This is a genomic window from Acidimicrobiales bacterium, from assembly GCA_035316325.1.
In the GTDB taxonomy this organism is placed as follows: domain Bacteria; phylum Actinomycetota; class Acidimicrobiia; order Acidimicrobiales; family VFJN01; genus DASXTK01.
Window position 1 is genome coordinate 1 of sequence record DATHJB010000109.1, and the last position, 43,536, is coordinate 43,536.

At 73.5% G+C, this 43,536-nt stretch carries 34 protein-coding genes; 17 read left to right on the forward strand and 17 right to left on the reverse strand.

Annotated elements, in window-relative coordinates; genetic code table 11:
* The coding region (locus tag VK611_14680; protein ID HMG42578.1) for an amino acid adenylation domain-containing protein at positions 1-7,578 on the reverse strand (7,578 nt) is incomplete at its 3' end.
* Positions 7,575-8,657: an iron-siderophore ABC transporter substrate-binding protein gene (locus tag VK611_14685; protein HMG42579.1), complete on the reverse strand. Its 1,083-nt coding sequence runs from the start codon at positions 8,655-8,657 to the stop codon at positions 7,575-7,577. The genes VK611_14680 and VK611_14685, both read right to left, overlap by 4 nt.
* 85 nt (positions 8,658-8,742) lie before the next feature.
* Between VK611_14685 and VK611_14690 the strand changes: the two genes are divergently transcribed.
* Complete coding sequence (locus VK611_14690; protein HMG42580.1) at positions 8,743-9,351, forward strand: YdeI/OmpD-associated family protein; 609 nt, start codon at positions 8,743-8,745, stop codon at positions 9,349-9,351.
* On the opposite strand, the gene VK611_14695 is transcribed toward VK611_14690, so the two are convergent.
* The 6 genes from VK611_14695 to VK611_14720 form a co-directional block, all read right to left on the reverse strand.
* A complete protein-coding gene (locus tag VK611_14695; protein ID HMG42581.1) occupies positions 9,326-10,324 on the reverse strand; it encodes an ABC transporter substrate-binding protein in 999 nt (332 codons plus the stop codon). The two genes, VK611_14690 and VK611_14695, sit on opposite strands and share 26 nt — an antisense overlap.
* Before the next feature lie 65 nt (positions 10,325-10,389).
* Positions 10,390-11,223 carry an SAM-dependent methyltransferase gene (locus VK611_14700; GenBank protein ID HMG42582.1) on the reverse strand — a complete coding sequence of 278 codons (834 nt, stop codon included), beginning with the start codon at positions 11,221-11,223 and terminating at the stop codon, positions 10,390-10,392.
* A gap of 131 nt (positions 11,224-11,354) precedes the next feature.
* A complete protein-coding gene (locus VK611_14705; protein ID HMG42583.1) occupies positions 11,355-12,146 on the reverse strand; it encodes an ABC transporter ATP-binding protein in 792 nt (263 codons plus the stop codon).
* Positions 12,143-12,988: an ABC transporter permease gene (locus VK611_14710; protein ID HMG42584.1), complete on the reverse strand. Its 846-nt coding sequence runs from the start codon at positions 12,986-12,988 to the stop codon at positions 12,143-12,145. The genes VK611_14705 and VK611_14710 overlap by 4 nt, the downstream gene beginning before the upstream one ends.
* On the reverse strand, positions 12,946-13,704 hold the full coding sequence (locus VK611_14715; GenBank protein ID HMG42585.1) for an ABC transporter permease: 759 nt from the start codon (positions 13,702-13,704) through the stop codon (positions 12,946-12,948). Before VK611_14715 ends, VK611_14710 begins: the two co-directional genes overlap by 43 nt.
* Before the next feature lie 91 nt (positions 13,705-13,795).
* Positions 13,796-14,335 (reverse strand): hypothetical protein, encoded by a 540-nt coding sequence (locus tag VK611_14720; protein ID HMG42586.1) that lies wholly within the window; start codon positions 14,333-14,335, stop codon positions 13,796-13,798.
* 137 nt (positions 14,336-14,472) lie between these two features.
* Here VK611_14720 and VK611_14725 point away from each other — a divergent pair, with 137 nt between their 5' ends.
* The 4 genes from VK611_14725 to VK611_14740 all read left to right on the forward strand — a co-directional run bounded on the left by VK611_14725 (position 14,473) and on the right by VK611_14740 (position 17,954).
* Positions 14,473-15,048, forward strand: a complete 576-nt coding sequence (locus VK611_14725) for an anthrone oxygenase family protein (protein HMG42587.1) — start codon at positions 14,473-14,475, stop codon at positions 15,046-15,048.
* A gap of 103 nt (positions 15,049-15,151) precedes the next feature.
* Complete coding sequence (locus tag VK611_14730; GenBank protein HMG42588.1) at positions 15,152-16,174, forward strand: hypothetical protein; 1,023 nt, start codon at positions 15,152-15,154, stop codon at positions 16,172-16,174.
* Positions 16,171-17,352 carry a histidine kinase gene (locus tag VK611_14735; protein ID HMG42589.1) on the forward strand — a complete coding sequence of 394 codons (1,182 nt, stop codon included), beginning with the start codon at positions 16,171-16,173 and terminating at the stop codon, positions 17,350-17,352. Before VK611_14730 ends, VK611_14735 begins: the two co-directional genes overlap by 4 nt.
* A complete protein-coding gene (locus VK611_14740) occupies positions 17,349-17,954 on the forward strand; it encodes a response regulator transcription factor (GenBank protein ID HMG42590.1) in 606 nt (201 codons plus the stop codon). Before VK611_14735 ends, VK611_14740 begins: the two co-directional genes overlap by 4 nt.
* A gap of 35 nt (positions 17,955-17,989) precedes the next feature.
* On the opposite strand, the gene VK611_14745 is transcribed toward VK611_14740, so the two are convergent.
* The gene (locus VK611_14745) at positions 17,990-19,621 is read right to left on the reverse strand and encodes an alkaline phosphatase D family protein (protein ID HMG42591.1); all 1,632 of its coding nucleotides are present in this window, start codon (positions 19,619-19,621) and stop codon (positions 17,990-17,992) included.
* A 67-nt stretch (positions 19,622-19,688) separates the two neighbouring features.
* Positions 19,689-19,913 carry a hypothetical protein gene (locus VK611_14750; protein HMG42592.1) on the reverse strand — a complete coding sequence of 75 codons (225 nt, stop codon included), beginning with the start codon at positions 19,911-19,913 and terminating at the stop codon, positions 19,689-19,691.
* A gap of 259 nt (positions 19,914-20,172) precedes the next feature.
* Between VK611_14750 and VK611_14755 the strand changes: the two genes are divergently transcribed.
* From VK611_14755 to VK611_14765, 3 genes are all read left to right on the forward strand, one after another.
* Positions 20,173-21,042, forward strand: coding sequence for a helix-turn-helix transcriptional regulator (locus VK611_14755; protein HMG42593.1), 870 nt, complete (start codon positions 20,173-20,175; stop codon positions 21,040-21,042).
* Positions 21,043-21,052: 10 nt separating this feature from the next.
* Positions 21,053-21,247, forward strand: coding sequence for a DUF397 domain-containing protein (locus VK611_14760; protein ID HMG42594.1), 195 nt, complete (start codon positions 21,053-21,055; stop codon positions 21,245-21,247).
* 138 nt (positions 21,248-21,385) lie between these two features.
* Positions 21,386-21,598, forward strand: coding sequence for a DUF397 domain-containing protein (locus VK611_14765; GenBank protein HMG42595.1), 213 nt, complete (start codon positions 21,386-21,388; stop codon positions 21,596-21,598).
* Between the two features lie 19 nt (positions 21,599-21,617).
* Here VK611_14765 and VK611_14770 read toward each other — a convergent pair whose 3' ends face one another.
* Positions 21,618-22,247: a hypothetical protein gene (locus VK611_14770; GenBank protein ID HMG42596.1), complete on the reverse strand. Its 630-nt coding sequence runs from the start codon at positions 22,245-22,247 to the stop codon at positions 21,618-21,620.
* A gap of 32 nt (positions 22,248-22,279) precedes the next feature.
* On the opposite strand from VK611_14770, the gene VK611_14775 reads away from it, so the two are divergent.
* Positions 22,280-25,822, forward strand: coding sequence for an AAA family ATPase (locus VK611_14775; GenBank protein HMG42597.1), 3,543 nt, complete (start codon positions 22,280-22,282; stop codon positions 25,820-25,822).
* A gap of 28 nt (positions 25,823-25,850) precedes the next feature.
* Here the strand turns inward: VK611_14775 and VK611_14780 are convergent, their stop codons facing one another.
* Positions 25,851-26,588 carry a DUF899 domain-containing protein gene (locus tag VK611_14780; GenBank protein HMG42598.1) on the reverse strand — a complete coding sequence of 246 codons (738 nt, stop codon included), beginning with the start codon at positions 26,586-26,588 and terminating at the stop codon, positions 25,851-25,853.
* Positions 26,589-26,657: 69 nt separating this feature from the next.
* Complete coding sequence (locus tag VK611_14785; GenBank protein ID HMG42599.1) at positions 26,658-27,032, reverse strand: VOC family protein; 375 nt, start codon at positions 27,030-27,032, stop codon at positions 26,658-26,660.
* Between the two features lie 107 nt (positions 27,033-27,139).
* Between VK611_14785 and VK611_14790 the strand changes: the two genes are divergently transcribed.
* On the forward strand, positions 27,140-28,573 hold the full coding sequence (locus tag VK611_14790; GenBank protein ID HMG42600.1) for an amidohydrolase family protein: 1,434 nt from the start codon (positions 27,140-27,142) through the stop codon (positions 28,571-28,573).
* Between the two features lie 59 nt (positions 28,574-28,632).
* Here the strand turns inward: VK611_14790 and VK611_14795 are convergent, their stop codons facing one another.
* Complete coding sequence (locus VK611_14795; protein HMG42601.1) at positions 28,633-29,643, reverse strand: NADP-dependent oxidoreductase; 1,011 nt, start codon at positions 29,641-29,643, stop codon at positions 28,633-28,635.
* Between the two features lie 63 nt (positions 29,644-29,706).
* Here VK611_14795 and VK611_14800 point away from each other — a divergent pair, with 63 nt between their 5' ends.
* On the forward strand, positions 29,707-31,221 hold the full coding sequence (locus VK611_14800) for an AMP-binding protein (GenBank protein HMG42602.1): 1,515 nt from the start codon (positions 29,707-29,709) through the stop codon (positions 31,219-31,221).
* Here the strand turns inward: VK611_14800 and VK611_14805 are convergent.
* Positions 31,205-32,518: an MFS transporter gene (locus VK611_14805; protein ID HMG42603.1), complete on the reverse strand. Its 1,314-nt coding sequence runs from the start codon at positions 32,516-32,518 to the stop codon at positions 31,205-31,207. The two genes, VK611_14800 and VK611_14805, sit on opposite strands and share 17 nt — an antisense overlap.
* Before the next feature lie 55 nt (positions 32,519-32,573).
* On the opposite strand from VK611_14805, the gene VK611_14810 reads away from it, so the two are divergent.
* Both VK611_14810 and VK611_14815 read left to right on the forward strand, forming a co-directional pair.
* Positions 32,574-33,215, forward strand: a complete 642-nt coding sequence (locus VK611_14810) for an RNA polymerase sigma factor (protein HMG42604.1) — start codon at positions 32,574-32,576, stop codon at positions 33,213-33,215.
* The gene (locus VK611_14815) at positions 33,212-33,475 is read left to right on the forward strand and encodes a zf-HC2 domain-containing protein (protein HMG42605.1); all 264 of its coding nucleotides are present in this window, start codon (positions 33,212-33,214) and stop codon (positions 33,473-33,475) included. The genes VK611_14810 and VK611_14815 overlap by 4 nt, the downstream gene beginning before the upstream one ends.
* 7 nt (positions 33,476-33,482) lie before the next feature.
* On the opposite strand, the gene VK611_14820 is transcribed toward VK611_14815, so the two are convergent.
* Positions 33,483-34,406: a sulfite exporter TauE/SafE family protein gene (locus tag VK611_14820; protein HMG42606.1), complete on the reverse strand. Its 924-nt coding sequence runs from the start codon at positions 34,404-34,406 to the stop codon at positions 33,483-33,485.
* A gap of 64 nt (positions 34,407-34,470) precedes the next feature.
* Between VK611_14820 and VK611_14825 the strand changes: the two genes are divergently transcribed.
* On the forward strand, positions 34,471-35,745 hold the full coding sequence (locus VK611_14825) for a DUF4032 domain-containing protein (GenBank protein HMG42607.1): 1,275 nt from the start codon (positions 34,471-34,473) through the stop codon (positions 35,743-35,745).
* Positions 35,746-35,753: 8 nt separating this feature from the next.
* Here the strand turns inward: VK611_14825 and VK611_14830 are convergent, their stop codons facing one another.
* Complete coding sequence (locus VK611_14830) at positions 35,754-36,887, reverse strand: TIGR03364 family FAD-dependent oxidoreductase (protein ID HMG42608.1); 1,134 nt, start codon at positions 36,885-36,887, stop codon at positions 35,754-35,756.
* Between the two features lie 24 nt (positions 36,888-36,911).
* Between VK611_14830 and VK611_14835 the strand changes: the two genes are divergently transcribed.
* The 3 genes from VK611_14835 to VK611_14845 all read left to right on the forward strand — a co-directional run.
* The gene (locus VK611_14835) at positions 36,912-37,538 is read left to right on the forward strand and encodes a phosphonatase-like hydrolase (GenBank protein ID HMG42609.1); all 627 of its coding nucleotides are present in this window, start codon (positions 36,912-36,914) and stop codon (positions 37,536-37,538) included.
* Between the two features lie 28 nt (positions 37,539-37,566).
* Positions 37,567-38,784 carry a cytochrome P450 gene (locus VK611_14840; protein ID HMG42610.1) on the forward strand — a complete coding sequence of 406 codons (1,218 nt, stop codon included), beginning with the start codon at positions 37,567-37,569 and terminating at the stop codon, positions 38,782-38,784.
* A gap of 106 nt (positions 38,785-38,890) precedes the next feature.
* The coding region (locus tag VK611_14845) for a DUF6531 domain-containing protein (GenBank protein HMG42611.1) at positions 38,891-43,536 on the forward strand (4,646 nt) is incomplete at its 3' end.

Here is a 43,536-nt window from a genome sequence, read left to right on the forward strand (position 1 = left end):
GTCGCCCATGAACGCGGCCCGCAGCGTGGGGGTGCGCCGGAGCAGCGTGGCGAACGCGGCGCGGAGGCGGTCGAGGTCGACCGCCCGGCCGAGGTCGAAGTGGTCGGTGACCGTGTAGACGTCGAGCGCCGCGGCGTCGAACGTGGCGTGGAAGAACAGGCCCTCCTGCAGCGGCGACAGCGGCCAGATGTCGTCGACCGGCGGCTCGAAGCTGCCCTCCACGAGGTCGACCGCGGCCTGGTCGAGGTCGACCAGCGGCAGGTCGGACGGGGTCAGCCCACCGGCGCCGGCCGCGGCCTCGGCCGCCAGCTCCGCCAGGGCGGCGACGCATCCACCGGCGAGCGCCTGCAGATCGCCGGAGCCGGTCACGCGGCACCGCAGTGTCTCGCACTGGGCGACGAGCTGGAGCGCCAGGTCAGCCGGGGCCGCGTCGGCCAGGAGCACAGCCGTCTGGGGGTTGGCGTGGCGCAGCAGGCCGTGGCCCACGCCGTCGGTGGCGGCCCGCTGCTCCTTGCAGTGCTTCAGGGCGGCGATGCCCGCGACGCCCGGACCAGGATCGAGCCGCACCGGGTACGTCGTGGTGAGCCGACCGACAGTGCCGGCGGGGCGGACGCCACCCACCGACGACCGGCCGGGGCACTCGACGTCGACGACCAGCGTCCCTTCGGTTCCGACGGCAGCGTGCAGCGCGGCGAGGACCACGTCCTCCGCGGTTGCCCGCACCGCCTGGGCGACCAAGGCGACGTCCGCCGCCGGCAGCTCGACATCGACGGAGTGCCGCTCCCCAGAGGCGCGCTCGCCCGCGGTGACGGCCGTCCAGTGGGGCAGCTCGGCCAGCCGGGCCGGCGACTGGGCCTCATCGGCGAGGTGGAGGGCCCAGCGGCGCAGCGGCGTTGCGACGGGCTCGAGGTGGCCACCGGACCAGGCGACGGCCAGGTCACGCCGGATGATCTCCCACGAAGCGGCATCGACCGCCAGGGCATGGGCGACCAGCAGCAGGGAGCCCGGACGGAACCAGACGGCCTGCAGGGCGGCCCCGGTGCCGAGGTCGACCCGACCCTCGGCCGCCTCCGTCTCGGCTTCCACCACCGCCTGCCGCGCCACGTCGCCGAGGGCGGCCACGTCGACCCGCCGCAGCACGTCGACCTGACCGGGAGCGACGACCTCCAACGACCACGGCAACAGGGTGGGGGTGGTGCGCCGGAGGCGGAGGGCATCGTGGCGCTCGACGAGTACCTGCAGGGCACCGGTCATCTGCTCGGAAGTGACGTCGATGGGGACGTCGACGAGCAGGGTGCTGCAGCCGTCGCCGAGACCTGGGACGAACGACGGGGGCAGCGGGATGGGCCCCGTCGGAGCGACGGCCTCGACCGGGGCGGTGGTCGAAGGTGCGAGCTGGGCGGCCAGGCCCGCGGGCGTGGGGTGGGCGAAGACGTCGCGGGGCGTGAGGGCCAGGCCGCGACGCCGAGCCCGGCCCGTCAACGTGATCGAGCTGATGCTGTCGCCGCCGAGGGCGAAGAAGTCGTCGTCGGGGCCGACCCCGGCGAGCCCCAGCACCTCGCCGTAGAGGCCGCACAGCTGGGCCACGACATCGCTCGCCACCTCGACGACGCCGGCCGACCGACCCACCTCGGGTGCCGGCAGCGCCCGGCGGTCGACCTTGCCGTTGGGGGTCAACGGCAGCGCGTCGAGCACGACCACCGCCGACGGCACCATCGCCGCCGGGAGCTCCGCCGCCAGCCGGGACCGCACGTCGTAGGGCTCGACCGCGGCCCCCGCCTCCGGCACCACGTAGGCGACCAGGCGGGCCGCAATGCCGTCGTCGTGGCGGGCCACGGCCACCGACCGGGCCACGCCGGGGGCCGCCACCAGCGCCGCCTCCACCTCGCCCAGCTCGATGCGGTTGCCCCGCAGCTTCACCTGGTGGTCGGTGCGACCCAGGTAGTCCAGCGCACCGTCGGGCCGCCACCGCACCAGATCGCCGGTGCGGTAGATCCGCTCACCGGCCGTTCCGAACGGGTCGGCGACGAAGCGCTCGGCGGTGAGGTCGAACCGGCCCAGGTACCCACGGGCCAACTGCACGCCGGTGAGGTACAGCTCGCCGGGCACGCCCACCGGCACCGGGCGCAGCTGGTGGTCGAGCACCCGGACGCCCGTGTTCCACACCGGCCGGCCGATCGGCACCACGGCTGCGCCCGCCTCGCAGGGCCACCACGTGACGTCGACCGCGGCTTCCGTGGGGCCGTAGAGGTTGTGCAGCGGCACGTCGGTGACGTCGAGCCAACGCCGGGCAGTCGCGGGCGGCAACGCCTCGCCACTGCACACCAACCCCCGCAAGGACGCCACCCACGCCAGGTCTTCGAGCACGGACTCGTCGCGCAGGAACGCGTCGAGCATCGACGGCACGAAGTGCAGGAACGACACGCTCCGCTCGAACACCAGGCGAGCGAGGTAGGCCGGGTCTCGATGGCCGTCGGGAGCGGCGAGCACCACGGTGGCGCCCACGCACAAGGGCCAGAACAGCTCCCACACGGAGACGTCGAAGCCGACCGGGGTCTTCTGCAGCACCCGGTCGCCGGGTCTCAACCGGAAGGTGGCCTGCATCCAGTCCAACCGGTTGACGATCGACCGGTGCGACACGGCCACGCCCTTGGGCCCGCCCGTGGAGCCCGACGTGAAGATCAGGTACGCCGTGTTGTCAGCCATGGGACCAGCTAACTCACGGGGTGTGACAGTGAAGGCACCCCCAGCGCGAGAAGCCTCAAGAAGATCGGGCGTCATCGCGACGACCGCGCCGGCATCGGCGCACATCCGTTCCCGGCGACCAGGCGGCAGGTCGGGGTCGAGCGGGAGGTAGGCGGCACCCGTCTCCAGCACGCCGACCAGCGCCACCAGCAGGTCGAGGCTGCGGGGCAGATCGACCGCCACCACCGTCTCGGGCCCGACACCCTGCGCCGCCAACCACGACGCCAACGCACCCGCACGGCTCGCCAGCTCGTCGTAGGTCAGCGACTCGCCCTCGCAGATCACCGCCACTGCGTCCGGCGTCGCCGCCATCGAGGCCCGCAGCCGGCTCACCAGGGTGCCCGGCTCGACCGGGTGCCCGGTGGCGCTCCACGTCTCCAGCACCAACCGGCGCTCCTCGGCGTCGAGCACCGACAGACCCCGCACCAGGCCCGTCGGATCGGCGACGATCGCCTCCACCAGCCGCACGAGCCAGCCACCCAACCGCTCGGCGCTCAGACCGCCGGGCAGGTCGACCGTGCGGTCGAGGCGCAGCCGGAGCCGCCCGTCCCCCGGCACCGCCACCAGCGACAACGGGTAGTGGGTGCCGTCCTGCACCGCCACGTCGTCGATCACGAGGCCCGGCGCCGCCGACCGCACCGCGGCCGGATCCAGCGGTGCGTTCTCGAACACCACCAGCGTGTCGAACAGGTCGCCAAGCCCGGCGACCCGCTGCAGCGCGGCGAGGCTCACGTGGTGGTGGTCGAGCAGCTCGACCTGCCAGTCCTGCAGCCGCACCAGCACATCGCCGACCGCCTCGTCGGCCCGCCACCGCACCCGGGTGGGGACGGTGTTGACGAACAGCCCGACCATCGACTCGACACCGTCGACCTCGGGCGACCGGCCCGACACCGTGGCGCCGAAGACGACGTCGTCGCGCCCCGTGAGCAGGCCCAACAGCAGGCCCCAGGCACCCTGCAGCAAGGTGCTCGGGGTGATGCCGAGCCGGCGGGCGGTCGCCGTCAACGCCGCGGTCACGTCGGCCGACAGCTCCACGTCGGCCCGGTCGACCCGATCGAGCCGCCGGCCCGCGCCCCCTCCGCCGGCGACGTGGGTGGGCTCCTCCAGCCCGGTGAGCGCCACCTGCCAAGCCGCCGACGCCGCGGCATCGTCGCGGCCCGCCAGCCAGCGCAGGTGGTCGCTCCAGGGCGCCACTGGCTCCAGCTCGGCGCCCGACGCCAGGCCCAGCAGGTCCCGCAGCAGCAGAGGGCCCGACCAGCCGTCGGCGAGGATGTGGTGGCAGGTCAGCGCCAGGCGATGCCGGTCACGACCCAGGCGCAGCAGCGCGACCCGCAGCAACGGCGGTGCGTCGAGAGCGAACGGCCGGTCGCGCTCGTCGGCCAGCAGCAACTCGGCCCGGCGCGCCTGCTCCGCGGGGTCGAGGCCCTCGAGGTCGACCTCGCGCCAGCTCGGCGCCACCGGAGGACCGACGACCTGCACCAGACGGCCGCTCGCCGTCTGCCGGAAGCCGGCCCGCAGGTTCGGATGGCGCTCCAGCAGGGCGGCCGCGGCCGACCGCAGGGCCACGGCGTCGAGGTTCCCCACCAGGTCGACCGTGTGCTGCACCACGTAGGCGTCGTCGGCATCCTCGGCCTCGGCGACCGCCGCCAGGAAGGCCAGACCCTCCTGCAGCGGTGTCAGCGGCAGGACCTCCTCCAGCCCCGGGACGGCCAGTGCCAGCTCCGCCGCCTCGGCCGGTTCGAGCACCAGCAAGGGGCCGTCGGGGACGGCCGCGGCACCGGAGCGATCCACCGCCACCCGGGCCAGGCCCGCGACCGTGCGCTCGGTGAACACCTGCCGGGCCGTGAGCGCCAGCCCGCTCCCCCGCGCCCGGCTGACCAGCTGGATCGCGGTGATGCTGTCGGCGCCCAACCCGAACAGGTCGTCGTCGATGCCCACCCACGGAAGGCCGAGCAGCTCCGCGGCCAGGCCCGCCAGCCGCGCCTCCCGCCCGGAGCGCGGCGCCCGGCCCCCGGTGCGGGCCACCAGGTCGGGAGCGGGCAGGGCGCGGCGGTCGAGCTTGCCGCTGGGGCCGCGGGGCAGGTCGTCGAGCACCACCACCGCGGCCGGCACCATGTGCTCCGGCAGCAGCAGGGCGACGTGGGCCCGCAGGTCGTCAGGGCCGGGCGGCGTCGCCGGGTCGCGGGCCACCACGTAGCCGACCAGCAGGCGCTCGCGCTGCACCACCGCCGCCCGGGCCACCCCCTCGTGCTGTCCCAGCACCGCCTCGACCTCGCCCGGCTCGACCCGGTAGCCACGCACCTTCAGCTGCTCGTCGGCCCGACCCACGAAGTCGAGGTCGCCGTCGCCCCGCCAGGCGACCAGGTCACCCGTGCGGTAGAGGCGGCCACCGGGCCCGAACGGGTCGGCGACGAAGCGCTCGGCGGTCAGGTCGGGACGTCCCAGGTAGCCGCGGGCCAGGCCGTCGCCGCCCACGTAGAGCTCGCCGACCACCCCCACCGGGCAGGGGGCCAGCGCGGCGTCGAGCACGTACGCCCGGGTGCCGGGATCGGGGCGACCCAAGGGCACGGCGCCACCCGCCCAGGCCGGGCCCGGCGACCACAGGGTGGAGTTCACGGTCGCCTCGGTCAGGCCGTAGCAGGCGACGACGTCGACCTCCTTCGCCCACCGCGCCACGACGGCCGCCGGCACCTGCTCCGACCCGGTGAGCAGGGTGACGCCCGGGGCCAGCTGGGCGTCGTCGCCGAGCGCCGCGAGCAGCGACGGCGGCAGTGCCAGGTGGGTGACAGCCTGCCGGCGGACGTGGTCGAGCAGCTCCGGCCCAGCGATCCGCAGCTCGGCGGGCGTCGTGACGAGCGCGGCGCCGGTGTGCAGGGCCATGACCAGCTCGAACACGGCCACGTCGAAGCCCGCGGAGGCGAACTGCAGGACCCGGCTGCCCGGGCCGACGCCGAAGCCCTCGACGGCCGTGGCGACCAGGCTGCCGAGCCCCTCGTGGGTCACGACCACGCCCTTGGGGCGCCCCGTCGAGCCCGACGTGAAGATCACGTAGGCGGTGTCGAGCAGCGTGGTGCCGGCGTCGTCGGGCCGGGTCGAGGGGGCGGCGTCGAGCTGCTCCGCCAGGGCCGCCAGCTCGTCGGCGGTGAGGACCAGGTCAGGCTGGGCGTCGACGAGGATCGTGGCCGTGCGCTCGGGCGGGTGGTCGACGTCGAGCGGCAGGTGGGCGGCGCCGGTCTTGTGGACGGCGAGGGTGGCGGCGATCGCGTCGACGGAGCGGGGTAGCGCCAGGCCGACCAGATCGCCCCGGCCGATCCCCCGCTCCCGCAGCACGTGGGCGAGCCGGTTCGCCTGCTCGTCCAGCTGGGCGTAGGTCACCTCGACGTCGCCGTCGACGACCGCCACGGCGTCCGGCGACCGGTCGACCTGGGCCTCGAACCCTCCGGCCAGCGTCCGAGCCGGCAGGGAAGGGGACGCACCCGCTCCCAGCTCGACGACCGCCGAGCGCTCACCCGGGCCGAGCAGGTCGAGCGCCGCCAGCGGACGGGCCGCCGCGACCGGATCGACCAGCGTCTCCAGCACCCGTAGCACCCGGTCGAGGTGGCCCTCCACCTCGTCGGACGTGTACCGGGCGGCGTTGGCCTCCACGTCGAACAGCAGCGGTGCCCCGTCGCCCCGGTCGTAGACGGCGAACGCCAGGTCGTCGACCGGGCCCGACCGCAGCGTGTGCGCCGTCACCCGGGCGCCCGCGAACCGCCAACCGTGGTCGAACGCCATGAAGTTCACCGACGGGCCGATCAGGCCCATGATCCCGCCGGGGATGCGCAGCTCGCGGCACAGGTCCTCGCTGCGGTGCCGCTGGCGCAGGGCCACCTTCTGCAGCTCCCGCCCGACGGTGGTCACCAGCTCGTCGCCGGTCACATCCGGCCGCACCGCCAGGCGCAGCGGCACGACGTTCGACAGCATCCCGGACAGCGCCCGCAGCTCCGGCCCGGCCCGACCCGTGACCGGCAGGCCCAGCACCAGGTCACGGGCACCGCTGACCCGATGCAGGTAGGCGGCGACCGCGGCGGTCACCAGGGCGGACGGGCGCCGGGCCGCCGACGACCCGGCCGCCCGCAGCCGAGCATCGAGGCCCGGGTCGACCTCCCGCAGGCAGCGGAACGTGGCCGGCGTGGGCGGGACGTCGCTGCGGGACAGCCGCACCGGGTCGGGGGCGTCGGCCAGGCGCGCCTGCCACCAGGTGGCGTCGCGGGACGACGCGGCTGAGCCGTGGTACTCGTGGTCGAGGCCCACCAGCCGCGCCAATGCTCCCGGCAGCACACGCTCGACCGGCGAACCCGCCATCAGCGCCGAGTACACCTCGGCCACCCGCCCCGCCACCAGGGCGCCCGACACCGCGTCGGCCACGATGTGGTGCCCGGCCCAGAACCACCAGGCCCGCCGGTCGCCGTCGCGGAACAGCGTGTGGGCGAACAGCGGCTCGCCCATCGCCAGGTCGAACCCCTGCGCCATCCGCTCGGCCGCCGCCGCAGCCACCAGCTCATCCGGCCGAGCCGACCCACCGACCGGCAGGTCGACCACGTCCAGCGACCACGGCATGTCGACGTCGAGCTCCTGCCGCACGACGCCGGCGTCGTCCTCCACGAAGCGGACCAGGCCCACCTCGGTGTCGCGCAGCACCCGTCGCAGCGCCGCCTCGAACACCACCGGGTCGACCGGGCCGTGGATCTCCAGCAGCTCGCCGATCGTGAACCGTCCGGGCTCGTCGGCCAGCTGCTCGGCCAACCACACGTTCTCCTGGGCCCGGGTGAGCGGGTAGCGCGGGTGGTTCATGCCCCGTTGCCGGCGACCGCGGTGGCGAGCTGGGGCACGAGCTCGTCGATCAGGAACGGCAGGCTCAGCACCGTCACGAACGACGTGGCACCTCCCAGCGGCGACAGGTTCTCGACGAACGCCTCGTGGCGTCCCGTGTGCACGTCGAGCTTCGAGTAGATCGGATCCTGGTCGAACTCGGGCACGTCGGTCTCGACCGCGTTGACGATCCAGACGATGGCGTCGACGTCGATCAGGTCGAGCCGCTCGTCGCTGAGGTCGGCGCTGAACTGGGAGCCGGCCAGGTCCGCGATCTCCGATGGCTGGGTGAAGCCGAGGTCGGCCAGGAAGCGGCCCCGGGGGTCGTCGGGGGTGAACACGGAGACGAGGTTGTTGTAGGGCGAGGCCACCACCCCCTCCTTGCCGGCGAACTCCGGGTGGGCGGCCCGGGCGTCGGCGAGCTTCTGCTCGACCCCCGCCACCAGGTCCTCCGCCTTCCCGGACTGGCCGAGCACCCGTCCGATGGTGAGGGTCTGCTCGTCCCACGGGATGCCGTAGTCGGGGAGGTCGTCGGGCTGGGCAACCGTGGGGGCGATCTCGCTGAGGAGGTCGTAGTTCTCCTGGGTGAGGCCGGCGTAGAGGGCGAGGATCACGTCGGGCTGCAGCTCGGCGATCTTCTCGAAGGCGATGGTGGCCGGGTCGCCGACGATCTCGGGCTCGGCGTCGCCCAGCGCGTCCTGGGCCCAGGGCCAGGTGGCATAGGGATGGTCGCCGAACCAGTCGGTGACGCCAACGGGCGCGACGCCGAGGGCCAGCACGGCGTCGTGGTCGGTGAGGCCGACCGTCACCACCCGTTCGGGCCGGGCCTCGACGGTGGTCTCGCCGAACTTGTGCTCGACGGTGACGGGGAAGGTCTCGCCGGTCGCCACCTCTCCCCCGCCGTCGGACGCACCCGACGCGTCCGACCCGTCCGCACCGGACGCAGTGGCGTCGTCGCCGGAGTCGCCCCCGCACGCCCCTGCCACCAGCACGAGCACTGCGAGCAGGCACCAACCGAACCGAGTTCTCGACACCGTCGCCCGCTCCTTCGCCCGTCGCATGCCGACACGATGTTAAGCAGACCTAATCTCTGTCGACAAGCTCTCTTGGCGGAAGCCCAGCCGGGAGGTCAGGCACACTGAGCCCATGGACGCGCTCGACGGGGTGGAGGTCACCGCCTTCCCGGACCCCGCGGCCTGGGAGTCCTGGCTCGCGGCGAACCACCAGCTGCAGGCCGGGGTCTGGCTGAAGCTGGCGAAGAAGAGCTCGGGCATCCCGTCGGTGACCGACGACGAGGTCGTCGACATCGGGCTCTGCTACGGCTGGGTGTCCGGGCAGCGCAAGGCTCTCGACGAGGGCTACTACCTGCAGAAGTACGTGCCGCGCCGACCGCGGAGCCTGTGGTCGCAGGTGAACGTCGACAAGGTCGAGAAGCTGCTCGCCGCGGGTCGCATGCGCGAGCCCGGGATGGCCGAGGTGCGCGCCGCGCAGGCCGACGGCCGGTGGGATGCGGCCTACGCCTCCCAGAAGGAAGCCACCGTCCCACCCGACGTGGTCACGGCGCTGGAGGAGAACGCCAAGGCCAGGGCCGTCTTCGACGCGCTCGACCGGACCGCGCAGTACCGCCTCTACCTACCGGTGCTGCAGGCGTTGAGCCCCAAGGCTCGGGTCGCCCGCCTCCAGAAGCTGATCGCCCAGCTGGAGGCGGGCGCGGCTCCGGCTACGTCCGCTACTCGGACTCCGGGGTCCAGATGAGGGCGTCGAGGTCGGGTTCCTCGGTGAGCACGTCATAGGTAAGGGCCATTTCGGCGAGGGCGGTGAGCTTGGCGCGGTCGACCTCGGCCGACCAGTCGTCGAGCGCCATCTCATCGAGCAGCTCGGGCGTGGTGTCCGTCTCGGCCAGGATGACCTCGCCCATCGCCTCCGTGTCGGAGGACGCCTCGATGGAGCGCACCAGCGCCCGGTGGAAGGCGTTGGCCAGCTCGGGGTTGTCCGCCAGCCACTCCTCGGAACCGAAGACCAGGCCCAGCGGCAGCCCCGGGAGCGCCTCGTAGTAGGGGTCGAGCAGGGTCACCAGGCCCGCCTGCTCGCCCAGGGTGACGAAGGGCTCGGGCTCGGAGGCAGCGTCGACCTGGCCGCTCTCCACGGCGGCGATCATGTCGGGGAACGGCACCTCCACGAACTCGACGTCGAGGGGGTCGATGCCGTTGGCGTCGAGGATCGCCTTGATCGTCACGTCGTCGATGCCGCTGAGGCCGTTGACCGCGACCGTCTTGCCGGCCAGGTCCTCGACGCTGTCGATGCCGCTATCGGCCTTCACGAGCAGGCCGTTGATGTGCGCGTCGGGCGTCGAGGCCCCGTTGGTGAGGTTGGAGACGACCTGGATCCCGACGTTGTTCTCGCGGGCCTGCAGGGTCGACACGTACTCGCCGATGGCGAACTGGTAGTCGTCGTTGAGCACGGCCGGCGTGAGCTCGGCACCGCCCCCGCCGATCTCCGTGGTGACCTCGAGGCCCTCCTCCTCGAAGTAGCCCTGCTCGATGCCGTACCAGAGGGGTGCGAGGCCGGAGAGCGGCAGGATGCCCACCTTGATCGGGGTGAGCTCCTCGGTACCGTCGTCGGTACCGCTGGCGTCGTCGCCGGTGTCCTCGTCGTCACCACAGGCGGCAGCGAAAAGGGCCGTTGCCAGGAGCAGGCCCAGAAGCGCCGTGGTCGGTTTCCTTGTCACGTGACTTCCTTGCAGGGTCGTGCGTCGAACGCGCTGTGGCTGTGCTGTCGTGCTGTCGGGTGCCGTCAGGGCTTACGTCCGACACCGCAGGGATGCCGGGTCTCGTACTCGGGGAGCGGTCCGTCGGGGTGCCAGTGGTCGACGAACACCAGCCCGGGGTCGACCAGCTCCGTGCCCTCGAAGAACTCGGCCAGCTCGGCACGGGTGCGGGGGAACAGGGTGAAGTCGGTTCCCGGGAACCCGTTCGTCACCTCGCCGAGGTTGGTCAGCTCGTCGTTCTCGCGGCCGATGTGCTCGAGCACCAGGTAGCTGCCCGAGGAGACCGCGTCGAGGTAGCGGCGGACCATCACCTTCGGGTTCTGCTCGTCGCGGAAGTGGTGGAGGACGCCGACGATCACGAGGGCGACCGGCTGGCTGAAGTCGAGCGTCTCGGCTGCCTGGCTCAGGATGCTCTGGTGGTCCTGGATGTCGCCGAAGATGAACGACGTCCGGCCCTCCGAGGTGCTCGCCCGCAGCGTGTGGGCGTGGGCGAGGACCACCGGGTCGTGGTCGACGTAGACGATGCGGCTGTCCGGCGCCGTCTCCTGGGCCACGGCGTGGACGTTGTCGGCGTTCGGGATGCCGGTGCCGAGGTCGAGGAACTGGCGGACGCCGGCCTCGCCGGCCAGGTAGCGCACGGCGCGGCCGAGGAAGTTGCGGTTGGCGCGCACGCGCTTGCGGGCCAGGTCGACGCCCCCCGCCGAGGCGTACATCTGGTGGATGGCCTCCCGGTCGACCTCGAAGTTGTCGACGCCTCCCAACAGGTAGTCGTAGGCACGCGCCGCCTGGGCGACGGACGTGTCGACGATCTGGTTGCCGTGTGGGGGCGACAGGGACTCAGGCTGTGGGTCGCTCGGCATCATGCACCTCCCTGTTCGTCTGACCGGCTCAGGTATACCCCGCGGGGGCGATCGACCGCTCGGTCAGGTGCCCACTCGTCTTCCCAGGGTCCGCACAATAGACCATGGCACGACTCCGGAAAGTACGCCGTTCAGCGGGGTTTTCGCGCCCGTTGCGCCTCCTCCCGGACCGATGCGAAGACCTGGCTCCGAAGCGCCGCGAACTCGGGTTTCACCCGGGTCTCGATCTGATCGCGCGGCCGGGGCAGGTCGACGTCGACGGTCTCCTTCACCCGGGCGGGCGACGCGGTGAGCACCACGATCCGGTCGGCCACGTAGGCCGCCTCGTCGATGTCGTGGGTGACGAACACCACGGTGAACCCGGTGCGCTCCCACACGTCGAGCAGCAGGTCCTGGAGCTCGGCCCGGGTCTGGGCGTCGACCGAGGCGAAGGGCTCGTCGAGGAGCAGGACCTCGGGCCGGTAGGCCAGTGCCCGGGCGATGGCGACCCGCTGCTGCATGCCGGCCGACAGCTGCCAGGGGTACCTGGGCCCCTGCCCGGCGAGGCCGACGTCGGCGAGGGCGTCGGCGGCCAGCCGGTCGCGCTCGGCGCGCGGCGTCCGGCGGGCCTTCAACGGCAGCACGACGTTGGCGTGCACCGTCATCCAGGGCAGCAGCGACCGGCTGTAGTCCTGGAACACCAGCGCCATCGAGGGAGGCGGGGCGACGACGACCCGGTCGTCGAGGCGGGTGGCCCCCGAGGTCGGGGCCATCAGGCCCGAGATGCAGCGCAGCAGCGTCGTCTTGCCACAGCCCGACGGGCCGACGATGCACAGCAGCTCGCCGGGCTGCACGGTCAGGGTCACGTCCTCGACCGCGATGGTGGCGTCCGGTCCGGTGCCGTACTCCTTGTGGAGGCGGTCGATCTCCAGGCTGCTGCTCATCGGAGGAGCCCCGGGGTCTCGGAGAGGCCTCCCGCCCGGGCGCCGCGGTGCCAGCGCATGACCCGGCTCTCCACGGCGACGAACAGCAGGTTCACCACCAGGCCGATCAGGCCGATCACGATCACCCCTGCGTAGGAGCTGGCGGTGTCGAAGCTGCGCTGGTCCGACCGGATCTGGAACCCGAGCCCGTTCGTGCCGCCCCGCATCTCGCTGACCACCATCAGCAGCAGCGCCACCGACAGCCCGATGCGCAGCCCGGCGGCGATCTTGGGCCCGGCCGCCGGGAGGATCACCCGGGTGATCCGCAGCCAGGGGCCGAGGCGGAAGCTGCGGGCGACGTCGAGCACCTGCTGGTCGACGCCCCGGACGCCGTCGACGGTGTTCAGCAGCACCGGCCACACCGACCCGAGGACGATCAGCGCCACCTTCGACCCGTCGCCGATGCCGAACAGCACCAGCGCGACGGGGAACAGGAGCGGCGACGGGATCGACCGGACAAACTCGGTGACGGGCTGGGTGGTGCGCCGCAGCCGGGGGGCGAGGCCGATCGCGGTCCCGGCCACGACCCCGGCCATCGCCGCGATCAGGTAGCCGAGCCCGAACCGGCGCAGGCTGGGCCACAGGTCGCTGCTCACCCGGCCGTGCAGCCAGTCGTCACGCAGGCTCTCGACGATGTCGGCCAGCGGTGGGAAGAGGTACGACGTGCTGTCACGGGACGTCCACCACCACAGCGTGACCAGGCCGACCGGCAGGACCAACTGCAGGGGCAGCCGACCGAGTGGGCCGAGCCGGGCGAGCGTCACAGCCCGCCCGCCGCCGTGCGCCGCTGGCTCGGGTGCCACCACAACCAGCGTCGCTCCACGGCCCCGAAGGCCAGGTTCACGACCAGGCCCAGCAGCCCGGTCACGACGATCCAGGCGTACGCCTCGTCGTAGGCGCCGCCGCTCTGGGCGACGAGCACCTCCCGTCCGACTCCGGGGACGCCGACGACGTACTCGCCGGTGACGACCAGGATCAGCGCCACCGACGCCGAGATCCGCAGGCCGGTGGCCAGGAAGGGGGCGCAGCTCGGCAGGGTGATGCGCCGCACCCGCTCGAGCCGTCCCAGGCCGTAGGCGCGGCCCATGTCCTGGGCGACCGGGTCGACGTCGGCGACGCCGTACATCACCTGGAACAGCAGCGGGAACGCCGCCGCGAGCGCGCCCAGCGCGATGGTCAGCGACGACTGCGTGCCGAAGGCCAGCACGAGCACCGGCACCAGCGCCACCGACGGGACCGGGCGCAGGAACTCCACCGTGAACCGGCACAGCCGCGCGGCGAGGCGGCTGGCGCCCATCAGCACCCCGAGGGGCACGGCGACCAGCGTCGCCACCACCATCGCCCACACCCAGGCTCCGAGCGTGTGGCCGACCGCGTCCCACAGCTCCTCCGTGCCCAGCAGGTCCCCGAGCGCAGCGGCCACCTCGGTGGTGGTCGGGAACGACGAGCGGGGCAGCAACCCGATCCGGGGCGCCACCTCGAAGAACCCCAGCACCACCCCGATCCCGAGCAACGGCAAGGCGACAGCCTCTACGGCATCCCTTCCCCGCAACCCGTGGTCTCGCACCCGACAGGAACATACAGGGTCATCCGACCCCATCCGTGATCCTCTACTGGCGGGGCAGGGAGAACGCGGACATCGCGGTGGCGTAGATGCTGAGGAAGCCCGTGGCGAACGACGCGAGGATCGACCAGGTGAGGTCCTCGCGGCTGGGGTGGAAGCCTCCGAGCAGCCAGGGAAGGGTCACGGTGACGAGCACGCCGAGCGAGCCCTGGACCTCGGTGAGGACCAGCGACGTGGCGCCGGTGAGCTTCGCCACGGGCCGGACGCGCCGCACGGTCTCGACGTTGGCGGCGACCAACACCACGCTCAGCGCCACGAGGAGCAGCCGGGGCCAGGCCGGCTCCAGCACGACCAGGGCCAGCGCGAGACCGATGGGGATGGCGTACAGCACCAGCACGATCCGGGTGCTGGCCCGGAAGTAGAGGTCGACCGCGTCGGTGTCCGCCGGGCGCTCCGGGTGACGGTCGCCCGCCTCCAGGTAGAAGAAGATGCCGACCAGGAACAGGCCGATGAGGCCGGCGGAGATCTCCGCCATCTGGAGCAGGAAGCCGTCGGACACGTCGCGCACGGTCCCAGGATCCGGCATCGAGAGGTCGGTCGGTAGAGACCGATGTCGTCAGTGCGCCGTGATGTTCGTCATCGTCAGCCGGTGACGTCGGCATCTACCGGCCGCGGCGATCCCGGCGCAGAGTCGACCTCGTCCCCACCCAGGAGGAGAGCCGAATGATCGTCGCCCCCAACCTCACCGCCCCCGCCCCCGACACCCGCTCGGTCGCCCCCACCGGCCCCCTCCCCCGAAGGACGGCGGGCCGGGTGCTCGGAGCGTCCCTGGTCGCCACCGGGCTGATGGCCGGGTTCTTCTACGCCTGGGCCGTCTCGGTGATGCTCGGCCTGGCCAAGACCGACGACCGCACGTTCGTGCTGTCGATGCAGCGGATCAACGAGGCGGTCCAGAACGCCGCGTTCCTGCCCGTCTTCTTCGGCGCCTTCGTGCTCCCGGCCGTCGCCGCGATGCTGCACCGGCGCCTGGGCCTGCGGGACGCCACACGGTGGATCGTGGCCGCAGTGGCCCTCTACGGCGTGGCGCTCGCCGTCACGTTCGGGATCAACATCCCGCTCAACGACCAGCTCGACCGGGCCGGCGACCCCGACCTGATCACGAACCTGGCGGCGGTCCGCAACGACTTCGAGGGCCCGTGGGTGGCCTGGAACGTGGTGCGCGCCCTGCTGTCGACGGCGGCGCTGGGATGCCTGGGTCGGGCCCTCGTGCTCCACGGCGGCTCGACGAGGCGCAGCTGAGCCGGTCGTCATGACGGTGGCGGTAGCGCTCACGCTCCCGGTGATCGAACCTGCACGGGGACGGCTCGTAGTCTCGGGCCGTCCCCGTCGGTCGTCTCGGGTGGTGATCAGGCTGAAGGATGTCGAGCGGTTCGGGGGCCTGCTGCGCTTCGCCACCCCCGGCGCCATGGCGTACGCCGCGGTCTTCCCCCTGGTCCAGGTGGGTCTCATCGCCGAGTCGTCGGCGTTCTGGCCGGGCGGTTACGCCGACGGGGCATGGGCGTTGCTGGCCACCGCCGCCTACCTCCCCCTGCACCTGCGTCACGTGGAGCACGCGGCCCGGGGGTCCCGCGCCCGCGGCGGTGCCTGGACCCTGGCGGCGCTCACGGTCGTGATCGTCGCCGCGCTCCCGCTGGGCGACCTCTGGCTGCCGACGTTCCACGTGGTCGCCGTCTCGGCCCTGCTGGTGCTGCGACCCCGCTGGTCGCTGGCGGTCGTGGCGGCGGTGGTGGCCGCGCAGGTGCCGTTGTCGCTGCTGCTCGACTCCTGGGTGGCGGCCGCTCCCTCGTACTACGCGGTGACCGTCGCCTGGCGTGCGGCCGCGGTGTTCGTGCCGATCTGGCTGGTGGGGGCAGTGCGACGCCTGGAGGCGACACGGCGGGCGCTGGCCGACGAGGCCGTGGTGCACGAGCGGCTGCGCCTCGACGGCGAGCTGCGGGAGACGCTCGGCGCCGCCCTGCGCTCGATCACGGCCCAGGGCGAGCGGGCCACGGTCCTCGTCGACGACGACACGACGCCGTGGGCCGGACCCGGGACCGGGCCGCTGGAGGCGGAGCTGGAGGCGCTCGTGGGCGGCGCCCGCCGGACCCTGGCCCAGGCCCGCCAGCTGGTCAACGGCTACCAGCGGGTGTCGCTGTCGGCCGAGCTCGACACCGCCGCCACCCTCCTGACCGCCGCCGGCATCGCCACACAGGTGGTGCTGCCACGCGACGGCGTCCCCGACACCGCGGACGAGGCGCTCCGGTCGCAGCTGCGGGCCGACATCTCCCGGCTGCTGCGGGCCGACACCACCGGGACGTGCGTCCTCGCCGTCACCCACCAGGCGGGACAGGTGCAGGTGGCGGTGCGGGCAGGAAGCGCGACATGAGCACCGCCGCCAGCAACCCGGCGGGGTTCCCGCGATGGACGGCGCGGCACGCGCCCGGGCTCCTGGTGGCCCTCCACCTGCCGTTCGTCGTCGCCCCGCCCGTCTACACGATCGCCCGCCACGAGAGCCTGGGGCTCGGCGGGAGCACGCTGATCGCCCTGGCCGCCGTGGCCCTGGGCGGGCTCCAGCTCCGGCACAGCCTGGCGGCAGCCCGCGGCGAGCGACCTCCCGTCTGGGCGGCGACGCTCCTGGCCGTGGCCCTGCTCGCCTACGTCCCGTCGTGGTGGTTCAGCTGGGACTGGGCCGACACCCAGTGGTTCGTGCTTGCGTCGGCCGCCATGCTGCTGCGCGGCCGGCTCGCCGTCGCCGTGGTAGCGGGCGTCGTGCTGGGCAACCTCGTCCTGTTCGCCCGGAGCTTCTGGGTGGCCGGCGCCTCGGAGGGCGAGACCGTCTTCTGGACGCTGTACTGGCTGGCCATCGTGGTGATGGGCGCGGTGGCGCTCTACGGGTCGGCGCGGCTGGTCCGGGTGGTGGAGGAGCTGTACGCCGCCCGTCTGGAGCTGGCGGAGATGGCGGTGGGTCGGGAGCGGCTGCGGGTGTCCCGCGACCTCCACGACCTGCTGGGCCAGAGCCTGTCGGCCGTGTCGCTCAAGGGCGACCTGGCCCTGCGGCTGCTGCCGTCGGACACCGAGGCTGCCCGGGCCGAGATCGTCGGCCTGACCGAGGTGGCCCGCGACGCGCTGCGGGGCGTGCGGGCCGTGACCCACGACCGGCACGAGGTGTCGCTGCGCCGCGAGATCGACGCGGCCACCGCGCTGCTGGCCGCGGCGGGCGTCGACACCCGGATCCGTCTCGATCTCCCCGAACCCGAACCCGGGCCTGACGCCGCGGTGGGCGACGTCCTCGGCTGGGCCGTGCGGGAGGGAACCACCAACCTGCTGCGGCACAGCGAGGCGCAGGCCTGCTGGCTGTCGGCGGAGCGCCGCGACGGGGTGGTGCGGCTGGAGATCGTCAACGACGGGGTCCGGGGACCGGCGGGCGGCGGGCCGGGCAGCGGTCTCGCCGGGCTGGCCGAACGCGCCCGGGCACTGTCGGGAACGGTGACCGGGGCACGCCTGCCGGACGGCCGGTTCCGGCTCGTCGTCGAGATCCCCGAGGCAGCAGAGGAGCACGCATGATCCGGGTCCTGATCGCCGAGGACATGCACCTCATCCGGGGTGCGCTGGTGGCGTTGCTCTCGCTCGAGGACGACATGGAGGTGGTCGCCGAGCTGGACCGGGGCGACGAGATCGTGGCCACGGCACTGCGCACCCGGCCCGACGTGGCCGTCCTCGACATCGACCTGCCGGGGCTCGACGGGCTGAGCGCCGCCGAGCAGCTCCACGAGCAGCTGCCCGAGTGCCGGGCCCTGGTGCTCACCGGGCTCGGCCAGCCGGGCAACCTGCTGCGGGCGCTGAAGGTGCACGTCCGGGGGTTCATCGTGAAGGACGCCCCGGCCGACACCCTGGCCGACGGGATCCGCCGGGTCGCTGCCGGCGAGCGGGTCATCGACCCGGACCTGGTGGCCGCGGCGCTGGAGACCGGGAGCACCCCGCTCACGGCCCGGGAGACCGACGTGCTGCGGGCGGCCGGCGACGGCATCACCACCGAGCAGATCGCCGCCCGGCTGGCCCTGTCGCCGGCCACCGTCCGCAACTACCTGTCCAACGCCATCACCAAGGTGGGCGCCCGCAACCGCATCGACGCCATCCGGATCGCCCACGACGCCGGCTGGCTCTGACCTCGCCCCGGCCGTCCGGCCCCCCGGTCGCCGGGTCAGTCCGCCGGGACGACGTGGTTGGTGCCGCGGGCGACGGTGAACCGGGCCCCGAGCGTCTCGTCGGCGGACGACTCCAGGTGCGGGACGAACCACTGCTCCAGCGTCGCCTCGGTGGTGGTGAGCCGCACCATGCCGTAGCCGTGGTCACGCCACTGCGCGTAGGCGAGCGAGGGGTTGGCGTCGAGGAGCGACTGCTCGAGGCCCTCGGTGGTCGCCTGGGCGTCGGGCAGCAGCGCTTCGAAGCGCTCACGGTCGTCGTCGGGCTCGCCCCCGTAGCGCTCGCCGTAGAGCCCGGCGGCGACGGTCTCGTCGCCTCCGCCCCGGCTGACGCTGTTGGCGAGGATCTCGACCGCCGCGCTGCCGGCCCCGGTGGCGGGGTCGTAGCCGGCGTTCTGGTCGGGCGGGAGGTCGGCGACGAAGGCGCCGTGGGCGTCGCCGGAGAGGAACACGCAGTCGTCGATCCCGTTGTCGACGAGGTACTGCAGCATCGACTCCTGGTCACCGGCCCGGTCGGTCCAGCCGCCGTAGCCGGCGCCGCCCAGGCCGACCCGGGCGATCGGGATGGGGTTGACCACGATGCGCCATGGTGCGTCCCGGTCGGCGGAGTCGAGCAGCCCGGACTCGAACCACGCCCGCTGCTCGGCGCCCAGGATCGTGGTGTCGTCGCTGCGGGTGCGCAGGTCGAGCACGAACAGGTCGACGTCGCCGTAGCGCAGCTGGCGGTGGTCGCGCATCACGTCGGCCGGCACGAGGTTGCCGTCGTCGGCGACCTCGGCGTCGGGTGGCCGGCACGGCGTCCACTCCCAGAACGCCTGGCGGGCCAGCTCCGGCTGGTCCTCCGTGTCACCGCCGACGTCGTGGTTGTCCCAGGCGATGGTGAGGGGGTGCGCCAGGTGGAGGGCGAGGAAGCTCGGGTCGGCGTAGTGGAGCGCGTAGCGGCGGCGCACCTCGTCGAGGTCGCGCCACGACCGGAAGTCGGGGTGCTCCGGCTCGAAGCGGTCGTCGCGGGCGCGGACCCACTCGGCGCTGTCGACGGTGTCGTAGACGTGGTCACCGCAGTGGACCACCAGGTCGACGTCGTCGCGCTCGGCGATGCGGTCGTAGGCGTTCCACCAGCCGGACCAGTACGACGAGCAGGACACCACGGCGATGCCGATCCCGTCGTCGAGGGGGCGAGCCGTCCGGGTGCGGCCGACCGGTGAGCTCCAGTCCTGGGCCGTGAACCCGTAGTGGTAGGTGGTGCCGGGCTCCAGGTCGCCGACGTCGACCTTCACCGTCCAGTCCCGGGAGGCGTCGGCGGCCACCGTGCCGTCCGCCACCACGTCGCGCAGCTCCCGGTCGCGGGCCATGCGCCAGCGGACCCGCACCGCCGACCGGGGCGGCTCGGGCAGCGTCAGGCGGGTCCAGATGACCACCCGGTCGGCCAGCGGATCGCCGCTGGCCACCCCGTGGCAGAACGGTGGACGGCTGTCGGGGGCCGTCGGGTAGTCCCAGTCGCTCGGGAGCACCGGCCGAGATCGCCGGGGCGGTTCCTTCTTGTCGGACCCGCTGCACCCGGCAGCGAGGCCCGCCAGGCCCAGCACCGCCGTCCCCTGCAGCAGCCGACGGCGCGGGATGGGCGGCGTCACGCGCCAGAGCATCGCACAGGCTCCCGAGCGCCGCCCGATGTGTCGAGCGTGTCGGCGATGTCCCAGGTCAGGGCGCCCACCAGCCGGCGATCGCCCCGATCGTCGCGATCGCGACCACGAGGAAGAAGATCCTGAGCGGGCGCCGGAAGACGACGAGCAGGATCGTCGCGACACCGGTGAGGATCGCGAGCATCGCGTCGACCAGCACCCAGCCGTCGGAGGTGTGGAACTCGCACGGGTTGAGGTCGTCGTGCGGACCGGGCCCGAAGACCCGGTCGTCGTGCGGCTTCATGGTCCGCACCGATCGCCAGATGTCTGACGAGGGTCACAGGTAGGAGCAATGGCCATCTCGACCTCCCCTGGAGGTTGGATGCACCGGGTGACCCTGGGCGCAAGCCGGTGGCCGCCCCGGTGCCTGCTTTTCAACGAGCGATTCCTTGCTGTGTCCGGTCTGTTTAACTTAAACCAACCGCTCTGATTAAGCAATGCATGATCATGCATCGAGCGGATGGTTGACGGCCACCAGATCGTTTAGCTAGAACAGCGCGCCGATGGCCACCCCCGAGAGCCCGACCGCTTCGCGCCGTTGGCTCGCCTCAGAACTACGGCGCCTGCGCGAGGCGCGAGGCCTGGCCCAGAAGGACGCTGCCAGGGAGTGCGGCTGGTCGGGAGCCCGGCTGAGCTACCTGGAGACCAGTCAGCGGCCGGTCACGGACGACGACCTCGACAAGCTGCTGCCGCTCTACGACCTGCCCGAGGCCGACCGCGAGCCGCTCTATGCCGCGGTCAGGAAGGCGCAGGAAGAGGGCTGGTGGGAGCGCTTCGAGCACCTCGTGGGCGCCTGGCTCCCGATCTACGTAGGCCTGGAGCAGGGAGCCGCGGCGATCCGCTCCTACGAGCCCTTGCTCGTCCCCGGGATCCTCCAGACCGAGGAGTACTGCCGAGCGATCATGAGCGGGGGGTTGCGCCGTCGCAGCCGACGCGAGATCGATCGGCTGGTCGAGCTGCGCACCACCCGCAAGGCCATCCTCACCCGTGAGGAGGAGCCCACGAAGCTCGACGCCGTGATCGACGAAGGCGTCCTGCTGCGCTCCCCCGTCGAACCCGGTGTGCTGGCCCCCCAGCTCGAGCACCTGGCCGAGATGGCGACGCTGCCCAACGTGACGGTCCGCGTCGTCCCGTTCGAACGCGGCGTCCACTCCTTCTCGACCGGGCCGTTCTCGATCCTCTCCTTCCCGCTGAATCGACCCGACCCCGTCGTCTACCTCGAACACATCGACGAGGGGCTGTGGCTCGAGGACTTCGATGCGATCGAGCGCTACGCGCTGGCCTTCGACGGCCTGGCCGACCTGGCGCTGGATCGCGAGGCGTCTCTCGCAACGATGCGAGAAACGGCAGAAAGGCATGCCCGCATTGACTAATTCCGTGCCCATGGATGCGCTCAGTTGGCGCAAGTCGACCTACAGCGCCGCGGGCCAGTGTGTCGAGATGGCCGAGCTCCCGGGCGGGGACATCGCCATCAGGAACAGCAAGCACCCCTCGTCGGGCATGACGATCTTCACCCGTGGTGAGATCGACGCGTTCCTCCAGGGTGCCAAGGCCGGGGAGTTCGACGACATGGCCTGACCCGACGACAGCGAGGTACCCCCGGAGGGTTTCCGGGGGTACCTCGCGGGTTCGACAAGATCATGTCGACGTGGTGGCCTGTTTATTCGAGAAACCTCTCGCAACGGTGCGAGCACTAGCGGAAAGGCTCTCACCTCCATGACTGGTTCAGTGACCCCGGAAGCGCTCCACTGGCGGAAGTCGACCTTCAGTGCCGCGGGCAACTGCGTCGAGATCGCGGCGCTGCCCGACGGTGGCTTCGCGATGAGGAACAGCAGCGACCCGCAGCTGGCGATCACGATGTTCACCCGCGACGAGATGGACGCCTTCTTCAAAGGCGTCAAAGCCGGGGAGTTCGACGACCTCGTGTGAGCGGCCTTGCCGCGCTCCCCTAGTCCGTGGGCAGGGTGACGCTGGTGGGGGGCTGGGTCGTGGTGCTGGGCGACGTGGTGGTCGAGGGCTGGGTCGTGGTGGTCGTCGGCGGCGCGGTCGTGGTGGTCGAGGGTTGCGTGGTCGAGGTCGTGGGCGGGGTCGTCGTGCTGAGTGACGGTGCGGTGGTGGAGGCCGGGCCAGTCACCGCCGGGGACTCGTCGACCGTCGTGGACGGCAGGGTGCTGACGGTCGTCGTGGTCGTGGGCGAGTCGTCGTCCTCGTCGTCGTCGTCGCTGGTCAGCAGGTAGACGGCGAACACCAGCAGGGCGACGATCGCGACGACCAGCGCGGCGATCAGCGCCCGGCGCCGGACGCGGTGGGCCTTCTCGGCGCGCTCGAGCTCCTCGGCCTCCGGGGTCGCGAGGCCGTCGTCGACCACGGGAGGCCCGCCGAACACCGTCGTCGGCCCCACAGGGACGTTCGTCTCCGCCGTGGTGATGTCGTCGAGCGGTTGCGTCACCTCGCCCCCGGTGTCGGAACCGGTGTCGGAACCGGCGTCGGGTTCGGGGTCGGGTTCGGGGTCGGGGCCGATCTCCGGCCGGGGCTGCGTCGCATCGGGATCGTCGTCGCCCGGAGGTGGGGAGGTCATGTCGTCGATTCTCCCGCGGAAGAATGGGCGGGATGCGGACACCGAAGCTGCCGGACCACCTCGAGCTGCTGCTGACCGACGAGCCCGTGCTCGACGTCTACTCCTTCGGCCCGTGGCGGGTGCCCGACGGCCTGTACGAGGAGATCGGGGCGCGGGCCGAGGCCCTGAACCGCGACCCCCGCGCCTCCGAGCTCGACGGCGAGCTACCGACCTTCTACCGGGACGAGACAACCGCCACCGGCGCCGACCTCTGGTGCCTGCTCGAGTACCTGCTCGGCCCCTCGGCGCTGCGGGCCGGCCCCCGCCGCGACGTGCAGACCGAGACGATGGCGAGCTTCCTCGGCCCGCCGCTGTCGATGATGCACGACCTGGTCGTCTGGTCGGTGTGGGGTGGCGCCATGCGGCCACCGGGCGAGTGGCTGCCCCAGGCCGCCGGTGACGACCCGGAGCGGCGGCGACTGAGCCTCGAGCTCACCCGCGCCACGCTCGACGTGTTCGCCGACCTGGAGCCGGTGGCGGCACGCATCCGGGCGACGCGGGCTCTGTACGACCGCTGGGAGGCCGACCTCGGGGCCGGCGGGAGCACCACCGCGGCGCCCTGGTACGAACTGACGACGCTCTGCGCCGAGGCCGCCGACGACGACATCCTGGCCGTGCTGCCCGAGCTGCACGGGCCGGTCGGCTACCTGGAGTGGGCGTGCTCGGGGCTGGCCGCAGCGCACGCGCGGCTCCTCGACGCCACCGGCCACGGCGACCCCTTCCCGATGGCGCTCGCCAAGGTGCTGCTGCAGTGCGACCTGCGCCAGGTGCCCGGCGCGTTCGAGGTGGCCCTGACGCTGGAGGACTGCGAGACGACCCAGGTGCACGCATTCGAGCTCGGCGACGACTTCTCCCTGGACAAGTGGCGGGCCGGGCTCCGGGGCTGGCTGATGCACGGCATGGTGGTCGGCGAGGTGGACGCCTGCCGCGCCTGGCTCGACATGGCGACGCGGGTGAGCGGCGCGGCGCGGGGCCTGCCCGGGAACCCCGTGAGCCACGTGAGCTTCCTGCCGGTCGGCCTGTTCCAGCACGATCTGCGCCAGCTCTTCCGGCCCCGCAGCAGGATCGTCAACCCGCTGGCCACCAGCCTCGGGCAACGCCATCAGGACGACGACGTCGACGAGGAGCTCGACGACCGGCTCGTCGGGCAGCCGGAGCTGACGTCGGTCCTCCGGGAGGCCGGTGCCACCGCCTCGACCGCGCTCCGTCTGCTGATCGCCGGGCCCGAGGCCACCGGACGGCACACCGCCGTCGACCTGCTCACCCGGGCGCTGGCGAACCGCGGGCTGGCCAACGGCTCGCGCTGGCTGTCCGACCGGCTGTTCACCAACCTGAACAGCACCGACGCCGTGAGGGAGCTCCGCGCCACCGTCGTCGAATGCGTGCGGGGCGGGTACCTGCTGGTGGTCGACGGGCTCGACCGGCTGCTCGCCAACGACCGCTGCGGCACCGCGGTCGCCGAGGAGCTGCGGCACGCCCTGCGGCTCCACACCGACCTGTCGGCGGTGGCCGTGTGCCGGCCCGACGGCGACCTGCAGGTCTTCGAGGCGAGCCCGGCGCTGTTCGACCGCTTCACCGTCGCCCGCACCTACGACTTCACCGAGGACCACCTCTCCGAGCTGGTGCAGCGTGCGATCGCCCGCCGGGGCGCGCAGGTGACCGACGACGTGGCCGCGGCCGCGGGAGCGCTGCTGGCCGGCACCGCCGCGCACCGGAACCTCCGGGGCGTCCGGCTGGTCGACCACCTGGTCACGCTGGCCGTCACGGTCGCCGAGGCCCGGGACGCCCGTGACGCCACCGACGCCAGCGACGGCGCCTCCGTGCGGGTCACGCTGGCCGACCTGCCGACGCGCCTGTTCCCCGTGGGTGCGGCGGGCTCCGACCCCCACGCCGACCTGGACGACTGCGTCGGCATCGAGTCGGTCAAGACCGAGATCCGCCTGCTGGTGTCCGAGGCCAAGGCCGCGATGCTGCGGCGGGACGCCGGGATGGCCGCGTCGGGCGTCCCCCGCCACCTCGCCTTCACCGGTGAGTCGGGCACGGGCAAGACGATGGTCGCCCGCATCCTGGGCCGGATGCTCGCCGACCTCGGGCTGCTGTCGTCGGGCCACCTCGTGTCGGTCGACCGGTCCGACCTCGTGGGCGACGGGGGTGCCCGGGTGGGCCGCTGGCTCGAGCGGGCCGCCGGCGGCGTGCTGTGCATCGAGGACGCCCACGACCTCACTCCGATCGGCGACGACGCCTGGCGCAACCGGGCCGCGCTGGGCGCGCTGGTCGCCGGCCTGGAAGCCCAGCCCCGCGACCTGGTCGTGGTGGTCACCGGGCCGGAGGCGGGGGTCAACGGCCTGCTCCAGACCGACGCCGAGCTGTCCGGCCGCTTCACCAACAAGGTGCGGTTCCCCACCCTGGCCGACACCGAGGTCGTCGACCTGTTCGCGGCCCGGGCCGCCGGGGCCGGCTTCACGCTCCAGGACGGGGTGACCGACACCGTGCGGGCGCTGCTGCAGGCGCAGGTGGGGCGGACCGCAGGCCGGGCGTCGCTGGCGCTCGACCTGCTGGACCGCACGATCGCGGCCCAAGCGCGGAGGATCCTGGCCGACGGCGTGGTCGACGAGGACGAGTCGCTGCACGAGCTGCTCGTCGGCGACGTCCCCGAGGAGCTGACCGCGTCGAGCGCGGTCGAGCTGTCGAGCGACCCGCTGACCGAGATCGACCACCTGGTCGGCCTCGACACGGTGAAGCGGGAGATCCACCTGCTGGTCGCCGAGGCCAAGGCCGAGCGGCTGCGCCGCGACGCGGGCCTACCGGTCACCGCGCCCACCCGCCACCTGGTGTTCACCGGCAACCCCGGCACCGCCAAGACCACCGTGGCCCGACTGCTGGCGGCCGTCTACGCCAAGCTCGGGCTGCTGCGCTCGGGCCACCTGGTGGAGGTGTCGCCGTCGGACCTCATCGCCGAGTACCTCGGGCAGACCGCCCCGAAGGTGCGCGCCGCGGTGGGCCGGGCCCTGGGTGGGGTGCTGTTCGTGGACGAGGCGTACGCGCTCACGCCGCCGAAGAGCTACGACGACTACGGCGACGAGGCCGTGGCCGAGCTGCTCAAGCAGATGGAGGAGCACCGCGACGACCTGGTGGTGATCGTGGCCGGCTACTCGGGGCCGATGACGGCGTTCGTCGGCGCCAACCCCGGGCTGGAGTCGCGCTTCCCCAACACGGTCCGCTTCCCCGACTACAGCGACGACGAGTTGGTCGCCATCTTCGAGCTGATGGCGTCGGAGGCGGGCTACGAGCTGGGCGGCGGGGCCACCGACGTGGTGCGGGCGCTGCTGAAGGCCGCGCCGCGGGACGAGTCGTTCGGCAACGGGCGGGTGATGCGCAACGTGCTCGACCGGGCGATCGCCGTGCAGGCGCAGCGCATCACGGCCCTGGCTGCGCCCGGCGGCGACGACGTCCGCACGCTGCTGGCCGACGACGTCCGGGCCGTCGCCACCACCGACCAGCAGCCGGCTGACCTGTCCGTCGGCCAGTACCTCTGACGGTCACCTGCGGGGTCAGGGGCGGCGGCTACGTGGCGAAGTCGGGGCGGGCGGCGCGGGCCGACTCCGCGCGGCCCTTCGGCTCCTCCCACTCCTCCTGGCGGCCGAGCGGCGTGAGGTCGAGGAAGTAGTACGACCCGCCGGTCATCTCCAGGCCCCGCCCGTACTGCGAGTACGTGTGGAAGACCCGTCCGTCGACCGTCAGGAAGCAGCTGCGGCCGGGCGCCTCGAACGGCTGGTCACCGAAGGGCTGTCCCACCTCTTCCCATTCGGCAGCGGTGCGGTAGTTGTAGGTGCCCTGGCCCATCGACTCGTCGACGGTGACCCCGAAGTCGTAGTTGAAGTCGGTCCCGAACGACGAGTACCAGGGGATGTCCCAGCCCCGCTTGGCCTTCCAGCGCTCCAGCTTCTCCAGCGGCGCCCGCGACACCAGGGCGTAGCTGGTGTCCCGGGTGTGCAGGTGATCGAGGAACCCGGGCGACAGCTCGTCGGTGCCGGCGGTGCAGCTCATGCAGCCGTCCTCCCACGAGGGGTCGAACATGAAGTGGTAGAGGACGAGCTGCCGGCGGCCGTCGAACATGTCGGCCAGTCCCACCGGTCCGTCCGGGCCGGCGAACACGTAGTCCTTCTCGACCTCGACCATCGGCAGGTTGCGGCGCTCGACGCTGAGCGCGTCCCGGCGTCGGGTCAGCTCCTTCTCCTCGGTGAGCAGCTCGCGGCGCGCGGCCAACCACTCCTCACGGTAGGCGATCCTGGGAAGGCTCATGTCGTCTCTCTCCTGTTGGCCCAACGGAGGTACAGACTGCCCCGGGGCCCCGAACTCATCGCGTGCGGGTCAGGACCAGCCGGTGAAGCTCTTCGCCGCGATGCAGAACTCGTTGCCTTCGGGGTCGCGCAGCACGGTCCAGCGGTGGCCGGCTCCCGGCACCTCGTGCTCGCCGACGACGGTCGCGCCGAGCGCCACGAGCTCGTCGACAGCGAGGGGATCCGGTGTCGTCAGGTCGAGGTGGACGCGGTTCTTCGCCTGCTTCGACTCGGGCACCTTGTTGAAGTACCACGCCGGCTCCGCCCGGGCTCCGTCGGTGCCGCCGATCGAGGCCCACAGCTCGCTGCTCCCCTCGTCGAGCGGCCGACCGAGTGCGGCCGACCAGAAGCGCGCCACCGTCAGGACGTCGTCGCAGTCGAAGGCGATGTTGCCGAGTCTCAACACCCTGGCTCCTCCTCGCTCCGCTGCCACAATCGTCGCACGCAACCGCCCGGTGTCCCGGCATCATTGAGGGCGACGCGACGACGGCGGGCGCGAGGCGGAGGTGTGGCATGGACGATCCGGGGCTGCCGCTGAAACTGGGGCAACCGTGCTCGAACGGCGAGTGCGCGCCGGCGCCGCCGTCGGACGTGGTGGTCGAGGCGCTACGCCGGGCCCGCCGGCAGAGCGACGACAACGCCCGTCGCCTGGGCATGGACCGGCGCGACTTCCTCGTCTCCTCGATGGGGGCGGCCACGGCGCTGCTGGCGCTGGCGGCCTGCTCGTCGGACTCGGGCGGCGGCGACGGCGGCACCTACGACGTCCCCGAGGAGGCGACCGTCGACCCCGACGCCGCCCTCGAGGCCCTGGGCGACGACCGGCCGGTGATGGACGTCCAGACCCACCTCCTCGAGTACCCGGCCGGGCACGAGGGCGGCATCGGCGTGCTGTTCCCCTTCGGCGAGGAGTGCGGCGAGGCCGACCCGAACGACTGCTTCACCACCGAGCGCTGGATCGAGGAGCTGTTCGAGCGCAGCGACACCACCGTCGCCGTGCTCTCGGCCCTGTCCCCCCTGGGCGACCCCGACCCGCTGTCGGCGGAGGTGATGGCCCAGGCCCGCGACCGGGTCGACGAGCTGTGCGGCGACGGGCGGGTGCTGGTGCAGGGCCACGCCTGGCCCAACGTCGGCCCGCTGGAAGCCGCCCTGGAGGCGATGCGGGCCGAGGCCGAGCGCTACCCGATCGTCGCCTGGAAGACCTACACCCACATCGGCGGCGAGCGCGGCTACCGGCTGACCGACGACATCGGCGAGGCCCTGCTCACCGAGATCGAGACCACCGGACCGCCGATCCTGTGCGTGCACAAGGGGCTGGTCTCCGGTGCCGGCCCGCCGCTCGGCGACCCCGAGCTGGCGTCGCCCGCCGACGTCGGTGGGGCCGCCGCGGCGCACCCCGACGTGACGCTCGTCGTCTACCACTCGGGTGCCGAGATGGAGGTGGTCGAGGGGCCCTACGACCCCGAGGGCGGGGGCGTCGACCGGCTGGTGAGGTCGCTGGACGACGCCGGGATCGACGCCGGCGGCAACGTCTACGCCGAGCTGGGCTGGACGTGGCGGTCGAAGATGGGCGACGTCGACGAGGCCGCCCACCTGCTGGGCAAGCTGCTCCTGGCCGTGGGCGAGGACCGGCTGCTGTGGGGCACCGACTCCATCTGGGCCGGCTCGCCCCAGGACCAGATCCAGGCCTTCCGGTCGTTCCGGATCAGCGAGCGCTTCCAGGAGGAGTTCGGTTACCCGGCGCTCACCGACGAGGTGAAGCACAAGGTCCTGTGGCGCAACGCCGCCCGGCTCTACGGCGTCGACGTGTACCGGCAGCCGTGCAGCCCCGCCGAGGCCGAGGGCCTCCGCCGCGACCTGGGCCGACGCCGGGGCAACCGCACCTACGGCCCCCGCACGGCGTCGGCGGCCCGCCGCTGGTTCGCCGCCGACCACCCCTGGCTCCACTGACGAAATTGCGTGGCTGACGGCCGCTATAGGGCCGCCAGCCACGCAATTTCGCTTGGTTGTCAGAGCTCGATGACGATCTTGCCGGTGTTGCGGCCGGTGAACATGGCGTTGAGGGCGTCGACGGCGGTGTCGAGGCCCTGGAACACCTCGGTCCGGAACTTCAGGTCGCCTGCCTTCACCATGCCCTCGAGCACGGGCTGGATCTCCCCGAAGCGGCCCCAATGGTCGAGCGACAGGAAGCCCTGCATCGACGCCCGCCGCTGGATGAGGTTCAGGTAGTTGGCGGGCCCGGGCGGGCGGTGCTCGTCGTTGTAGGAGCTGATCGCCCCGCACAGCACCACCCGACCCTCGTTGGCGATGCGGGCCAGCGCCATGTCGAGCAGCGACCCGCCGACGTTGTCGAAGTACACGTCGATGCCCTTGGGGAAGTGCTCCTTGAGGCGGGCGGGGACGTCCGCGGTGCGGTAGTTGACGGCGGCGTCGAGGCCCAGGTCGTCGACCAGCCAGCGGCACTTGTCGTCGCTGCCGGTCAGTCCGACGACCACGGCGTCCTGGAGCTTGGCCAGCTGGGCGGCGATGCTGCCGGTGGCCCCGGCGGCGGCGCTCACCAGCACCCGGTCGCCGGCCTTCACCTGCCCGACCTCCAGCATCCCGACGTAGGCGGTCATGCCCGCGGAGCCGTAGACGGCCATGTGGGCCTCCTGATCGACGACGTCCGCCGGCCCGACGTTGGTGGCGAGGATGTCGTCGTTCAGCGCCACGTAGCGCTGCCAGCCCGTGAGCGCGGTGACGACGTCGTCCTCCCGGAAGTTCGGCGAGTCGGTGGCGACCACCCGCCCGATGCCGGAGCTGCGCACCACCTCGCCGATCTCGACGGCCGGGAAGTACCCCTCGCCCTCCTGCAGCCAGCTGCGCACGGTGGCGTCGATGCCGATCCGGTCGGTCTGCACCACGATCCCGCCCGGCGGCGGCTCGGGGAACGGGAGGTCCACGAGCTCGACGTCGTCGTGGCGCAGCAGCCCGACCGGTCGCCGCCGCAGCACGACGCCCTCGTTGCCCTTCTCGTCCATGACAGCTTTCTAGGCCACCGGACGAGATCGCGCTCGATCCGGTCGGCGGGCGAGACTGGCGGCGTGATCTCGTGGACCGAACATCTCCCGCCGGGCGTCGACCCCGGTGACGTGCGGCTGGGGGCCGGGTCGCTGGTGGCGGCCTGGCGGCGGCGCTGGGCCGACGACCCGGAGAAGGCCGTGCTGGTCGACCCGGCGGGCGGCACGTTGACCGCGGCGGCGCTGGACGAGCGCTCGGCGGTGGCGGCGGCGCGGCTCTCGGCCGCCGGGGTGGGGCCGGGCGACCGGGTGGTGCTCTCCGCGGGAGCGTCGTTCGACCACGTCGTCGCCTACGTCGGCGTGCTGCGGCTGGGGGCGGTGGCGCTGCCGCTCAACGGCGCCTACCGGGAGCCCGAGGTGGCCCACGTGGTGGGCGATGCGCAGGTGGCGGCGGCGGTGACCGACGTCGAGGAGCGGGGCCGGTGGATCACCGCGGCGGTACCGGGGGCGGTCGTCACGCCGCCCGACCTGAGCGGACTGCCCCCGGCGTCAGGGGCGACGCCCGGGACGCTCGACGCCGCCACCGGCGGCGATCCCGCGCTGCTGGCCTACACGTCGGGCACCACCGGGGCGCCCAAGGGGGCGCTGCTGAGCCACGCCAACCTGCTGGCCTCGGCGGAGGCCGTGGCCCTGGCCTGGCGCTGGAGCCCGGACGACCGCCTGGTCCTGGCGCTGCCGCTGTTCCACATGCACGGCCTCGGTGTCGGCCTCCACGGGACGCTCACCACCGGCGCCACCGCCGTGCTGCACGACCGCTTCGACCCCGGCGCCGTCCTCGACTCGATCCAGGACGGCGCCAGCATGTTCTTCGGCGTGCCCACCATGTGGCACCGCCTCGCCGCCCACCCTGGCGCCGACGCCCTCGCTCGGCTGCGCCTCGGCGTGTCCGGCTCGGCGCCCCTGCCGCCCGACCTCCACGCCGCCGTCGCCGACCTGGCCGGGCGCGCTCCCCTCGAGCGCTACGGCATGACCGAGACGGCGATGCTCGTCTCCAACCCCTACGACGGCGACCGGCGGGCCGGGTCGGTCGGCTTCCCGCTGCCGGGCGTCGAGGTGCGGCTCGCCGAGGCGAACGGGGAGATCGAGGTGCGCGGCCCCAACGTGTTCGCCGGCTACTGGCGGCGGCCCGACGCCACGGCCGAGTCGTTCAACGACGGCTGGTTCCGCACCGGTGACCTGGGCGAGGTCGACCCGGACGGCTACCTGCGCATCGTCGGTCGGGCCAAGGAGCTCATCATCAGCGGCGGGTTCAACGTGTACCCGCGGGAGGTGGAGGAGGTGCTGCGGGCGCACCCGGCCGTCGACGACGCCGCCGTGGTGGGCGCCCCGGACCCCGAGTGGGGCGAGCGGGTGTGCGCCTTCGTCGTGCTCGCCGACGGCAACGGCGACGGCGACGACCTGACCGACGCGGCCCTCGTCGCCTGGTGCGACGAACGGCTCGCGTCCTACAAGCGCCCCCGCCGCTGGGAGCGGATCGACGAGGTGCCCCGCAACGCCCTCGGCAAGGTCGTCCGCCACGTGCTCACCGAACGGCTGTAGCGGGGGCAGCCGCCCATCCGGCGCACGCCAGCGGTCGGTCGGCGTGGACGCCGGACGCGCCCTGCACCGACAGCGACAGCCGCACCAGCAGAACACCGGCCACGGCCGTCGCCGCGACGATCATCCAGCCCGCCGCGTAGACACCCACCTGCTTGCTCACGTACCCGAAGAGCAGGGCGAACGGCAGGAAGGCGATCCAGCTGAACATGCCGACCCCGGACGCCACACCGGAGCGGATGGCCGACGGCACCGCGTCGTGCAGGCGGGCGGTCAGCAGGATGCCGAGCATCAGCGCGAGCACCGCCAGCACCAGCTGGGCCGCGGTCACCACGACCGCGTCGCGCACGGTCGCCATCACCACGCTGCTGCCGAGCATCGCCGCCACCACGGCCCCCATCCCCCGGGGATCGCCGAGGCGCAGCCGCCCCGCCAGCAGCCCGGCCAGGCCGAACGACGACATCAGGCCGGCCCACTGGGGGCCGAAGAGCACCGCCGGCGCCGCCAGCGCCACCAGCCACAGCGGCCCGAACTCGAACACCACGTTCACCAGCAGCGACGTCAGCACCATCACCCCGACGAGCGGCAGCAGGCAGCCCCGCTGCGTCACGGCCCGGTAGGTGGTGGCGACGTGGGTGCGCAGCGACGTGCGCTCCGCGGCCTCGTGCAGGTGGGGCTCCCGGAACGCCAGCAGCGCCACGGCGGACGCCACCAGGAACGGCACGGTGAGGAAGTAGGTGAGCCGCGGGCTGGTGACCGCCGCCAGCCACCCGCCCAGCAGGGCGCTGCTGACCAGGCCGGCGCTCTCGATCATCCGGATCCGGCCGATGCGCCGCTCGAAGGCGTCGCCGCTACCGGTCTCCTCCAGCACGGTGTCGTAGACGACGGCGTCGACCGTGCCGGACTGCAGCGCGAAGTACGCGCCCAGGAACATGGCGCCCACGGTGTAGGTGGTCACGCTGTGGCTGAGCCCGCCGATCGTCGCGCTGGCCAGCAGGGCGAGGATCCCCAGCAGCAGGACACCGCGGCGGCTCCAGCGGTCGGCGAGGATGCCCGAGGGGACCTCGATCAGCGGCACGACCGCGGCGTAGGCCGCCGCCATGACCCCCACGCTGGCCGGGTCGAAGCCGATCTCGTTCATGAACAGCTTCTCGACCGGCACCCACAGGCCGACGCTCTGGAGCAGCACCGCGGCGTGCAGCGGGAGGAGGCGGCGCACCAGGCGGCTCGTGGCCGACGGAGCGGGCGGGATCGGGGTCGCCGGGCTGACGGTCGGGGCGAGGGCCGTGGTGGTGCTCATGTGGGAACAGTCCCGGCGAGGGCCCGAGCGTTACAGCTGCGATGATGACCGGGAGATGGAGGACGACTTCCTCGACGACGACGTCCTGGTCGCAGCCCTGCGCCGGGGAGACGAGACGGCCTTCGGCTGGCTGCTCGACCGCTACGACCGGTCGCTGCGGCGGCTGGCGGGCTCGTTCGTCGCGTCGTCGGCGACCGCCGACGAGGTGGTGCAGGAGACGTGGCTCGCCGTCATCGAGGGCATCGACCGCTTCGAGGGACGGTCGGCGCTCAAGACGTGGATCTGCCGGATCCTCATGAACAAGGCCCGCACCCGGGGCGCCCGGGACAGCCGCTCGGTCCCGTTCGCCGCGGTCGGCGACGACGGCCTCGGCCCCACGTTCCCGCCCGAGCGCTTCGCCCCCGCCGACCATCCGCAGTGGCCGGGGCACTGGGTCGACCCGCCGCCGCCGTGGGACGAGCTGCCGCCGGCGCGGCTGGAGGCGCAGGAGACGCTGGCGCAGGTGTGGGCGGCGATCGCCGAGCTGCCGCAACCGCACCGCAGCGTGATCACGCTGCGCGACGTCGAGGGCTGGTCGTCGGCCGAGGTGTGCGCCGTCCTCGACCTCACCCCCGCCAACCAGCGGGTCGTTCTGCACCGGGCGCGGGCGAAGGTGCGGTCGGCCCTGGAGAGCTACCTCACGGAGGTGTCCGTATGAGTGCCCCGACTCCCGACGACCTGCCGTGCCAGCAGTTCGTGGAGCTCGTGACCGACTACCTCGACGACGCGCTCCCCGACGGGCAACGGGAGCAGATCGACGAGCACCTCGGCTACTGCGACGGCTGCACCACGGTGCTGGCCCAGTGGCGCGAGGTCGTCCGCCTCACCGGCCGCCTGGCCGAATCCGAGGTCGACGAGGTCGAGCCCCACACCCGCGACCAGCTGATGGCCACGTTCCGCCGCCACCACGGCAGCTGATCGGAGCTCAGCCGCCGGGGAGCAGGGCGGGGCGGGCGTCCTCCTGGACCGGCCCACCGCGGAGCGACACGCGGGCGGCGACGGCCACCAGCGTCGCGACCGCCGCGTAGGCCGCCCACCGGGACAGACCGAGGTCGGCGGCGCCGGCCAGGTCACGGGTGCTGGTGAGCAGCAGCAGCCCGCCGGCGCCGACTCCGAGCCAGCGGGGTGCCAGGTGTCGCACCACCCACGCCGCCACGGGTGCCGCCGTCACACCGCCGAGCAGCATCGCCACCAGGATCCCGAGGTCGACACCGGCGCCGTTCAGCGAGGCGATCAGCGTGCCGGACGCCGTGAGGGCGACGGCCACCTCCGCGGTGTTGACCGAGCCGATCGCCACGCGCGGCTCCAGGCCGGGCCGCCCCAGCAGCACCGGCGTCACCACCGGGCCCCAGGCGCCGACCAGTCCGTTGGTCACGCCGCCGAGAAACGCCGCCACCAGGATCCCCGGGTGGTAGACGTCGTCCGGCACCGACGGCCCCGACGGCCCCGCCGGTCGCGACGACACCGCCGGTCCCCCGGTCGCCGGGGGGCGGCTGAAGCGCAGGAGCATGCGGAGGCCCACCAGCAGCAGCAGGCCGGCGAGGTAGGGCCGGAGGGCGCCACCGTCGACGTTGGCGAGCACGGTCACACCGACCAGGGCACCGAGGCTGCCCGGCACGGCCAGCCGCACCACCAGGCCGCGGTCGACGTTGCCGAAGCGGTAGTGGGCCATGCCCCCGGCCAGGCCACTCGCCACCTTGGCCACGTTCACGGTGGTCGACACCGCCGCGGGCGCCAGGCCGGCGCCGAGGAGGAGCGTCGACGAGGTCGGGCCGAAGCCCATGCCCAGCGCCCCGTCGACGAGCGACGCCACCAGGCCCGCGACCGTGACGAGGATCAGCAGCCCCATGAGCCACCATTCCTACCGGAACAGTGGGCAATGGCCAAACCCCGAGCGCCGGTAGCGTGCGGACGTGGCGAGATCGCCGGGGCCACGGTCGTTCCACCTGGTGGCCCGTGCCGGCTACCCCGACTTCCTGGACTTCCCGTGGGAGCGGCCTCTGGCCGAGTGGGACGACCCACGGATCGTCGACTACACGGCCGGCGTGTCGCGCCACGTCGTGCGCTTCGTCGCCGAGGGCGGGCACGCCTACGCCCTCAAGGAGACGACGCTCCCCCTGGCGCAGCGGGAGTACTCGCTGCTCAAGGAGCTGCTCGACGAGAACCTGCCGGTGGTGAAGCCGGTGGGCGTGGTCAGCGAGCGGCCGGCGGCTCCAGGCGACGACGACCTCGGCGCGGTCCTCATCACCAAGCACCTCGAGTACTCGCTCCCCTACCGCACCCTGTTCGCCGGCCGCGGCATCGCCGACGTGCGCAGCCGGCTCATCGACGCCCTGGCCCTGCTGCTCGTCCGGCTCCACCTGGCCGGGTTCTTCTGGGGCGACTGCTCGCTGTCGAACGTCCTGTTCCGCCGCGACGCCGGCTGCCTGTTCGCCTACCTGGTCGACGCCGAGACCGGTGAGCGGCACGCCCGCCTGTCCGACGGCCAGCGCAACCACGACCTCGTGATCGCCACCGAGAACCTGGCCGGCGAGCTGCTCGACCTGTGCGAGGCCAGCCGCCTGCCGTCCGACGTCGACCCGCTCGAGACCGCCGACGAGCTGGCCCGCAGCTACGAGTCGCTGTGGAGGGAGCTGCGCCGTCCCGAGGTGATCGGGCCGGCCGCCCCCGACGAACGGCACCGCATCGCCGCCCGCATCCGCCGGCTGAACGAGCTCGGCTTCGACGTCGAGGAGCTCGAGCTGGTGCGCCAGGCCGACGGCGACGAGCTGCACATGGTGGCGAGCGTGCTGGAGGAGGGCCACCACTCCCGCCGGCTGGCCGCCCTCACCGGCATCAAGGCCCAGGAGAACCAGGCCCGGCGGCTGCTCAACGACCTGGCCGAATACCGGGCCTGCCTGCAGCACGAGGAGGGCCGGGAGGTGCCGGACGCCATCGCCGCCTACCGCTGGCTCGCCGAGGTCTACGAGCCGACGCTGGCCCGGGTGCCCGACGACCTCCAGGACCGGCTCCCGGCGCCCGAGCTGTTCCACGAGATCCTGGAGCACCGCTGGTACCTGGGCGAGGAGCGCCAGGGCGACGTCGACCTGGCCGAGGCCGCCGACGACTACATCGATGCCGAGCTGCGCAACCGCTCCGCCGAGTACCCGGCCCTCGTCCTCCCGCCCGACGCCCCTGCTGACGGCTGAGGCCCGGGTCAGGCGCCGGCGAGCAGGTCGTCGAGCACCTCGACGGCCAGGCCGAAGGCGACGGTCATGCCGATGCCGGACGTGACCGACACCACCCGCGCCCCGGGGCCGGGCGTGGCGACGAGCAGGTCGTCGGGGGCCGTGGCGTAGGTGCCGCGCCAGCGCTGGCGGACCACCAGGCGGTCGACGCCGAGGAGGCGGGCCGTCTCGGCGAGGAGGATCTCGTCGAGGCTGTCGTCGCTGAACGGGTCGACGGTGCGGGTGTGGTGGTGGGTGTCGCCGATGGTGAGGTCGCCGCCGGGGAGCTGGGTGAACATGAGGTTCACGTCGGCGGCGAGGACGTCGGGGCGCTCGACCGCGATCCGGGCCCACAGCGCCGGCAGCGACGGGCACGCCGCGAACCCGCCGTAGCGCAGCAGCGACGTGCCGCTGAGCACGGCCGGGTCGACCCGGTACCCGGGGCCACTGGGGGCGGCGACCCGCAGCATGTGCAGCACACAGCGCTCGACCTCGGCTTCCCGGGCGATGTCGGGGAACAGGCGGTCGACGTCGTGGCCCACGCAGACGACGGCCCGGTCGGCCTCGATCGTCCCCCGGCTCGTGCGCACGGAGCCCTCCTCCAGGCCCGTGAGCGATGTCTCCCAGAGGAGATCGACGCCGGGCTGGTCGGCCAGCCACGCGGCCAGCGCCCCGACGGCCCGGCGCTGGTCGACGCGCAGGTCCTGCGGCAGGTAGGCGCCGCCGACCACGTCGCCCCCGACCAGGGGGACGCGCCGGCGCAGCTCGGCCACGCCCAGCAGCTCGGCCTCCCCTGCCCGCCCGGTGGTGAACTCCTCCAGCACGTCGAGCTCCTCCGACGACCGGGCGACCACGACCGCACCCGACTCCGCCACTCCCACACCCGCCCGCGTCCCGACGTCGATCCAGCGCTCGCGGGAGGCCCGGGCCAGGTCGAGGTTGTGGCCGGCCTGGGCGGTGATGCAGGCGTGGCCGAAGTTGCGGACCGACGCCCCGACGGCCCGGTCGTCACGCTCGACCACGGTCACCGTCAGGCCCCGGCGCTGGGCCTCGACGGCGTGCGCCAGCCCGACGATCCCGGCCCCGACCACCACGAGATCACTGCGTCCGTACGGGTCGTCCACGACGCCGAGGCTACGGTCCCGGTGGTGATCGACCTGGTCGCACTCGACATGGCCGGCACCACCGTCGAGGAGCACGGCGCCGTCTACGAGGTGCTCCGTGAGGTGGTCGGCGTGGCGGACGTCGGGGCCTGGATGGGTGCCGACAAGCGGGAGGCCATCGCCGCCCTGGCCGGTCCGGGCGCGGACGTCGACGGGCTCTACCGTCGGTTCGTCACCCGCCTGGCCGAGCGCTACCGGCAGCGGCCCCCGGAGCCCATCCCCGGCGTGGTCGAGGCGCTGGCGACGCTGCGGGACCGGGGCGTCCGCGTCGCGCTCACCACCGGGTTCGGGCGCGACGTCGCCGAACCGCTGCTGGCGTCGCTGGGCTGGGATGTCGGCACGACGGTCGACGCCGTGGTGTGCGCCGACGAGGTCGCCGCCGGCCGGCCCGCCCCCTACCTGGTGTTCCGGGCCATGGAGCGCGCCGGGGCCCGGCGGGTCGACCGGGTGCTGGTGGCCGGCGACACCACCGCCGACCTGGAGGCGGGCACCAACGCGGGCGCCGGCGTCGTCGTCGGCGTGGGGACGGGCGGCTGCACCCTCGACCAGCTCGCCCACGCTCCGCACACGCACCTGTTGCCCAGCGTGACGGGCATCGTCGACCTGGTCTGAACGGGGCTACCGCCCGTACCCTCAGGGCGTGCGAGCGCTCGAAGAGGCCCCGTTCCTCGACGTCTTCTCGCCCGAGTTCACCGAGAACCCCGCCCCGGTCGTCGACGAACTGCGCTCGTCGACGGCCCTCGTGCGGACGCCGATCGGCGTGCTGGTGATCCGGCGTGACGTCGTCCAGGCGCTGCTGACGGACCGTCGCCTGCGCAGCGCCGTCCCCGACATCGTGCGCATGCAGGGCGTCAGCGACGGCCTCATCCACCAGCTCGTCGGCGACTCGCTGCTCGCCCAGGAGGGCGATGGGCACGCCCGGCTCCGCACCCTGGTCAACCGGGCCTTCACGCCGCGGGCCGTCGAGCCGCACCGCCCGGTCATGCGCGAGATCCTCCAGGGCCTGCTGGCGCCCCTCTACGAGCGGGGACGCTGCGAGCTGATGGCCGAAGTCGCCGACCACTACCCCATCCAGGTGATGTGCGCGCTGCTCGGCGTCCCCGACGAGGACCACGAGGACTTCGCCCGCTGGAACACGGCCCTCACCTGGGTGCTGTCGTTCGAGCTGGGAGCCCACCTGGAGGAGGCGCTGTGGGGCGCCTCGCAGATGGACGCCTACGTCGCCCGCCTGATCGCCGAGCGGCGCCGCGAGCCCCGCGACGACCTCGTCACCACCCTCGCCCAGGCCGAGGAATCCGGCGACCGGCTGTCCGACGGCGAGCTGCGGTCGCTGATCGCCGGCCTCCTGTTCGCCGGGTTCGACACCACCCGCAACCAGCTCGGCCTGGCGATGGCGCTGTTCGCCGAGCGACCCGACCAGTGGGCGCTGCTGGTCGATCGGCCCGACCTGGTGCCGCAGGCGGTCGACGAGGTGATGCGGGTGAGCGGTGCCGTCGGGCTCGCCCCGCGCCTCACCGTCGAGGACGTCGAGATCGCCGACCACCTCGTGCCCGCCGGCACCCTGGTCTCCCTGTCGCTGGCCGCCGCCAACTACGACCCGTCCGTGTTCGTCGACCCGCGGGACTTCGACATCACCGTCGTGCGGGCCCCGCACCACACCTTCGGCGGCGGCCCCCACTACTGCCTCGGCGCCAACCTGGCCCGGGCCGAGATGCAGGAGGCGTTGCTGCAGCTCACGGCCCTGATGCCCACGTTCTCGCTCGACGGCGAGCCCACCTGGCGCACCCCGATGGGCATCTTCGGCCCCCAGACGCTCCCCCTCCGCTTCACCCCGGGCACCGCCGCGCTGTCGGCCTGACGGGCACCGTTCGGGCCCGTCCTGGGGCTGCGGCGGCGCGATCCCTGTCGGTGGGGCCGGTGGTACTTTGCGGAGGGACAGGCCACAGGGAGGCGGAGGTAGACCCGTGACCGAGCTCGGGGCCATCCATGAGGACGTGCGGTGCGACCAGGTGGCCGCGGCCGATCTGGCCGCCGAGCTCCGGTCGTCCGCCTCCGTGCTCGAGGGCCAGGTCACCGAGCGGGGCAACCTGCGCGCCACGGCCCGCACCTACTGGCAGGGCCGCTACGGCGACGAGTTCGACGACCGCCAGACCACCTGCACCGGCGACGCCACCCGCGTGGCCGCGTCGCTCCGGACCGCCGCCGACAACCTCGACGAGCTGGCCCGTCAGGCCCAGGCCGAGCAGGACCGTCGGGTCCAGGCCCGCGAGTGGGAGGCGTCGCAGGACAACGGCGGCGGCATCGGCGGCTTCGTCAGCGACGTGGGCGACAGCATCCACGACACGTTCATGGGCGAGGACGACGTCCCGCCGCCCGGTCCGCCCATCGAACCGCCGAGCATCCCGGTGGAGGACCCGGGCGTCGTCACCCGCAACGTGGGCGCGGGTGGACCGGCGGCCTCGTACGGCACCAGGGGCGTGTCGTCGGCCCGGCCCGACGACCTCGACACCTGGGCGTCGGCGAGCCGGGGCCACGACACCACCGTGTCGCCCCACACGACGTCGCTCGACACCCTCCACGGCGACTTCACGTCGACCCTCGGCTGGGGGCACTTCGACGCGTCGTCGCTGATCAGCGCCATCGGCACGTGGGTGCAGTGGAACGAGACCGACGCCCAGTGGGCCACCACCATCGCCCAGGCGTTCCGCGACGCCGGCAGCGGCACGGTGTCCGACGCCGTCATCGACGCCCGCCTCGACGCCGCCGGGCTCGACGGCCCCCGCCAGTCGGTCACCTACGACAACCCCAGCGCCTGGGGCCAGCCGCCCACCAGCGGCTACTCCGACGACCCGGTCAACACGGCCAACGGCAACTTCGTGGAGGCCGAGGTCGATCTCGACGCCGGCGGGCTGTGCCGGTTGCTCCAGTTCACCCGCAGCTACAACAGCCGGTCCGACCGGGTGGGGGCGTTCGGGCCGGGCTGGTCGTCGTGGACGTCGGTCCGGCTGCGGGCCGAGCCCGACGGCGCCCACTGGGTCGGGCCGGACGGCCAGGAGGTGGTGATCCCCCGCGTGCCGGGCGGCACCAACGGGTCGGCCTACCGGCGGGTGGCGGCGGTGCCGGGGCTGGTGGCGCAGGCGGACGACGGCGGGCTGGTGCTGGAGGGCATCGGCGGGGGCAGCCGCCTGGTGTTCGACGCGGCGGGGCGGCCGGTGGTGGCCGACGACGGGCCGGGCACCGAGGTGCGCTTCGTCCACGACGGCGACCGGCTGGTGGAGCTGCGGCACCGGGGCGGTCGGTCGGTACGGCTGGAGTGGTCGGATGACCGGGTCGTGGCGGTCCGCGGCTCCGACGGCCGGGCGGTCACCTACTCCTACGACGACGCCGGTCGCCTGGTCGAGGCCGCCGGCGGGCCCCGGGGCCTCCGCCACTACCAGCTCGACCGCGACCGCGACGGTGGCCGCATCGTCGCCGTGGTCGATGCCGACGGCGTGATGGAGGTCTACAACCGCTACGACGACGACGGCCGGGTGATCGAGCAGCTGTCGCCGTTCGGTCGCCGCTCGCGGTACCGGTACCTGGGCGGCCGGGTGACGGTCGTCGACGATGACGCCGGCGGCCCGGCCAACAGCTACGTGCACGACGACCAGGGGCGGCTCGTCGCTGCCATCGACGGGCACGGCAACGAGCTGACCAAGGAGTACGACGAGTGGGGCAACCCGGTGCGGGTCACCGAGCGCGACGGGTCGACGACCCTGCAGCGCTGGGACGACCGCGCCCGCCTCGTCCGCCGGCAGGCACCCGACGGGTCGTGGTTCACCTTCGACCACGACGAGCTGGGGCGGGTGGTGCGGGTCTCGGCCTCGACGGGCGCCGCGACGTCGTACCGCTACGAGGGCGTCGAGCGGGCGCCGGTCGAGATCGTCGACCCCGAGGGCGCCGTCACCCGGCTGGAGGTGCGCGACGGCCTGGTCCACCGGGTGGTCAACGCCGACGGCGTCGAGGTGCGCTTCGGCTTCGACGCCGACGGCGAGCTGACGTCGCTCACCGACGGGCTCGGCAACACCGCGACGGTGGAGCGTGACGCCGCCGGGCGGGTGACCGCCACCGTGTCGCCGATGGGCCGGCGCACGTCGCTGGCCTACGACGACGCCGGCCGCCTCGTCGCCCGCACCGACGGCGACGGCGCCGTGTGGCGCTACGAGTGGAGCGCCGCCGGTCGCCCCCTCGCCGTCGTCGACCCCACGGGTGCCCGCCGCGAGCAGCGCTTCGGCGCCCACGGCGAGGCGGAGGAGGTGGTCGACGAGCTCGGCTACGCCACCACCCGCCGGTTCGACAGCCTGGGCAACCTCGTCGGCGTCGTGCTGCCCGACGGCGCCAAGTGGGAGCTCGACTACGACCGCCTCGGCCGCCTCACTGGGACGAGCGACCCGGCCGGAGCGACGTGGCTGCGGGAGTACGACGTCACCGGCCACCTCGTCGGCACGGTCGACCCCAGCGGCACCCGGCGCAGCTCCACCCTCGACGATGCGGGGCGCCTCACCCGCATCCACGACGGGCTGACCGCCGTCGACTTCGACCACGACCCGTTGGGGCGGGCGGTCACCAACCGGCGGCCCGACGGCACGTCGACCCAGGCGACCTACGACCTCTGCGGCCGCGTCACCTCGGTGACCGACCCCGAGGGTGGGGTGACCCGCTACGCGTACACGCCGGGCGGGCGGCTCGACGCGGTCACGTCGCCGCTGGGGCACGTCACCCGCTACTCGTGGGACCGGGCGGGGCGCCGGGTCGCGGTCATGGACCCGGGTGGTCGGCGGTGGTCGCGGCGGCTCGACGGCGAGGGGCGGGTCACGCAGGTGGTCGCCCCCACGGGTGAGGCGGTGCGCTTCCGCTACGACGCCGGGGGCCGGTTGGCGGCCCGGGTGTCGCCGGCCGACGGCACCACCCGCTACGAGTACGACCTCGCCGGCCGCCTGGTGGCGGTCACGTCGCCGACCGGGGGTGTGACCCGCTACGGCTGGGACGCCCGGGGGCAGATGGTGTCGGCGGTCGACCCCAACGGCGGTGTGACCCGCTACGAGCGTGACGAGCGGGGGTTCCTGCGGGCGGTCGTCGACCCGCTGGGCGGCCGGGTGGAGCACCGCCACGACCCGGTCGGGCGGCTGGTGGAGAGCCGGGACCAGCTCGGGCGCAGCACGCAGTGGGCGTACGACCCGGCCGGGCGGCTCGTCCAGCGCGTGCTGCCGACGGGTGAGCAGGTGCGCTGGTGGTACGACGGGTCGGGGCGGGTGCGGGCGATCGGGGGTGGCGCTGCGGACCGGGGCGGCGACGAGCGGGTGCGGTTCGAGCGCGACCTGCTGGGTAGGCCGGTGGTCGTCGACGAGGTGGGCTACCGGCACGAGCTGGAGTGGTCCGCGGCGGGGCGCCTCGTCGGCCGGCGGCGCAACGGCGTCGGTCTCACCTGGCGCTACGACGCCGACGGCCGGCGGGTCGCCGTCGGCCACCCCGACGGCACCGAGACCACCTTCGGCCACGACGCCAACGGTCGGGTCGTGGGCGCCGCCCACCCGGCGGTCGGCACGGTGGCGTTCGAGCACGACGACGCCGGACGGCTGGTACGGCGCAGCTCGGGTCGGGGCAGCGAGCAGTGGACGTACCGCGACGGGATGCTGGCGGCCCACACCGTGTCCGGGGGCTCGGGGGGCTCCGGTGACGGTGGGCGCTCCGTCACCGGGCTGGAGCGCGACGCCGCCGGTCGGGTCGCCGCCGCCACCACGGACGGCGGGGATCGGACGACCTACGGCTACGACCCGGCGGGGCAGCTCGTCGGCGTGGCGGGCGGCCGGGGTTCGTGGACGTTCTCGTACGACGCCGCCGGTCGCCTCGCCGGCGAGACCGGGCCGGACGGCGCCGTCGGCTACACCTACGACGCCGCCCACCAGTTGCGGGAGCGCCGGCTGGGCGACGCGCCGACCCGCTACGACTACGACCGGGCGGGCCGCCGGGTGTCGTCCACCGGGCCCGGGCCGGACGGCACCGTGCGCGACGTCCGCTGGGACTGGCACGGCGAACTGGCCGGCGTGGGCGACACCGACGTGCGGGTCGACGCCCTGGGCGACCTGGCCGAGGTCGACGGCATGCCGCTGCTGTGGGACCCGACCGAGGCCGTGCCCCAGCTGCGCTGGATCGACGGGACCGCCGTGGTGGGCGACTCGGAGCCGTGGGCGACCGTGGGGCGTGACGGCGCCGTCGACTGGCTGGCGCACGACTGGCAGGGCTCGGTCGGCCCGGCCGCCGACCCGTGGGGCGCTCCCGTCGACCCCAGCCAGGCCCGCCTCGGCTACCGGGGCGAGCTGGAGGTCGACGGGCTGCTGTGGCTGCGCAACCGGGCCTACGACCCGTCGACCCGCTCGTTCCTGTCCACCGACCCGCTGGCCGCCACGCCCGGCCACCCGTTCGCCGCCAACCCATACCACTACGCCGGCAACGACCCCGTCGGCGCCACCGACCCCCTCGGCCTCCACCCGATGTCCGAGGCCGACCTCGCCGCCTACCGCGAAGCCGCCGCCGACAACGGCCTCTTCGACCACGTCGCCAACGCCTGGGA

Excerpts from the sequence above, each read along its gene's own strand:
- VK611_14685 (HMG42579.1), bottom strand. The coding sequence starts at position 8,657 with ATGCGACGGGCGAAGGAGCGGGCGACGGTGTCGAGAACTCGGTTCGGT.
- VK611_14690 (HMG42580.1), top strand. The coding sequence starts at position 8,743 with ATGGACGCGCTCGACGGGGTGGAGGTCACCGCCTTCCCGGACCCCGCG.
- VK611_14700 (HMG42582.1), bottom strand. The coding sequence starts at position 11,223 with ATGCCGAGCGACCCACAGCCTGAGTCCCTGTCGCCCCCACACGGCAAC.
- VK611_14705 (HMG42583.1), bottom strand. The coding sequence starts at position 12,146 with ATGAGCAGCAGCCTGGAGATCGACCGCCTCCACAAGGAGTACGGCACC.
- VK611_14720 (HMG42586.1), bottom strand. The coding sequence starts at position 14,335 with ATGCCGGATCCTGGGACCGTGCGCGACGTGTCCGACGGCTTCCTGCTC.
- VK611_14725 (HMG42587.1), top strand. The coding sequence starts at position 14,473 with ATGATCGTCGCCCCCAACCTCACCGCCCCCGCCCCCGACACCCGCTCG.
- VK611_14735 (HMG42589.1), top strand. The coding sequence starts at position 16,171 with ATGAGCACCGCCGCCAGCAACCCGGCGGGGTTCCCGCGATGGACGGCG.
- VK611_14740 (HMG42590.1), top strand. The coding sequence starts at position 17,349 with ATGATCCGGGTCCTGATCGCCGAGGACATGCACCTCATCCGGGGTGCG.
- VK611_14750 (HMG42592.1), bottom strand. The coding sequence starts at position 19,913 with ATGAAGCCGCACGACGACCGGGTCTTCGGGCCCGGTCCGCACGACGAC.
- VK611_14755 (HMG42593.1), top strand. The coding sequence starts at position 20,173 with ATGGCCACCCCCGAGAGCCCGACCGCTTCGCGCCGTTGGCTCGCCTCA.
- VK611_14760 (HMG42594.1), top strand. The coding sequence starts at position 21,053 with ATGGATGCGCTCAGTTGGCGCAAGTCGACCTACAGCGCCGCGGGCCAG.
- VK611_14765 (HMG42595.1), top strand. The coding sequence starts at position 21,386 with ATGACTGGTTCAGTGACCCCGGAAGCGCTCCACTGGCGGAAGTCGACC.
- VK611_14770 (HMG42596.1), bottom strand. The coding sequence starts at position 22,247 with ATGACCTCCCCACCTCCGGGCGACGACGATCCCGATGCGACGCAGCCC.
- VK611_14775 (HMG42597.1), top strand. The coding sequence starts at position 22,280 with ATGCGGACACCGAAGCTGCCGGACCACCTCGAGCTGCTGCTGACCGAC.
- VK611_14780 (HMG42598.1), bottom strand. The coding sequence starts at position 26,588 with ATGAGCCTTCCCAGGATCGCCTACCGTGAGGAGTGGTTGGCCGCGCGC.
- VK611_14790 (HMG42600.1), top strand. The coding sequence starts at position 27,140 with ATGGACGATCCGGGGCTGCCGCTGAAACTGGGGCAACCGTGCTCGAAC.
- VK611_14795 (HMG42601.1), bottom strand. The coding sequence starts at position 29,643 with ATGGACGAGAAGGGCAACGAGGGCGTCGTGCTGCGGCGGCGACCGGTC.
- VK611_14805 (HMG42603.1), bottom strand. The coding sequence starts at position 32,518 with ATGAGCACCACCACGGCCCTCGCCCCGACCGTCAGCCCGGCGACCCCG.
- VK611_14810 (HMG42604.1), top strand. The coding sequence starts at position 32,574 with ATGGAGGACGACTTCCTCGACGACGACGTCCTGGTCGCAGCCCTGCGC.
- VK611_14815 (HMG42605.1), top strand. The coding sequence starts at position 33,212 with ATGAGTGCCCCGACTCCCGACGACCTGCCGTGCCAGCAGTTCGTGGAG.
- VK611_14820 (HMG42606.1), bottom strand. The coding sequence starts at position 34,406 with ATGGGGCTGCTGATCCTCGTCACGGTCGCGGGCCTGGTGGCGTCGCTC.